The sequence below is a fragment of the Paraburkholderia steynii genome (assembly GCF_900100565.1).
In the GTDB taxonomy this organism is placed as follows: Bacteria; Pseudomonadota; Gammaproteobacteria; order Burkholderiales; family Burkholderiaceae; genus Paraburkholderia; species Paraburkholderia terrae.
The window spans coordinates 115,344-173,014 of record NZ_FNDI01000006.1 but is presented as its reverse complement, the minus strand read 5'-3'; the positions used below and the strand labels follow the sequence as shown (position 1 = coordinate 173,014).

Genomic DNA, 57,671 nt, shown 5'->3' with positions numbered 1-57,671 from the left:
TCGCGCTCGCGTTTCGCCGCCCAGTCGCGCATCTGATCCGCAATCGCGCTTATGAACAGCGGCACGATCACAAGGCCGCTACCGACGGCTTCGAAGTGCTCGCGTCGCTCTGGCACGTGCCGATGCTCGTGCTAGCAACAGCTTCCGTGATCGCGACGATCGGCGGCATCGGCAGCGGTGAGAACGTGTTGCAGATTTCCGTCGTGACGGCGCTGCTACTGGTGCTTGCGTTCTTCCTGTCGGCCATCGTGCTGCGCGTGACGCGGCCGCGCAACACGCGCCGGCGGCGCCGCTCGCCCTACCTGACGCGCCTGTTGCGCTTCGCGGGCACGCTGATCACGCTGTTCGTCTGGCTCGCGTACTTCGAATTCGCGTCGCGCCTGTGGGACGTGTCGCTTGCGCAGATCATCGAAGAGAGCGTGACGGCGCGCGGCATCGCGCACGCGCTGACGGCGATCCTGATCACGGTGTTCGTGTCGTGGCTCGTGTGGATTCTGGTCGACACGGCGATCCAGGAAGCCGTCAATCCGAGCGGCCCGCGCAACAAGTCGAAGAACCCGAGCATGCGCGCGCGCACGATGCTGCCTCTGGTGCGCAACGTGCTGTTCGTGACGATCCTGACGATCGCGGGCATCGTCACGGCGGCCAATCTCGGCATCAACGTAACGCCGCTGCTTGCGGGCGCGGGCGTGATCGGTCTGGCGATCGGCTTCGGCGCGCAGTCGCTGGTGAGCGATCTGATCACGGGCCTGTTCATCATCATCGAAGACACGATCTCGGTCGGCGACTGGATCGACATCGACGGCGGGCACGCGGGCACCGTCGAATATCTGTCGATCCGCACCGTGCGGCTGCGTGACGGCCAGGGCGCGATTCACGCCATTCCGTTCTCGCAGATCAAGATCGTGAAGAACCTGTCGCGCGATTTTGCGTACGCGGTGTTCGAAGTGCGCGTGCCGTTTTCCGCCGATGTCGACGAGGTGACGCAACTGATCCGTGCCGTCGGCGCGGACCTGATGGCCGATTTCCGTTACCGGCGCGAGATGCTCGGTCCCGTCGAAGTGTGGGGACTCGACCGTTTCGACCCGAACTGGATGGTTGTCAAAGGACAGATCAAGACCCGGCCGCTGCAGCAGTGGAGCGTGGCGCGCGCGTTCAATCTCCGTCTGAAGCGCAAGATGGACGAAGCGGGTATCGAGATTCCCGTGCCGCAGATGCGCGTACATACGTCGCGCGGCGACGAAGTGGGTGAGGTGTTGCGAGAGGAAGAGCGCGCGCAGCATGAGGAGCACGAGCGGGAACACGCGCGCGAATCCGCGACGGGCACGACGACGCCGTTCAGGCCGAAGAAGGGCGGCCCGGGCCCGATGCCGCCGGCGCGTGACGTGTCGCACGAGCCGCGTCCGGCGCCGCCGTCGACCGGGCAAACGGCATCCGTGCCGCCGCAGATTCCAACGGCGGGCGACGGCGGGAAGACCTGACAGAGGATGAAGGTTCCTGCGAGAAAGGCGTCACGCGTTCATGCGTGACGCCTTTCGTTTGATGCGTACAACGCGGACGACGCGTTGCTCAGGCGGCAATGGCTTGCACGCTGTCGGCGACGCGCACGATGTCGTTCACATGCGTCGTGATCTGTTCGCCGGGCACGCCGTAGATGTGCAGCGAGACAGCGGTGCTGCCGCTGCAATTGCCAAGCCGATGGATGCCGGTGCGGCCTGAGCGCGTGAACGATACGGCGCCTGGTTCGCGCATCTGGTCGCGTGCAGGTGTCGCGCAGCCGGTGTCCGCGTTCAGGTCGTAAATGGTCTCCGTCAACGCGCCGTCGATGACGGCATAGCCGCACCACGTGTGATGCGCGTGAACCGGGCTCGCCTGGCCGGGCATCCAGACGAGGGCAGCGATGGCATAGCGGCCTTGCGGATCGGCGGCGAGCAGATGTCGGCGATAGCAGGTTGCGGCCCCTTCGCGTTGCGCTTCGGTGAGCAGCGATGCGTCGGCGGCGGCTTCGGCGAGCGCCGCGCGCACGCCGCGCGCGAAGGCCGCGTGCCGCGACGGATCATCGGAGCCGGCGCAGGCGTCGAAGGCGGCGTCGAGCGCCGCGCACAGTTGTGCGATAGCTCCCGCTGCGGGCATGGCGCAGGGGATGGAAGGGTTTTCGGTCAACGCGGGTTCGCGTGTGATCAGGCCGGCTGACGGGTTCATGGAAGGCTCCGCTGACGTTGTTTTTCGAGATTGGGACTGCCCTCATTTATACCGATTTGCGCAGAGAAAGAGTTTTCATATAATTCCCTCGTCTTGACGAGAAATAGAATAATTTTCTATCTGGGTGGAAAGATGGGAATGGACATCATTGATCGGCGGCTGCTCGAACTCCTGCAGGAAGACGCGACGATGCCGATCGCGGAACTCGCGGCGCGGGTGAACCTGTCGCAAACGCCATGCTGGAAGCGCGTGCAACGGCTCAAGGAAGCGGGCGTGATCCGCGCGCAGGTCGCGCTGTGCGATCCGCGCAAACTCGGCGTCGGCACGACAGTGTTCGTCGCCGTGCGCACGAACCAGCACACGGAAGCCTGGGCGCAGGACTTCACGCGCGCGGTGCAGGACATTCCCGAAGTGGTCGAGGTCTACCGGATGAGCGGCGAGACCGACTATCTGCTGCGCGTCGTCGTCTCGGATATCGACGATTACGACCGTGTTTACAAGCAACTGATCCGCGCCGTGCCGCTGTACGACGTGAGTTCCAGCTTCGCGATGGAGCAGATCAAGTATTCGACGGCGTTGCCGGTGCGGGCGTCCGTGGTTGCTGAAGGGCGCTGACATTGCCGGATTGCTTCGTGTGGTCGCGAGGGTGCTCCATGAACGCACAGGCATGCCGGACTGCAAGCCGCGCGCAAGGTGCTTCGGCGTAGAATGCCCGCTCCGCCGCATCTACCTGCCAGCAGAGCCCGACACATGAACGATCCGCGCAAGAAGAAAAACCCGACGCTTGGCATCGCAGTGTTTATCGTCGTTGTCGTGTTGCTGGTGATCGCGACGATTCTCTACAACGCGATCTCCGAAAAGCGCGAATACGACCGCGACAATCCCGCCGATTCGACGGCGTCAGCAGCATCCGCGACGGCGGCTGCCGTGAATGCGGCAAAGGGTGCGTCGCAGTAAGCGCGGCCCGCTCAGTAAACCGCTCAGTTCTCGGGCAAGCGGATCACGCCCGCATCCTTGCGAATCTGAAACGACGCGGCGAGCATCTGCTTGCACTGATGCGCGAGCAGCTTCAGATCATGCACGGCATCGGGCGTGTAGTCGGGCGAGCGTTCCGCTTCGATCACCATCGCATCGAGTTCACGCGTCAACTGCTTTGAAATGTCCACCTGGTCTGCGGGAGGCGGGTCGCCTTCCTCGGCTTTCGCAAGGTTGTCGCGTATCACCGTCAATGCGCGTTGCAACGGCTGATGCGACGGCCCGCCCATCTGTTGGGACGACGTGCGCAGCAACGGTGCCACCGCCGTGATCTGCGACGCGAGCACATGAGAGCGCACGAGCAGGTCGTTCAGTTCCGGCACGAACTTCTGCGCGGACTTGGGCTCGAGCATCATCCGTTGAAACGCCTGGCCGAGATTGGCGAACGCGACATGCACGTTCTTGCGCGCGAGCCGGTAGCGATAGTCGCGATCGAGCGCGCTCGCGGCGGCAGCGGCGGCGGGCGTAGGGGCGGATGTTTTGGCTGCAGCGCCCGGCGAACCAGCAGATGCGGCCGCCCCTCCCGATGCATTCGATCCCGAAGCAGCCGGGTTGCCGGACATTTCCATGATCCCGTTAGCGCCGCTCGCGGCAATTTCCGCGACGGCCACGGCAGGCGCCAGCGCGGCTGCTTCCGTTAGCGCGGAGGGCGTGATCACGGCAGCAGCCGGCTTGTCTCCCCACCACCAACTGGCCTCCAGATAGCTGCGCATCGCGGCGATCATGTCGTTGACGAGCTTGCCCATCAGCCGATATTCCCAGTACGGGAACAGATGGCTCGCCGCAATCGCGATCGCGCAGCCGACGACCGTGTCGATCGCTCGTTCGCCGATGATATGCAGGCTGCCGGGCGCAAGCAGATGGAACATCAGCAGCACATAAGACGACGTGAACACGACACTCGCCGTGTAGTTGAACAGCAGCAGGCTGTAGCTCATCACCATGCACGCGAACATCACGATGATAAGGATATGCGGCTCCTTCACGCTCATGATGAGCGCGATGCTCGCCGCGCAGCCGATCAGCGTGCCGACGATACGCTGTCCATTGCGCTGCTTGGTCAGCGAGTACCCGGGTTTCAGAATGATGACGGTCGTCATCACGATCCAGTAGGCATTGGTGAGCGGCAACAGGCGGCCGAGCCAGAAGCCGATCGCGACGGCGATCGTCATGCGCAATGCGTGCCGGAAGCTGGGCGAGGCCATCGTCAGGTTCGAGAAGATCGAGCCGAACGGCACGCGGCGGCTGGACACGAAGCGCGTGAGCGCCTGGTCGATGCGCAGATCGGTTTCCTTCGTGCTTTCTTCGTTCGCCAGGTTCTTGCGCATCCGGTCGATCAGGCGCGTCGCGCTCCAGACGCGTCTGAACGAAGCCGAGACAGTCGAGTAGGCTTCCGGATTTTTCTTCGGCAAGTCCTGCTTGCGCATCAGCTCGATTTCGTATTCGATCGCGCGCAACTCCGCCTTCACGTTGATCCGCGCGCGCGGCGGCTCGTCCTGCAGCACGGCGAGGCCGATGTCTTCGAGGTCCAAGGCCGCCTTGCGGATCAGGTCACGATAAAAGATCAGCAGGTCCGAGCCGCCGAACGTATTGCGCACCAGCGGGTAGTCGGTATGAGCGCCGACGAACTGCTCGTGAAGATCGACGGTGTGGATGAACAGGTTGAAGAGCGTCGCGCGGCGCGGCTGCAAGCGGCCGCTCTTCAGCTTGGGCAGATTGCGCAGCACGATGTCACGCGCGGCGTCCTGCATCGCCACGGCGGCGATCTGCTTGGCGACGAGGTTGCGGTAGCACTCGTCGAGATCGTTGTCGAGGTCGAAGAAGTCCGCGCGCGCGAGCAGATAGTCGGCGAGCGCGAATACGCTTTCGGCGAGCGCCTGCTGCTCGATCCGGTACATCATCCAGCGGCTCACCAAGGTCGACCAGTACGTGAACCACAGTCCGCCCACGAGTATCCACGCGGCGTTGATGAGCGCCTGCATCGGCGTGAAGTGCTCTTCGAGCGTGACGACCATCATGAAGAGCGTCGCGAAGCTGATCTGCGGCCAGCGGTTGCCGTAGACGACGATCAGCGACAGCACGAACGTGAGCGGCACGACGGTACACCACAGCGCGACGGGATTGACGGTCGCAAGCCCGGTGGCGAGCGCGGCGAGAAAGCCGATCACGCTGCACGCGAGCATCTCGTTGTGCTTGTATTTCAGCGGGCCAGGCATGTCGACAGCGCACGCGCCGAGCGCGCCTGTGGCGATCGTGAAGCCGAGTTCGCGGTTGTGAAAGACGATCAGGCAAAGGACGGCGGGCAGCGACACGCCCACTGCGATGCGCAAGCCGCCATAAAAGTACTGGCTATACAGAAACTTCTTGATTTCGACTGAATAGCGCATCGACCGCCTGGTGTCTCGTGTCTGTGTGTTGATGATGCAGCCGGGGCCAACATTCGGGCCTGCCGCCAGCTCGAACTGCCGTCGAGTCTAACTGATTTGGCCCCGCCCGGACCATCTGCCGGATGGCCAGGTTTCGTGTCTGCGAATGCGTTTGCTATGCTGTCGCATCGTTTCTTCACACGGCCCGTGCATCAGCGCGGCGCCGCCTGTTTCAAGCCATTCCATGCTCCAGCTTTTCTATTCGAACCGGTACGATGTGCTCGTCGGCGCGCTGCTCGACGGGCTAGGTGCCACGCCTTCCAGTCCGTGGACGGCGCAACCTGTGATCGTGCCGAGCGCGGCCGTGCGGCGGCGGCTGGAACTCGATATCGCCGCGCGTCAAGGCGTGTGCGCCAACATCCAGTTCAGTTACCTCGCCCAATGGCTGTGGACGCAGATCGGCGGCGTCATCAAAGACGTGCCGAAGAGTTCGCCTTTCTCGCCGGACCGGCTCGTGTGGCGCTGCTACCGTCTGCTCGGCGATGCCGATGAGGCGCGGCCATGGAACGCGTCGCCGCGTCTGCGCAGTTACCTCGATGCCGCCGACGCGCCGATGCGTTATGAACTCGCGCGCCGCGTCGCGACGGTGCTCGACCACTATCTGACCTATCGTCCCGAATGGCTGTTGCAATGGCAGAAGGGCGGTTCGATCTTCGCAAGCGGCGCAGCGGACGACTCCGGCCCGCGTCTGACGGGCGCGAGCGCCGCGGCGCGTGAGGACGAGCGCTGGCAGGGCGCGTTGTGGCGCACGCTGCTCGGCGAGGTCGCAGGCGACGCGCATTCCGCGGACGCCGCCACGCCGCCTGCCTATCGCTTTCTCGACGAAGTGCGCTCGCTCGATCTCGACGCGATCGCGCGAGCCGAGTGGCCCGAGTCCGTCAGCGTGTTCGCGCTGCCGACCATGCCGCCTCTGCATATCGCGTTGCTGCGCGAGCTGTCGCGCTGGATCGACGTGCGTGTTTACGCGATGAACCCGTGCCGCGAGTTCTGGTTCGACATCGTCAGCGTGGGGCGCGTCGAAGCGCTCGATGCGGCGGGCCAGCTCGACTATCAGGAAGTCGGCCATCCGCTGCTCGCCGAATGGGCCCGCCAGACGCAGGCGCAGCTTCACATGCTGCACGAGCTGACGGAAAGCGCGGCCTCGGCCGAGGCTTCGTACTTCGCCGAAAACGCCGCGCCGACATGGCTCGCCGCCGTGCAGAACGGCATGCTGGATCTGCGCGACGAGCGCGAACTCGACGCGCAGCCGGAAGAGCGCGGCATCGAAGTGCATGTGTGCCATAACCTCGCGCGTCAGCTCGAAGTGCTGCACGACCGCCTGCTGGGCTGGTTCGACGAGTTCGACGATCTGCAGCCTTCCGATGTGCTCGTCACGTTGCCCGATCTCGGCGCGGCCGGCCCGCTGATCGACGCCGTGTTCGGCACCGCGCCCTCGGGCGACACGCGCCGCATTCCGTATCGCATTACCGGCTTGCCGCCTTCGCAGGCGAACCCCGTGGCGCGCGTGCTGCTCGACTGGCTCGCGTTGCCCGAGCGCAATGTCGGCGCGCCGGAGCTGATCGAATGGCTGCGCGTCGATGCGATCGCGGCGCGCTACGGTATCGACGCGGCGGCGCTCGAAGACATTCAGGAATGGCTCGCGGCAGCGGGTGCGCGGCGCGGTCTCGCGCCCGTGCCGCCCGCCGACAGCGCGATACCTGTCGCGCGCCACACCTTCGCCGACGCGCTCACGCGCCTCTTTCTCGGCTATGCGATGCCCGAAGGCGGTCAGCCGGTAGATGCATGGCTGCCCGTCGAAGGCGCGGACGGCTCGGATGCGGAACTGCTCGGGCGCCTCGCGAGCTTCGTCGACGATGTCGACGCGTTCGCGCGCCGTTGCGCTGACGACATGACGCCCGTCGAGTGGACGCAATTGCTGCTCGAAGTGCTGGGCCGCTGCTTCGACGGCGGCGTCGATTTCGCGGACAGCCTGGCCACGGTGCGCGATGCCGTCGATGCCATGAGCGAAGCCATGCGCGCGGGCGCGGGCGACACTCCATTGCCGGCGGCCGTGGTGCGTACGTCGCTGTCCGAAGCGCTCGACGACCCGGCGCGCGGCGGCGTGCCGTGGGGCAGCGTCACGTTCTCGTCGCTGACGAGCCTGCGCGGCTTGCCGTTCAGAATCGTCTGCATGCTGGGCATGGACGACGGTGTGTTGCCGAGTCTCGCGCGCGCCGACGAGTTCGATCTGATGGCGGAGTTCGGCAAGGCGGGCGACCGCCAGCGGCGCGACGACGAGCGCAATCTGTTCCTCGATCTGCTGCTTGCCGCGCAAGACCGTCTGCTGATCGCGTACACGGGGCGCAGCATTCGCGACAACGCGCCGTTGCCGCCTGCCGCGCTCGTCGACGAACTGCTCGATCACCTTGCGCGTGTTTCGTCCGCAGAGGATGCGTCGCCTGCCGAACTCGATGCCGCACGGCGCGCGTTCATCGTCGAGCATCCGTTGCAGCCGTTTGCTTCCGATTACTTCAACGCGAATAGCGGCCTGTTCACATACGACACCGACCGCGCGGAACTGGCCGCGTTGCTCGCCGCGCCGGCTAGCGCGGCGCCCGCGCCATTCTTCGATGCGCCGCTGCCCGCAGTGCCGAACGAGCCTGTGCCCTTCGACGACTTCCAGCGGTTCTGGCGGCATCCCGCGCGTGCATTGCTGCGCGACCGCCTCGGCATCGTGCTTTCCGATGCACAGGGCGAGCTGCTCGACATGGAGCCGTTCGAACTCGACTTCGCGGGCCGCGATGCATTGGCCGAGCGTCTGCTGCCTGTGTTGCTCGATACGGGCTTCGACAGCGAAGCCTTCGAGCGCGTGCAGCGCGTCGCGGAAGCGAGCCCCGAGTTGCCGGGCGGCGCGACGGGTGCGGTATGGCGTACGCGCGAGCTGTCGGCGTTGCGCGGCCTTGCCGACCGCGTGCGGCGCGAAGTGGCGTCGGGCGTCACGCGCCTGCCGTTTTCGCTCGACATCCACGCGCGCTGGCCCGACACCGGCGACATCGCGCTCTTTGGGCCTTACGAAACGGCATTGCGCAAAACATCGGAAGGTCCGTTGCAACTGCAAGGCACACTCAATCTGCTGACGCCGACGGGGCAGGTCGTGTTCCGTTACGCGCGGCCCACGGCGCGGGATTATCTGTCCGCGTGGCTGTCGCATCTCGTCTATTGCGCGGCGTTGCCCGACGGTCCGCGTCGCACGGTATGGCATGCAAGCGGCGAGTCGTTCGAGTTTGGGCCTGTCGAAAAGCCATTGGATCAACTCGCGCCGTTAGCAGCGTTGTACAGAGCAGGGCGCGCGTTTCCGCTGCGCTTTTTCCCGAAGAGCGCATGGGCGAAAATCAGTGACGGCGATTCCGCCGCGCAAGGCGCATGGATCAGCGACCGCGTGCGGGGCGAGTCCGATGACGCTGCGTTGCGCATCGCGTTTCGCGGCGCGTCGCCAACGCTCGACGAGCCATTCGGCACACTGGCCGCGATCGTTTTCAAGCCGCTGGTCGCGCATCTGAGGAGCGCATCATGAGCGGCACGGCATGGATGCATGCGCCCGCGGCGCAGGAACTCGACGTGTTCGCGTGCGACCTCGATGGCGTCAATCAGATCGAGGCATCGGCGGGAACGGGCAAGACATGGAACATCTGCGCGCTCTATGTGCGGTTGTTGCTGGAGAAGAATCTGAGCGCCGATCAGATTCTCGTCGTGACATTTACGAAAGCCGCGACGGCCGAGCTGCATGAACGCATACGCGGGCGTCTCGCCGAAGTGCAGCGCGCGATCGAAACGGGCGACGATGGTGGTGATCCGTTTATCGTCCGGCTGTTCGAAACGACGCTTTCCGAAGAACGCGGCATCGATCTCGAAGCGGCCGCGAAGACGGTGCGCCGCGCGTTGCGCACGTTCGATCAGGCAGCCATCCACACGATCCACGCGTTCTGTCAGCGTGCGTTGCAGGAAGCGCCGTTTGCCGCCGCGATGCCGTTCGCGTTCGAGATGGAAGCGGACGATGCCGCGTTGCGTTTCGAGCTGGCCGCCGACTTCTGGCGCGAGCAGGTCGAACCCGTTGCGGGGGCGCACCGGTCGTTCGCGGCGTGGCTGGTCGAGAAGGGCGCGGGCCCCGCATCGCTCGATGAACAGCTTGCGCGGCGGCTGAAGAAGCCGCTTGCGCAGTTGCGCTGGGGCGATGTCGGCGGAGCCGAAGGTGCGCCGAACGACATGCAGGCGCGCTTCGACGAAGCCTGTGAGATGTGGCATGCCGAGCGCGACAACATCGTGCGTCTGCTCGAACAGGTGCAGGAGCGTCTGAGCAAGACCTCGCACAAAGCCGAAACGGTGAGCGCTGCGATCAGCGCGTGGAGCGACTATTTCGCACAGGACGACTGTCACGCGGCGCCGCCTAAAGTTGCGCTGAAACTGACGGCCAGCGCGTTGACGAAAGGCACGAAGAAGAATTTCGAGCCGCCCGCGCATGCGTTCTTCATTGCAGCCGACGAGCTCGCCGCCGCCTCGCTCGCGGCGGAAGCCGCGCAGCGCGCGCGCTGGCTAGGTCTCGTGCAGAAGTGGCTCGACTACGCGCCGCACGAACTGACGGCAAGAAAGCGCACGCGCCGCGTGGTGTCGTTCGACGATCTGCTGTCGAACCTGTATCGCGCGCTCGCCAGTCACGTGTGGCTCGCGGACGCGTTGCGCAAGCGCTATCCCGCTGCGCTGATCGACGAGTTTCAGGATACGGACCCGCTGCAGTTCGCGATTTTCAATCGGATCTTCGCGCCGAAGGGTCCGCTCTTTCTCGTCGGCGATCCGAAGCAGGCTATCTACAGTTTCCGCGCGGCTGATCTGCACACCTATCTCGCGGCGCGCGCGCAGGCGTCGGCGCGTTACACGCTCGCCGTCAATCAGCGTTCGACGGCACCCATCGTCGAGGCGTGCAACCGCATTTTCGAAGCGAACGCGCGGGCGTTCGTGCTCGAAGGGCTCGACTATCAACCTGTGCGGGCAGGCGAGCGGCAGCGGCCGCCGCTCATCGACCGCGACGGCACGGCCGGCGGCGACTTCCGCGTGTGGACATTGCCGCAAGGTGACGCGGTGCTGACCAAGCGCGACGCGCAGCGTGCGGCGAGCGAGGCGTGCGCGGCGGAGATCGTGCGCTTGTTGCGCGGCGCGCGCGACGGCAGCGTGATGATCGGCGACAAGCCGCTCGCGCCCGGCAATATCGCCGTGCTCGTGCAGACGCACAAGCAGGGCAGTCTGATCAAGCGCGTGTTGTCCGCGTGGGGCGTGGGCAGCGTCGAGCTGGCGCAGGCATCCGTGTTCGAATCGCTCGACGCCGAGCAGATCGAGCGCGTGCTGGCCGCCGTCGATACGCCGGGCGACTTGCGCCGCCTGCGCGCGGCGCTCGCGACCGACTGGTTCGGTCTCGATGCCGCCACGCTGTGGCGGCTCGAACAGGTCGACGACGCTTCGTCCATATCGGGCGACGCCGCGCACTCTGTCGATGCAATGAGCTGGGTCGAGCGCTTCTCGCGTTACCGGATGCTTTGGCACGAACGCGGCTTCGCCGTCATGTGGCGCACGCTGATGCGCGAACTGCGCGTCGCGCAGCGCCTCGTAGAAGGCGCGGAAGGCGAGCGGCGGTTGACCAACGTCAACCATCTGGCCGAACTCGTGCAGGCGCGCGCCGCGACGCAGCCGGGCATCGCGCCGACCTTGCGCTGGCTGGCCGCGCAACGCGCGGAAAGCGGGCGGGGCGGCGAAGAAGCGCAACTGCGGCTCGAGTCGGACCGCAACCTCGTGCAGATCGTCACCGTTCACAAGTCAAAGGGTCTCGAATACGCGGTCGTGTTCTGTCCGTTCCTCAACGACGGCCGCCTGCGCGAGCCGTATGCGACTGTCCTGCCCGACGCGCTCGAATATCACGATGACGACGGTTCGGCCGTGCTTCACTACGGCAGCGACGACGAGCAGGCGGATCACGCAAACCGCCAGGCGATGCGCGAACAGGCGGCCGAGCGCGCGCGGTTGATCTATGTCGCGCTGACGCGAGCCGTGTATCGCTGCTACCTGGTGGCGGGCGCGTATCTGGCGTCGAGATCGACGAAGGAATCGGCGCGCAGCGTGTTGAACTGGCTCGTTGCGGGCAAAGCGCGCGATTTCGACGAATGGCTCGCAAAGCCGCTCGATGACAACTCGGTCTATCAGCATTGGGAAGCGCTAGCAGGCGACCCCGTGGCCATCGCGGATCTGCCGTCCGTTACGCGTCGGGTGCCGCTGGAAAGCCTGGCCGACAGTGGTGCTCGCATGCGCGCGCGAATGAACCAGCGCGCATTGCGCGACACATGGCGGATGGCGAGCTTCAGCTCGCTGATCGCGGCGGGTTCGCGCACCGACGATGCGTCGGCGGTCAGCGAAGAAGCGCGTCCGGATCACGACGAACTGGCGGACATCGCGACGGGCGAACCGCACGCGCTCGTTTTCGATGTGGTCACAGCGCCCGTCGAACTCGCGCCCGACGACATCCTCACATTTCCTCGCGGCCCGGCGGCGGGCGAGTGTCTGCACCGTATGTTCGAACTCGCGGATTTCTCCGACCGCACTACGTGGCCGCACGCAATCGAACGCGCGCTGCACGAGCGGCCAGCGCCCGCCGAGCCTGAACTCGCGCAACGTTTGCCCGCGATGATGCATCGCTTGCTCGGCGATATCGTGAGCACGGAACTCGTGCCTGGCATGACGCTCGCGGCGCTCGATCCGAAGCGCCGGCTCAACGAGATGGAGTTTCTGTTCTCGGCGGCATCGCTGGACTTTCCCGCGTTGCGCGCGCTGCTCGCTGCGCACGGCTTCCCCGATGTCGCGCTGGAGCAGGGCGCGCTGCGCGGCTTCGTCAAAGGTTTCATCGACATGATCGTTGAACACGACGGGCGCTTCTGGGTGGTCGACTGGAAGTCGAATCATCTCGGCGACACGCCCGATGACTACGCCGCCGCGCCGCTCGACGAAGCGATGGCGAGCCACGCGTATCACCTGCAGGCGCTGCTTTATGTCGTCGCGCTGCATCGCTATCTGCGGCTGAGGCTCGCGGACTATGACTATGACAGGCACATTGGCGGCTATCTGTATCTGTTCGTGCGCGGCGTGCGGCCCGACTGGCGACACGGCCAACACGCGGCGGGGGTGCATGCGCGGCGGCCGGACTACGCGCTCGTTGTGGCGCTCGATGCATTGATGGACGGAGGCGCGCAATGAGCACGTTCGATCAGCCGTTGCCCGATGTCGAGGTCAATGTCCCCGCACCCGCGGATTTCAGCACGGCGCTCGCTGAAGGCTTCGCGCGGCGCGTGAGCGCGCTCGCGCAACGCGGCGGCGCATCCGCAGACGCCGTGCGCTGGGCCGCGCGCGGCGCGTTCGCGGCGAGCCGCGCGACATCGGAAGGACACGTGTGCGTGCCGCTCGACGAACTCGCGCAGCGCTACGACGCCGAGGTCACGCAAGTGCGTGACGCATTACTCGCGAGCGGTGTCGCAAGCGACGGCGCGCAGCCGGCGCATGCGTTGCGCCCGCTCGTCGTCGATGGGCAAGGGCGGCTTTATCTCGCGCGTTACTACGATTATGAAAGGCGGCTTGCGCAGTCGCTCGTCGGACATGCGCGAGGCGCGGATCAAGATGCCGTGTCGGCGGGCATGTCATCTCAAGGTTTGCGCGACAGGCTGCTGCGTTATTTCGGTGAACCGCAGGACGATCAGATCGACTGGCAGCGCGTGGCCGCCGTGATGGCGCTGTCCGGGCGGCTGACGATCGTCAGCGGCGGTCCGGGCACGGGCAAGACGACTACCGTCGTTGGCGTGCTCGCCTGCCTGCTGGATGCGCGCGCGGACTTGCGCATCGCGCTCGCCGCGCCGACGGGCAAGGCCGCGCAGCGGATGCAGGAGGCGCTGCTCGCGCGCGCCAGTTCGTTGCCGCAGGAACTCGCGACGCGTCTTCCGCAAACGTCGTTCACGTTGCATCGGTTGTTGGGCACCGGGCCGAACGGGCGCTTCCGTCATCATCGGGACAACCCGCTGCCGTATGACGTGATCGTGATCGACGAGGCGTCGATGATCGACGTCGCGATGGCGACGCATCTGTTCGATGCGCTCGCACCTGACACGCATCTCGTGATGCTCGGCGACAAGGATCAACTCGCGGCTGTCGAAGCGGGCGCCGTGTTCGCCGAGTTGAGCGCTCAACCTGCGTTTACGGCGAAGGGCGTTGGCTCGATCGCGACGGCACTGGGAATCGATGAACGCCGTTTGCGTGACGCGTTGCCCACGGGCCGCGACGATGTGCCGTCGGAAGAAACCCAGCTGTTTTTCGACGACCTGTTCGGCATGCCGTCCGACGTGCCGTCTTCATCGCAGGATGCGCAGCCGGCGCCGCTCGCCGACTGCGTCGTGTGGCTCGAACGCAACTATCGCTTCGGGCTGGAGTCGGCGATCGGCCAGCTGTCGCTTGCGATCCGGCGCGGCGCCGCGCAGGAAGCGCTCGACGTGCTGCATATCGATCCCGCCAAACCCTGCGCCGCGGCGTTTCACGAAGACACCGATGCCACGCCTGCCGAACGCACGATCCAGCGGCTCGCGGCCGGTTTCGCGCCCTACGCGGACGCGCTCGCGACGGCGCTCTCCGACGGCGCAGCAGGTGCGGCCTCGCACGCATTGGCGCTGTTCGACGCGCTCAATCGCTTCCGCATCCTGTGCGCGACGCGACTCGGCTCGCGCGGCGTCGAACAGATGAATACGGCGATGGCCGCTCAGGTGCGGCGCATCGCGCGCGTGCCGCTGGCTGTCGGCGCGCAATGGTTCGCGGGCCGTCCGATCATGGTCACGCGCAACGACTATGCGCTGGGTCTTTTCAATGGCGATATCGGTATCGCGCTGCCGGGCGCGGACGGCGCGCTGCGCGTGTTCTTCCGTAGCGCGGACGGCAGCCTGCGCGCGGTGTCGCCCGCGGCGCTGCCCCCGCACGATACGGCCTTCGCGCTCACGGTCCACAAGTCGCAAGGCTCAGAGTTTGAACACGCGGTGTTGATGCTGCCGTCGACGTTCAGCCGGGTGCTGTCGCGTGAGCTCGTCTATACGGCCGTCACGCGGGCGCGCGAGCGGGTCGAGGTGGTAGGTTCACGTGCCGTGCTGATGCGCGCGATCGCAACGCCGACGCAGCGGGACTCCGGGCTTGCCGCACGAATCGTCGAGGCGATGCGGGATGACGTGTGAGAGGACGTGCGGGGTGACGTGAGTTAGTTGGCGGCCGTGCTGGGCGGCGGTTCCGTTTCGGATTCCGCCTCGTTTTGCGCGAGGTCGCGCAGCGTGCGCCGGTACCACAGCGTCCAGACCATCAGCGCGCCAAAGATGCCGTAGCCGACGAACGGCGACACCACCAGCACGCGCTCGATCGGCCAGTGCCACGCCATCCAGCCGCGCAGCGCGGTTTCGCCCGTGAGGCCGAGGCCCCACGTAGCCGTCAGCACCCGGATTCCGCGGGCGAACGCCGGGCGCTCGCGCCACAGCATGTCAATATGGGCGGCGCCGTTGGTCATCTCGCGGGCGACGAACGCGCGCGTCAGGTAAAACACGGCGGGCCGGCCCACCAGCAGTGACAGCAGGAACGCCACGCCAATCGCGCCCGACACCAGCGATTCCCGGAACAGCAGCATGCGCGGGTCGCCGCCCAGCGCCATCGCGCCGATCGACAGCACGATGCCGAGCAGCACCGTCAGGCTGAGCGCGTCGGCGCGTCTGAAGCGCACGAGTTCGACGATGCTCCACGCGACGGGCGGCACGGCCGACGCGATCAATCCGCCCGTCTCGCCCCAGTACGGCTGCGCAAGGCGGTACGCGACCCACGGCAACACGAGATTGACGACGAGTTCGAGCACCTGCGCGGGGCGCATTTTCATCACGATAATTGGCCCTCGGGCTGAAAGTCTCAGTATCGGCGAGATCGGCGACGGACGGCAAATGCGTGGCGTGTTGAGTCAGCAATGCAGGGGCAACGCAAGCGCCACGCTGTGCGCACGCAATTCGCATACCGCTTATGCGTTAGCAAATAGCCGGTTACACTTTCCCGTTCCATGCACGACTTTTTGACATGACTTCACGCTATCCGATCCCGCCGAACGAAATCGAACTGACGGCCGTGCGCGCACAGGGCGCGGGCGGGCAGAACGTCAACAAGGTATCGAGCGCGATTCACCTGCGCTTCGACGTGCGTGCCTCGTCGCTGCCCGAGGTGTTGAAGATGCGCCTGCTCGCGATGAGCGACTATCGGATCACGCGCGACGGCGTCGTCATCATCAAGGCGCAGGAATACCGAACCCAGGAAATGAACCGCGTGGCGGCGCTGGCGCGGCTCGACGCGTTGATCGACAGCGTCAGCGTGACCCGCAAGGCGCGGGTCGCGACGCGGCCGACGCGTGCGTCGAAAGAACGCCGGCTCGAAGGCAAGGCGAAGCGCAGCGACGTGAAATCGGGACGGCAACGCGTCTCGCACGACTAGGGCGCGTCAGGCGTAGCAGCAGCGCCGCGCAAGCGTGCTTTGCCTCAAACGGGGCTCGCGTTACACACTTCGGGCAGGAAATCGACGCAAAACACATGCGTCGCGCCTTCCCGCTGGACGGTGACAGCCGCCGTGTAGCAGTCCTGGCCGTCCATCAGCGAACAGTGCGGTCCCATCATCGCGACGCGTCCCGGCGCGGCGAGCGCATGCTTGAAATACGCGCGCCGCGACCAGTTGTTGCGCGTGTCGGGAAAGAGTGGCGCGAGCCGCGCGGGCGGCGAAGGCGTGCCGCTCGCGGTGATCGACGGCGCCAGTTGCTCGCCGCGCTCGCTCAGCACGAACACGCGGCGCGCGTCGGGCAGCAGGAAGACGGGCTTCGCGGCCTCGTCCAGGTCGCCCGTCTGCATGTAGAGCGCGGCGCCTGCGAGCACGGCTTCCGTGAATCCTTCGAAACCCGGACGCTGATAGCGCGAATGCGAGCGCTCGTAGCTTTCGAAGCGTTGCCACATCTGCTCGATCAGCTCGGGCACGCGCGCGGTCGCCGCCTGTATCGATGCTTTCGGCTGGCCGAACCAGTAACCCTGGATGAAATCGACGTCGGCCTGCATCAGCGTCATCAGTTCGTCTTCCGTCTCGACGCCTTCGGCGAGCACTAGCGTGCCCGACTGATGCAGCATGTTGATCAGATGGCCGATCAACGAGTTGTCGTTGTCCTGGCGGCCTGCGCGCGCCACCAGCGACCGGTCGAGCTTCACGATGTCGGGCCGGAAGCGCCACACGCGATCGAAGTTCGAAAAGCCGGTGCCGAAGTCGTCGATGGCAATCAGGAATTCGCGCGGCTGCGATGCGGCGAGCATGCTGGCGACGGCGGATTCGTCGTCGGCGGGCTGCTCGAGCACTTCGATCACGATGCGTTCCTGCGGGAGTCCGAAATGCTCCGACAGTTCATCGATGAACGGGCGCTGCGGCCAGCCCGTTTCGAATACCTGCGGCCGCGTGTTCAGGAACAGCCACCCGGTGTCGATGCCTTGCGCCATGAAGTTCGCTACGTGCAGGCAGCGGGCGAGACGGTCGAGCGCGCGCGCGTCGGCTGTCGAGCGGGTGCCCGAGAAGAGCACGGCGGGTGAGATTGGATGACCGACGGGATCGAAGGCCCGCAGCAACGCTTCGTAGCCCACCACGCGCTGATGCGTCACGGAGACGACCGGCTGGAAGACGCTGCGCAACGTAATGGTTCGCCACGGCGCGGCCCATCCGGCCTCGTCCTGCACCATATGCTGCAGAAGGCCAGTGAGCGTCGTATCGTCGACGTTTGGCATGACGGCAGATTGTCCTATGCAGCGTGCGGCGCTCGCCCGTGTGCAGCGACATGCCGGCGGCAGGCATGCGCAACATCGGCGCAATGGAGGTCGTGCTTAAAGGCGATCGGATCGATGCCGTTCACGCGCGACTCCGCTCAGTTGTGCAGTTCAGTTCGTCGAAATCAGTCTAGCAGTTCGTATGCGGTTCGAATGTTCGGGTTATCACAGACAGCTACAAGTGTCTGCGCAGTTATGACTCGAAGTTGGCGCAGATTGCCGGCGCGTTTGTGGCAGCGGCGCTATGCTGCTGGTTTTCCAGAACTGGAGTGCAGCATGTCGGAAATCGCGGTGGTGGCGATCTCGGTGGCGAAGCCGGGGCATGAAGAGCAGTTGCGCGCGGCGCTCGAGGGTATTGTCGGGCCGACGCGCAAGGAGCGCGGTGCGTTGCAGTACGATTTGCATCGCGATTTGCGCGAGCCGCGCCGCTTCGTGTTCTTCGAGCGTTGGGAAAGCGAGGAGGCGCTGGCCGCGCACGCGAAGTCCGCGCACATCGACGCGTACAAAAAGGCTTCCGCGCAATGGATCGAATCGGCGGAATTGCGCATCGTGTCGAAGATCGCGTAACAGTTAGCAGGCGCAGCGGCGAGGCTGAAAACAGCAAGGCCCGGCAGCATGGCTGTCGGGCCCGGATTGAAGCGCAATGAAGCGCGATGAAGCAATCAAGCGCGCGAAATGCTCAATGCCGCTCAGTGCGTCGCTTGCGGCACGTCCAGGATCAGGATGATGGTCCAGTCCGCGTCGCCTTCATGATGATACTGGCGCTCCGCAACGATGAACGGCTGCTGCTTGCCGGCCGGTCCGAGAAACAGCACGTCGCCTTCCATCGGCAGACATTCGACGGGCGGCAGCGCAAGGAACGCGTCCTGATTGCCACGCGGCATGAGTTTTTCGATCTTGCGGGATGCTGCTTCAGTCCATTCGATGTCCAGCTGGATGTTGCTCATTCTGTCCTCCGCACCAGGGGCGCACGCGGGTTGGGTGAATTGGGTTGATTCTTCGGTGCGCGACTTTAGCATAACGTCGATGCGCGCCTCGCGACATGCGATCGGCGCGTGATTTGCCCGCCGTACGTCATCGACGCCCGCCAGCCCAAAATAAAAAAGCCGAGGCCGTGTTGAACGGCTTCGGCTTTTTGCATTGCGCAGTGATTCGACCGCGAAGCGCGCCTACATGTTTCCCATGCGCGTCGGCCGATGCGCAACGCAGTGCGCTTACTGGGCCGGCGCGGCCGGCTTCTTGTGATGCATGCCCTTCTGATGCTTCATCTGGGCCGGTGGCGCGCTTTCCATCGCCTGCTGCTTTGCCTGTAGATCTTGCGCGCGCTGCTCGACGTCGGCGGCCTTCGCCGGATCGGTACTCATCCGCACGCCTTGATCTTGCGCGTAAGCCGCGCCCGTCAGTGCCGAAAGGGAAACCAGGATTGCCAGGGACACTTTCTTCATCGTTGCCTCCGTAGAGAGTGGTTATGGACCCGAGTATGGCCTGTCCGTTGGAACGACAGTGCATTCTAGCCAGCAATGTTCAGTCCAGCGTGTCTTCTGTAACAGAATTCACAGACAGTTACGTCTGGTTACATTCATGGCCGCAGGCGCGAAGGCGCTTCGCAGAAGCCATCGCGCATCGGCCGTATTGTGATGCGCTTCGTCGCGCGTGTCGCGACAAGTCAGATTTTCCCACTCGTGCATAACGTGCAGCCGTCGGCAGGGCGCGTCGAATCCATCGGATAGCTAAGCAAGCTGCCACGCGCGCGGCGCCGCTCAGAACCAGCCAATCTGCCGATAGACATAAAACTGCGCGATGCCGATCAGTTCGTGCAGCGCGATCTCAGCGTCGAAGAAGTTTGCCCGGCGGGGTAGCAGGCCGCGCGTTGCGCGACGGGTGTTCGACACGACGGGCAGCGGTTTTATCCCGAAACGGTGGAAGTCGAGCAAGGCCCGCGGCATCTGAAAGGCGGATGTGACGAGGATCAACGAACCGTAATATCCGTCCGGCAGAATGGCAGCGACGTTGCGAGCGTTTTCGTACGTCGTCATGCTGGTATTTTCGAGGATGATCTCGCCGCGCGGGACCCCTTCACGCAGCAGGTAGGGCAGGTAGGTGTCGGCTTCCGTCGCTTCGTGCTGCTGCGGATTGCCGCCGCTGACGATCACGTGGCAGACGGGACTGACCCGCTTGCAGCGCGCGTAGAGATCGGCGCTCTTGACGATGCGGGCGAGCCCGTCCGTGGGCGGAACGAGCTTGCCGTCGCGTTGAATGGTGCCCGTGCCGAGCATCACGATGGCGGTGCGGGCCGCGTACGTTGTGGGAGCAACCGTCTGTCCGCCGGGCGGCGCGCCGCGCTGGGCGAGATCGAGCAAGGGCTGGGCCAGCCAACCCGCGCCGAGCGCCCAGAAAACCACGATGGTCGTCACGCCGATCAGCGTGCGGGCGCTGCGCAGCAGCAGAAAAGCTGCAAAAAAAAGCAGCAATAAAGTTAAAAGAATCAATTTTATTGGGGTAACGTATGGTATTCGGACATTCCACGAGCGGACTATCGCGGCTTCATGGGTCGCATCGCCGCCAGTTGGAAGCAGAACGCTAGCACGGCGTTCACACGGGGGCCGAAATAAACGGCGGCCAATGGCCGCATTGGCGGATAAGGCGTGAAATCTTCGCTCTCCGTCGTGCGCACGTCAGCAGACGTGCCATTGTGTCGCGAACAAATAAGTCATGGCTGCACTTTAAGAAAGAAGTGAGATGACCGCTTATTCCAACGAAGTCGTACTCGAGGCGCTGCGACGGGCGCAATACCGTCAGGTGCCGTGGGCCAAGCGCCCGGGCGTTTTTCAATATCTCCGTTCGCTTGGCATGATGGACACCGTTCGTCAACGGACAGTCGCTCCTGCGCCGGGTTTCCATGCTCCTGTGGACATTGCGGTGCTGACCGAACTCGGCCGCGCCGAATTTGCGCGGCTCGCGCGCGATGAGCGCTCCCTCGACTGGGACGCGCGCCGTGTGCGCAACTATGTTTTCGCCGGCGCGGTCGTCGCCGGAGAGAGGGCAACTGCCGTCTAGGCGACGGTGTTTCGCAGGGCGCGCGCACGTGAGAACAACGGAGCGCGCGGACAACGCGCCGCATGAGGCGCGTCGAGGGCATGTCGCCGCCATTTCCCCATTTTTACACTTCTTTTATGACGCCCGATTTACGCCGGGCGGCGCGCCGTGCTGCGCGGACCTGACCGCCCGTCGACGCAAAAAAAAGCCCGTATCGCGAGGATACGGGCATACCGGAATTACTTCTGCCACGCTGTGCTTAATGGCATTGATGAGACTGGCGACATTGCAGGTGGTTCCCGATATCGCACATCTTCGGCGTACGTCTTTGCGGGACACTCGCGCTCGGTCATGCGTTCGACCATCTTGATTGCGCGTTAATGCGCGGGCGCATGCCGCCGCTGCGGCACGTCGTCTCGCTGCCCGTCGGGCCGCGCCCGAACGTTGCTCGCGATATCGCCGCGCAGATCGCCACGCGGCGTCGGCGGTGTGAAATTCTGATTACGCCCTTCCGCCTGCTGCCATGCCTGAAGCGTGGCAGGCTGCTCCGGCCGCCAGTTCCAGCCTTGCGGTCGTTGTTGCGCGAATGCAGTCGCGGCGAGCAGTGACATGAGCAGGCCGCAGACATACAGTGACATTGGCCTCATGATCGGTTCCCGACAAGCCGGCCGGGACGGGCTTGTTTGCATACTCATACGGTATGCCGCGCTGCGAAAGCATGCTGTAAATAAAAGTAAATGGATGTTTCGTCCCGTCACCGTCGATATGCCGATCGGATGACTGCGGACGCAGGCGGGCGGGAAGGGCGTCGGCGCTCGCGTGCCGCGATGCGTGAAGACGGACGCGCCGGCGTTGTAACCAGCGGAAAAATCGACGGACGATCAGGCCGTCTTCGCGGAAGTTGGATACGTTGAGCCAGCGTCCGCGCGCATGCGATCGAACCCGCGCACGGGAGCGACGTCTCTGCAGGTCATGAGGAATCGGGCCGAACGGGCGCCGGCCTCAGAAACGCGCCGGGCGCCCAAGGGCGCCCGGTTGCGTGAATAGCTGGATCAGGCCATCTTGACGGGCGCGCGCCACGATTCCGGATTGGTCCAGAATGCGCCGCGCAGACGGTCGCGGCTCGGCGGTGCGGGCGGCTTCGCAGCCGTCGCGCCAATGCGCCCGCGCAGCGAAATCTCGCGGCCGCTCGTACCGAGACGCTTCACAATTTCCGCGAGTGTACCGTCGGCTTGCCATTCGTCGAAACGACGACGGCACGTCGGCGGCGACGGATAACGGCCCGGCAACTTGGACCAGCCCTCGCCCGTCGACAAAACCCACAACACGGCGTTGACTACCGCGCGAGCTTCGACGCGTGGTCGACCACGGCGTTCGCTCCGTGCGGGCTCCGCACAGAACAACGCCTCAACCAGCGCCCACTCGTTGTCTCTCAAATCGTCGAACACCATCATGTTTCACCTCAGCGAAGCTAACTCCGGTGCGCTGCCCCGCGCTGCGCACTCTTCATGCGCCCGATCGGTATCGGGCGCCGGCGGAGAGCCGGCCTATGCTTAGCGAACCGTTTTTTCACCAGTCCGAATCAGCGCCGACTCTTGTGCAAGGGGAAATGCATGAAGCGTGCCACCTTACACTTAACCGCCTCGAAGCCCCGCCACATCAAGCCGTTTCGGGCGTTAGCCTGGCCCGTATGAGAATCCAAAAAACTCATCACGCAAATCGGGACAATCACCAATCTTGTGCAATCAGGCCCGTCCCGCGTGCGTTTGCGCCTTCTTGCTGCATTGCAGCGAACATCACGAAACCGTGCGCGAACGTGTTTCGGAGCATAAAATTCGCATCAAACGACGTCATTCATGAGGAGAGGGGATGAATGTGACGCTGCGCCAACTGCGCGTGTTCATCGAAGTGGCGCGACTTCAGAGCTTCAGCCGCGCGGGGAGCGAAATCGGGCTGACGCAGTCTGCCGTCAGCCGCTGCGTGCGGGAACTGGAGGCCGAGATCGGCCTGAAGCTGATCGACCGGACGACGCGCGAAGTCCAGCTGACGGACGTTGGCGGCAATCTGGTCGCGAGCGTGTCGCGCCTCTTGACCGATCTCGACGACGCGCTGCGCGAGATTCGCGAAATCGGCGAACAGCGGCGCGGCCGGGTGATGGTGGCGGCCAGCCCGACCATCGCGTGCCGGCTGATGCCGAATATCGTCGCGGCGTGCGGGGCGCAGTTTCCGTACATCACGCTCGGGTTGCGCGACGACGTGCAGAGCGATGTCGTGCGCAAGGTCAAGTCGGGTGAGGTGGACTTCGGCGTGGTGATCGGCCCGTTGTCCGCCGACGACCTGTTCACCGAGCCGCTGATGACCGACTCGTTCTGCCTCGTGTCGCGCGAAGACCATCCGCTGGCGTCGCGCGCCCAGGTCGCGTGGCGCGAACTGGACGGCGAGCGCCTCGTGATGCTCGATCACGCGTCGGGCAGCCGGCCGATCATCGACGCTGCACTGGAAGCGCACCACGTGAGCGCCAATATCGTGCAGGAACTCGGCCATCCGTCGACAGTGTTCGGGCTGGTGCAGGCGGGTATCGGCGTGAGCGTGCTGCCGTGGCTCGCGATGCCGCTGCCGGCGGGATCGTCGCTGGTCGCCCGGCCGCTCGTGCCGCGCGCCGAACGGACTGTCGAACTGGTGCGGCGGCGCGACCGCTCGCTGTCGCCCGCCGCTGACGCCGTGTGGAACCTGATTCATCAGGTGCCCGGCCGGACCGAGGATTTGCGCTGAGGCCTTGATCGCGCGCTTGCCGGATTCGCGCCGTCCACATTTTGCGACACGTTACACTCGCATCTTTCGACAGACCCGCCGGGACCCTCGATGCGCCAAACGGACTTGCCCCCGTCTCAGATGCCTGAATCGATGCCAACTGCGTCGATGCCAACCGCGCGACCGGACGCCCGCGACGCGGTTCGTGCGCTGCGTCCGTCGCAGATCCGCGAAGTGGCCAACGCCGGCTTTGGTTTGCCGGACGTGTTGCCGTTCTGGTTCGGCGAGTCCGACCGCGTGACGCCGCCATTCATTCGTGATGCCGCGAGCGCGGCGCTCGCATCGGGCGCGACGTTCTACACGCATAACCTCGGCATCGCGCCGTTGCGCGAGACGCTTGCGCGCTATGTGAGCGCGCTGCACGGGCCGACGTCGGTCGAACATGTGGCCGTGACCAGCGCGGGCGTCAATGCGCTGATGCTGGCGGCGCAACTGGTCGTGGGCGCGGGCGACCGCGTGGTGGCCGTGACGCCGCTGTGGCCGAACCTCGTCGAGATTCCGAAGATTCTCGGCGCACAGGTCGACACCGTGTCGCTCGATTATGGTGCGCAGGGCTGGCAGCTCGATCTGGAGCGGCTGCTCGCCGCGCTGACGCCGGACACGAAGCTACTGATGCTGAACTCGCCGAACAATCCGACCGGCTGGGTGATGAGCCGCGACGAGCAGCGCGTCGTACTCGAGCATTGCAGGCGCCACGGCATCTGGATCGTCGCCGATGAGGTTTACGAGCGTCTCTACTACGCAGGCGAGCCGGGCGAAAGCGCGCCGTCGTTCCTCGACCTCGCCGCGCGCGACGAGCGCGTGATCTGCGTCAACTCGTTCTCGAAAGCGTGGCTGATGACGGGCTGGCGGCTCGGCTGGATCGTCGCGCCGGCCTCGCTGATGGACGATCTTGGCAAGCTCGTCGAATACAACACGTCCTGTTCGCCGGCGTTCGTGCAGCAGGCGGGCATCGCGGCGATCGAGCAGGGCGCGGCGTTTACGCACGAACTGGTCGCCGATTTACGAGCCTCCCGGGATCACCTGGTAAGGGCGCTGTCGACCGTGCCGGGCGTCGACGCAAAGGCGCCGCCGGGTGCCATGTACGTGTTCTTCTCTTTGCCGGGCGCGTCGCGGAGTCTCGATCTGTGCAAGGCGCTGGTCCGCGATGCGAGGCTCGGGCTCGCGCCCGGCAGCGCGTTCGGACCCGAAGGCGAGGGCTTTGTGCGCTGGTGCTACGCGTGCGACACGGCGCGGCTCGACGCGGGCGTCGAACGGCTCAAAGACTATCTCGAACGACACGGCGCCGTGCGCTGAATGCGCTGAACGTGTTGAACCTGCGAAAGCGGCGTCGCGTGCCCAAGTCACGCGGCACGCCGACGCGTTATGCATGGCCGTGTATGTCGATTACGGTGCAGTTTGGATTTCGTCTTTACGCACCGATTGTTTTTGCGTAATATGGCAGCCAGTCACGCGGTTCCCTCGCGGAATTTCGCTGCTCCGTCGTCCGGCTGGGTTTGGCTCGATGCCTTTTTCGCCTCCCCCCGGTGCGTGCTCCCATCAATATGACCGATCAGAATCGGGCGAGCGCGTCTTCAGTTCCACATCGTCTGTTTGATCCGGTTTCTTTGACCACAGGGTCTGACCTAGCTGCATGAATACCCAAGAGGCGAAGATCGTCCTCGAGACTGCCTTGATCTGCGCGCAGGAGCCGTTAAAGCTCGGTGATTTGCGTAAGCTGTTTGCCGACGGCGTGTCGGCGGATACGGTCCGCACGTTGCTTGAAGACCTGAAGCACGACTGGTCCGGACGCGGTGTCGAACTCGTCGGACTGGCGTCCGGCTGGCGTTTCCAGAGCAAGCCCGCGATGCGCACGTATCTCGACCGCCTGCATCCCGAGAAGCCGCCGAAGTATTCGCGCGCGGTGCTCGAGACGCTTGCGATCATCGCGTACCGGCAGCCCGTCACGCGCGGCGATATCGAGGAAATTCGCGGCGTGACCGTGAATACGCAGGTCGTGAAGCAGCTCGAAGACCGCAGCTGGATCGAAGTGATCGGCCATCGCGATGTGCCGGGCCGCCCGGCGCTTTACGCGACGACGCGCTCGTTTCTCGACGACCTCGGCCTGAAGTCGCTCGAAGAGCTGCCGCCGCTCGACGATCCGTCGGCCCAGTCGAACATCGATCTGCTCGCGCAGCACGCAATCGAGTTCACGGACGGCGAAGTGGTCGATGTCGAGAGCGTCGCGGTGGAAGTGGGCGACGACGCTGTCGATGGCATGGCTCATGCTGCACTGGAGGGCGTCGAAGCGCCGGATGCCGCCGCCGAAGCCGAACGCGCCAGCGAAGAAACGCAGTCACAGCCAGACGCGGACGAAGCGGCAACGTTTGAAGAAGACATGCAGGCGGCGTCGCAAGCATCCGTTGACCATGCCGAACCCGGCGTCGAACGCATGGATGCGTTGGCGCACACCGAACACCGCATCGCCGATGAGGCGACGCACGAAACAGAACTGGCTCATGAAGCCGGTTCCGACGCGCAGTCGGAAGAGCAACACGAAGATACGCGCGAATTGCATAACGAGACTGGGGACGCGGCTCGCGCCAACCCGGCCGGATCAGACCAGAGTCAAGCGGTGCATGACGATCATCATGATCGCCGCGACACCGCACCCGACGCGGGCGAACTCGCCGACGACGAAACCGAGTCGCGCAGCGCCTGACGTAACCGTACTTTTTGCCGCGCCCGCAACGGGCGCGCGACCTGACATTTTGAGGTTGTTTTGACAGACATCCACGACACCGATTCGTCCGAATCCGAGCGCGCCTTCGCTGCTGCGCGCCCCGACGAAACGCGCACAGCGCAAACGTCGGCGGGCGACAGCGAGCGGAATGCGCACGCGCCGGACGCCGAAGGCGACGAGCGGCCGCGCCGCGGCTTGCGCCGCGGTCCGCGCAGCCTGATCGCGCGCCGCCGCGCGGGGACGAAGGCGAAGGCGGCTGACGCCGCTGGCGCGCAGCCGGCGCCCGTCGTAACGGAAGCGCCGCCCGATGGCGAAGTCGTCGCGCAAGTGCGGATGCCGCGCAAGGACGCGGCCGCCAAGGGACAAGGCCAGGGCGGCCGTCGCGCGGGCGGCAAGCAGGGCGGCCAGCAAGGCCCGCGGCAAGGTAATCAAGGAAATCAACGCAAGAGCCGTGGCGGCGATGCGGGTGACGTGGCGCCCGTGGCAGCTGCCGAAGGCGACAAGCAGGACGATCTGTTCGCCTGGGTGACGTCGCCGGCCTTCGATGCCGACAGCTCCGGAACAGGCGGCGTGCGCGCACCGATGCTGCGCCGTGGCCGGCCTGCCGCGCCCAAGCGCGTGCTGTCACCGGACGACGACGCACCCAAGCTGCACAAGGTGCTCGCCGAGGCGGGCATGGGCTCGCGCCGCGAGATGGAAGAGCTGATCGTTGCGGGCCGCGTGTCGGTCAATGGCGAGCCGGCGCACATCGGCCAGCGCATCATGCCGACCGATCTGGTGCGCATCAACGGCAAGCCCGTCAAGCGCAAACTGCAGAACAAACCGCCGCGCGTGCTGCTGTATCACAAGCCGACGGGCGAAATCGTCAGCCACGCTGACCCGGAAGGCCGTCCGTCGGTATTCGACAAGCTGCCGCCGATGAAGACCGCGAAGTGGCTGGCAGTCGGCCGCCTCGACTTCAACACGGAAGGCCTGCTGATGCTGACCACGTCGGGCGATCTGGCGAACCGCTTCATGCATCCGCGTTACAGCGTCGAGCGTGAATACGCGGTGCGCGTGGTCGGCGAACTGGCGGAAGGCAACCGGCAAAAGCTGTTGCACGGCGTCGAACTGGAAGACGGTCCGGCGAACTTCCTGCGTATTCGCGACGGCGGCGGCGAGGGTACGAATCACTGGTATCACGTCGCGCTCGCTGAAGGGCGCAACCGCGAAGTGCGCCGGATGTTCGAAGCCGTCGGCCTGATGGTGAGCCGGCTGATCCGCACGCGTCACGGTCCGATCACGCTGCCGCGCGGTTTGAAGCGCGGGCGTTGGGAAGAACTCGAGGACAATCAGGTGCGCAGCCTGCTGGCGTCGGTGGGTCTGAAGGCGCCGGCCGAAGAGAAGGGCGGACGCCGCGGCGAGCCGGAGCGTCGTCAGCCTGATCCGATGCAGACGTCGATGGGCTTCATCAACCGCGAGCCGGTGCTGATGTCGCATGGACGTTTCGACCAGCAGCAGCCACGCGGCGGCGGCCAGAACCGGCGCGGCGCGAAGGGCCCGGGCGCATTCGGCGCGTTGAATTCGGGTGCGGGCGGCGGCTTCGGCAATGCGAACCCCAATCGCGGCGAAGGACGGGGCCGTCCTGGTCGCGGCGAAGTCGACGGCAATCGCGCGCCTTCGGGCAACCGCGCGGCCGCGGGCGCCAATCCGAAGCGCGGTGGCAGCGGCGGTGGCCGCACGCCGAACGGCGCGCCGGGTGGCAACCGTTCGAGCAACGGCGGCAATCGCACAGGCGGCAGTCCGAACTCCGGCGGCGGAAATCGCACCGGCGGCGCGCCGCGCAACCGTTCGCGCGGACGCTGATCGCGTCATCGTTGCGGGTAGTCTTGATCTGCCCGTCGCGCTGCATGATTGAATTACCGGGGCGTTCGCGCCCCGGTTTGCGTTAGGCCAGCCGTGCTCGTGCCGCTTCGATGGTTTGCGGCGCGCGAGGCCATCCGCACGAAATGCCGTAAAACACCCCGTTTCGCGCCTTGATTACGGCGGAATCAGCCGCAAATGGGCGTCAGTGGCCGGTCGGCGGTTTGCGTTCATCGTGAAAAATGGCTACAATCACGAAGTCACTGGGCGTGCGGTTTCATTTTCATGTGCGGCTCAGGTGCGACCACCGGCAATAAGATGATGGGCGTTTCGCCCATTTTTTTTTGCCGCTTAGTTTATGTGGATCGGCATCTCGGGTAGCACGAACGTGCGCCGGCTTGGCGCGCAGCTCGCGGGTGTATCGCGAAGGCTTGCAGCGCGAACATCTTAGAGGGCACTGTGCAACTGACGGAACTGATTGAAACCACGGTCGTGGGCCTCGGCTACGAGCTCGTCGATCTCGAGCGCACCGGGCGCGGCATGCTGTGCGTTTATATCGACCAGCCCGCCGGCATCGGGATCGAAGACTGCGAAAAAGTTACCCGTCAGCTCCAGCACGTACTGACGGTCGAAAACATCGATTACGAGCGTCTTGAAGTATCGTCGCCGGGTCTCGACCGTCCGCTGAAAAAACTGGCGGACTTCGAACGCTTCGCGGGCAGCGAAGTGGTCATCACATTGAAAAAGCCATTGGACGGACGGAAATCGTACCGGGGCATCCTGCATGCGCCCGAAGGCGAAACGATCGGTCTGGAATTTGAAGGGAAGGAAGGCGCCGCGATGCTGGATTTCACGCTCGCGGATATCGACAAGGCACGCCTCGTTCCGAAAGTTGACTTTAGGAGCCGCAAACAATGAGTCGCGAAGTGTTGATGCTGGTGGATGCGCTGGCACGCGAAAAAAATGTCGACAAGGACGTGGTGTTTGCCGCGCTCGAGGCAGCGCTCGCGTCTGCATCCAAGAAACTCTTCGACGAAGACGCGGACATCCGCGTTCATATCGACCGTGAAAGCGGCGAGCACGAAACGTTCCGTCGCTGGAAAGTCGTGCCCGACGAAGCAGGGCTGCAGGAGCCGGATCAGGAAATCCTGCTGTTCGAAGCGCGCGAGCAGAAGGCCGACGCAGAGATCGACGACTTCCTGGAAGAACCCGTTCCGTCCATCGAATTCGGCCGTATCGGTGCGCAGGCTGCCAAGCAGGTGATCCTGCAGAAGGTGCGCGACGCGGAACGCGAGCAGATCCTGAACGACTTCCTCGAGCGCGGCGAAAGCATCATGACGGGCACCGTCAAGCGTCTCGACAAGGGTAACTTCATCGTCGAATCGGGCCGTGTCGAAGCGCTGCTGCGCCGCGACCAGCTGATTCCGAAGGAAAACCTGCGCGTCGGCGACCGCGTCCGTGCGTATATCGGCAAGGTCGATCGCACCGCGCGCGGTCCGCAGATCGAACTGTCGCGCACGGCGCCCGAGTTCCTGATGAAGCTCTTCGAAATGGAAGTGCCGGAAATCGAGCAGGGCCTGCTGGAAATCAAGGCGGCCGCACGTGATCCGGGCGTGCGCGCCAAGATCGGCGTGGTCGCGTACGACAAGCGCATCGATCCCATCGGCACCTGCGTCGGCATTCGCGGCTCGCGCGTGCAGGCTGTGCGCAACGAGCTCGGTGGCGAAAACGTCGACATCGTGCTATGGTCGGAAGATCCCGCCCAGTTTGTGATCGGCGCGCTCGCGCCGGCAGCCGTCCAGTCGATCGTCGTCGATGAAGAAAAGCATTCGATGGACGTCGTCGTCGACGAAAACGAACTGGCCGTCGCTATCGGCCGCAGCGGCCAGAACGTGCGTCTTGCCAGCGAACTGACCGGCTGGCAGATCAACATCATGACGCCGGACGAGTCTGCGCAAAAGCAGAACCAGGAACGCAGCGTACTGCGCGACCTGTTCATGGCGCGTCTCGATGTCGACGAAGAAGTTGCCGACATCCTGATCGACGAAGGTTTCACGAGTCTCGAAGAGATCGCTTACGTGCCGCTCAACGAGATGCTCGAAATCGAAGCGTTCGACGAAGACACGGTTCACGAGCTGCGTAACCGCGCGCGTGACGCACTGCTGACGATGGCGATTGCGAACGAGGAGAAGGTCGAAGGCGTTGCGCTCGACCTGAAGAGCCTCGACGGAATGGATGCCGAGCTGCTTGCGAAGCTGGCTGAACACCAGATCCAGACGCGCGACGAGCTGGCGGAACTGGCTGTCGACGAGCTGGTCGAGATGACCGGCATGAATGAAGACGCCGCCAAGGCGTTGATTATGAAGGCCCGTGAACACTGGTTTCAATGAGATCCAAGACCATGAACCACTGACCTGATCGCGGCCGTAAGGCTGCATGACCCGATGCTAACCGCAAGGAACTGATCCTTGCATTAAGAGGAATGAATGGCGAGTAACAACGTAGCCCAATTTGCCGCGGAACTGAAAATGCCTGCAGGCGTGCTGCTCGAGCAGCTGCACGCAGCGGGTGTTCAGAAAGCGAGTGAGGACGATGCCTTGTCCGAAACGGACAAGGCGCGTCTGCTTGACCACTTGCGCAAGTCACACGGCTCGAACGATGCCGACAAGCGCAAGATCACGCTGACCAAGCGGCATACGTCGGAGATCAAGCAGTCCGACGCGACGGGTAAAGCTCGTACCATTCAGGTCGAGGTGCGCAAGAAGCGCACTTTCGTCCGCCGTGACGAAGCCGTCGAGCAAGGCGCGGAAGCATCGAACAATGTGGTCGAAGCGGAAGATCTGGAACTGCAGCGTCGCGAGGAAGAAGCGCGTCACGAGGCGGAACTGCTCGAGAAGCAGGCTCAGGAGTTGAAGGAGCGCCAGGACCGTCTCGCGGCTGAAGAATCCGAGCGTCAGGCACGCGAACAGGCGGCCGAGGCGGAGCGTCGCCGCGCCGAAGAGGAAGCGGCGAAGAAGCGCGCAGCGGCGGTGGCCGAAGCGGCGGCTCGCGAGCAGGCCGAGCAGGAACGTGCGTCTTCGCAGGATGAAGAGCGCGCGGCGGCCGAGCGCGCAGCGCAGCGTGAAGCGGCGAAGAAGGCTGAAGACGCGGCACGCGAACAGGCCGAGAAGACGCGCCTCGAACAGGAAGAAATCGCGAAGCGCCGCGCCAAGGCGGAAGCCGAAGCGCGCGCGATCCGCGAAATGATGAACACGCCGCGCAAGGCGCAGGTGAAGGCGCCGGAACCGGCACCGAAGCCCGTCGAGCCAGCCAAGCCGGCCGAAGCGAAGGGCACGCTGCACAAGCCGGCGCGTCCGGCTGGCGAAACGTCGGCGCGTCCGGCCGCGAAGAAGCCCACGACTACCACGGCACAACCGGCAGCGACTACGCAGCCGGCAGGTCCCGGCGGCGACAAGAAGAAGGCGGGCGGCAAGGGCGGCTGGCAGGACGACGCAGCGAAGCGCCGTGGCATCAAGACGCGCGGCGACTCGAGCGGCGGCGTCGATCGCGGCTGGCGTGGCGGTCCGAAGGGCCGTGGCAAGCATCAGGAAGCCACGACCTTCCAGGCGCCGACCGAGCCGATCGTGCGTGAAGTGCATGTCCCGGAAACCGTTACGGTGGCCGACCTTGCGCACAAGATGTCGGTGAAGGCTTCGGAAGTCATCAAGGTGATGATGAAGCTTGGCCAGATGGTCACGATCAACCAGATGCTGGACCAGGAAACGGCGATGATCGTCGTCGAAGAACTGGGCCACCATGCCGTCGCGGCGAAGCTGGACGATCCGGAAGCGATGCTGGTCGAAGGCGAGATCTCCGATGCGCCGCTGCTGCCGCGTCCTCCCGTTGTCACGGTCATGGGTCACGTCGACCACGGCAAGACCTCGCTGCTCGACTACATCCGTCGCGCGAAGGTTGCGGCGGGCGAAGCGGGCGGCATTACGCAGCACATCGGCGCGTATCACGTCGAAACGCCGCGCGGCGTCATCACGTTCCTCGATACGCCGGGTCACGAAGCGTTCACGGCAATGCGTGCGCGCGGTGCGAAGGCAACCGACATCGTGATTCTGGTCGTCGCAGCGGATGACGGCGTGATGCCGCAGACGAAGGAAGCGATCTCGCACGCGAAGGCAGGCGGCGTACCGCTCGTCGTCGCGATCAACAAGATCGACAAGCCGGACGCGAATCCGGACCGCGTGAAGCAGGAACTCGTCGCGGAAGGCGTGGTGCCGGAAGAATACGGCGGCGATTCGCCGTTCGTGTCGGTGTCGGCCAAGACGGGCGCGGGCATCGACGATCTGCTCGAAAACGTGCTGCTGCAGGCGGAAGTGCTGGAACTGAAGGCACCTGTCGAAGCACCGGCCAAGGGCCTCGTGATCGAAGCGAAGCTCGACAAGGGTAAGGGTCCGGTTGCAACGATCCTCGTCCAGTCGGGTACGCTGAACCGCGGTGACGTCGTGCTGGCAGGCAGCGCCTACGGCCGCGTGCGTGCCATGCTCGACGAAACCGGCAAGCCGACCAAGGCGGCAGGTCCGTCGATCCCGGTCGAAATCCAGGGTCTGTCGGAAGTCCCCGCGGCGGGCGAAGAAGTCATCGTCATGCCGGACGACCGCAAGGCGCGCGAAGTCGCACTGTTCCGTCAAGGCAAGTTCCGCGACGTGAAGCTGGCGAAGCAGCAGGCCGCGAAGCTCGAAAACATGCTCGAGCAGATGGGCGAAGGCGAAGTGCAATACCTGCCGCTTATCGTCAAGGCCGACGTGCAAGGCTCGCAGGAAGCACTGGTGCAGTCGCTGCTCAAGTTGTCGAACGACGAAGTGCGTGTGCAGATCGTGCATAGCGCGGTCGGCGGCATCAGCGAGTCGGACGTCAACCTGGCGACGGCGTCGAAGGCGGTCATCATCGGCTTCAACACGCGTGCGGATGCGCAGGCGCGCAAGCTGGCGGAAACCAACGGTATCGACATCCGTTACTACAACATCATCTATGACGCAGTGGATGAGGTGAAGGCGGCGATGTCGGGCATGCTGGCGCCGGAGAAGCGCGAAGTCGTCACGGGCATGGTCGAAGTCCGTCAGGTCTTCAAGGTGCCGAAGGTTGGCACGGTGGCGGGCTGTATGGTCACGGACGGTGTGGTCAAGCGGTCGTCGTCGGTGCGCGTGCTGCGCAACAACGTCGTCATCCACACGGGCGAGCTCGATTCGCTCAAGCGCTTCAAGGACGATGTCAAGGAAGTGCGCCAGGGCTTCGAATGCGGTATGTCGGTGAAGAACTTCAACGACGTCCAGGAAGGCGATCAGTTCGAAGTCTTCGAAGTCACGGAAGTCGCGCGTACGCTGTAATTCAGGCGTCAAGCGCATGAGGGGCGGGGCGGGGCGCTGAAGCCCGGTCCCGCCCCTTTGTTTTTGTATCGACTTTTTTGTCGTGTTTGCCGCGTTTGCGTTCGACTTGTCTGTGGCTCGCTGCCGCCGAATGCGCGACGAACATCTTGCCATCCGGCAGCACGGATCACGGATTCACCATGCCTAAGAAACGTACTTCTCCCAATCGCAATGTGCAGATCGCCGATCAGATTCAACGCGACCTGTCCGATCTGATCCGCGAGGTCAAAGACCCGCGCATCGGTATGGTCACGTTTCAGAGCGTCGAATTGACGCCTGACTATGCCCACGCGAAGGTCTATTTCACGACGCTGACGGGCGATCCGCATCAGACGCAGGACGCGCTCAATCACGCCGCGGGCCATTTGCACAATCTGCTGTTCAAGCGCCTGCATATTCACACGGTGCCGACGCTGCATTTCCACTACGACAAGACGATCGAGCGCGCGGTTGAGATGTCACGCCTGATCGACGAGGCGAATGCTTCGCGCGCGAAAGACGACTGATCGCAAGTCGAGGCACGCGCATATATGACTCAGAATCAACGTCCCAAGGTGCCGCGCCGCGCGCTGGATGGCGTGCTGCTGCTCGACAAGCCGGTGGGTCTGTCGAGCAACGACGCGCTGATTCGCGCAAAGCGTCTGTATCTCGCGAAGAAGGCGGGCCACACGGGCACGCTCGATCCGCTCGCGTCAGGTCTTCTGCCGCTCTGTTTTGGTGAAGCGACGAAGTTTTCGCAGGATTTGCTGGAAGCGGACAAAACGTACGAAGCCACGATGCGGCTCGGCATCCGCACGGCGACGGGCGATGCCGAAGGCGAGGCTATCGAAACGCGCGACGTTACGTGCGATCAGGGCGCTGTCGAAAGGGCCCTCGCGCAATTTCGCGGCGAGATCGTTCAGGTGCCGCCGATGTATTCGGCGCTCAAGCGCGACGGCAAGCCATTGTACGAGTATGCGCGCGCTGGGCAGACCGTCGAGCGCGAAGGGCGCCAGGTGACGATTCATGCGCTCGAACTTCTCGCGTGTGCGTTGCCGGATGTGACGTTTCGCGTGACGTGTAGTAAGGGGACGTATGTCCGTACGCTGGCCGAGGATATCGGCGAGGCGCTCGGCTGTGGTGCCCATCTCGTTATGCTGCGGCGCACGGGTGTCGGCGCGTTGACGCTTGCTAATTCGGTGACGCTGGATGCGTTGTCGGATGCGCTGCCGGACGAGCGCGATGCGTGGCTTCAGCCTGTTGATGCGTTGCTGTCGACGTTTCCTTCGGTTCAGCTCGATGCTGAAGCGACTCGTCGTTTTCTGCATGGTCAGCGGTTACGGCTTGCTGATCTTTCTGTTGATGAGAGTGTTCTTCACGCTACTCGTACGCGGGTTTATGCAAGCGAGGGGAAACTGCTCGGGGTCGCGAGAGTGGGTGAGGGGGTGTTGGCGCCTGAGCGGTTAATCGTGAGTTAGGTTTTTGCTTTCGCGGTTTGGTTTTGGTTTGCCTTTCGCTGGTATCCGCGGTTTGGCTTCGTGGTACGGTCGGTTTGGTTGTTCTAGCCCTTGCGCTGGCATCCGCGTGTTGCCTTCGCACTTCACGCGTCGCCCCTGTGCGGGGCGGCGGCAAAAGAAAGCGGCTAACACCGCCAACATTTCTTCCCGCCTGAGGGACCCCAACCGGTCCCTTACTTCTCGCGGCAACTTCTCGATTCAACTTCGTTGCCAGCGCTCTTCCAGTGCGCCTCACCCGCTTCACGCCCCCGCGTTTCAGCATGCCGTGCCAGATAGTCCACCGCCGCCCAGGTGGCAAACTGTGTGTAGGTTGTCGCGTCGTATAGCGTGGCGCTCTTACATGAAACGCCTGCGCTATCGGTCCGGAGTGAGGCGTTTGGAGCACTTGGGCCGTGTTTTGTGCCGCTAGCACGTGTGCGGGTATTTGAAGTGGGTGAGGCGTTCATTCGAAGCGTTGGCAACGAGCGCCGACCGAGGCACTGTCATGTGAAGCGTGGGGACGTTGGGGGCCCGTGGATAAGAACACGTGCTGGCGGTGTTAGCCGCTTTCTTTTGCCTACTTTTCTTTGCGGCGGCAAAGAAAAGTAGGTGCCGCCCCGCACAGGGGCGACGCTTGAAGCAGGCAAAACAAATCGCGGATGCCAGCGAAAAGGCTAGAACAACCAAACCGGCCGTACCACGAAGCCAAACCGCGGATACCAGCGAAAAGCAAAACAAACAAAACCAAACCAACCGCCCGAAGGGCAAATCAAAAGCATATGTTCAATGCGCCGCCGACGCCGCGGCGGCCGAATCCCCACCACCCGCACGCTCAGGCTTGGTCACCCAGATCAACGCAATCAGCGCAACAAAAATCCCCGCCGAAATATAAAACAGATCATTCACCCCAAGCTGCGCCGCCTGCTGCGTCGTCATCGAATTGACGAGCCCATAAGCCTGCGACTGATTCAGCCCGAGCCCACTCATCTGCGTAACCGATTGATTGAACACCGGGTTATACGCATTCGCATGCTCGGTCAACTGCGCATGATGCAGAATCGATCGATGATCCCAGGCCGTCTCGAAGATCGACGTGCCGATCCCACCACACATGATCCGCACAAAGTTCGACAACCCCGACGCCGCCGGAATCCGGTTCCCCGGCAACCCTGACAGCGTGATCGACACGAGCGGAATGAAGAACCCGGCCATACCGATCCCCTGAATCAATGTGGGCAGCATCAGCGAATAGGTATCGACGCCCGTCGTATAGCGTGAGCGCATCCAGAAACACAGCGCGAACACCAGAAACGACGCCGTCGAGATATAGCGCGGATCGGTGCGCGGCAGAATCTTGCCCGTCAGCGGCGAAAGAATGATCGCGAACACGCCGACTGGCGCCATCACGAGACCCGCGTCCGTCGCCGTGTAGCCGATGTCGGTTTGCAGCCACAGCGGCAGCAGCACGAGATTGCCGAAGTACAGTCCGTAGCCGATCGCGAGCGCCACCGTGCCGCCCGTGAAATTGCGCAGCTTGAACAGCGACAGGTCAACGACAGGATGCTTGTCCGTCAACTCCCACACGATAAAGAACGCCAGCGCGATCACTGCCGTCAGCGCGAGCACCACGACCGTCGTCGATGAAAACCAGTCGAGATCTTTGCCCTTGTCGAGCATCACCTGCAACGAGCCGACCCACGTGATCAGCAGCACGAGACCGACCATATCGATCGGCGCTTTCTTGATGACGGAATCGCGGTTGCGGAAGATCGCCCATGTGGCGAGCGCGGCGATGATCCCGACCGGGATGTTCACGTAGAAAATCCACGGCCACGAGATGTTGTCCGAGATCCAGCCGCCCAGAATAGGACCGGCGACGGGCGCGATCAGCGTCGTCATCGCCCACATGGATAGCGCCATCGGCGCTTTCGCACGTGGATAACTCGCGAGCAGCAGCGTTTGCGACAGCGGAATCATCGGACCGGCCACGGCGCCCTGCAACACGCGCGAGGCGAGCAGGAACGGCAGGTTCGGCGAGAGCCCGCACATCCACGACGAGATCACGAACAACACGATCGACGCCATGAACAGGCGCACCTGGCCGATCCGGTCGGTGAGCCACCCCGTGAGCGGCACGGAGATCGCATTGGCGACCGCGAACGACGTGATCACCCACGTGCCCTGGTCGGACGACACGCCGAGGTCGCCGGAGATCGACGGAATCGACACGTTCGCAATCGACGTGTCCAGCACGTTCATGAAAACGGCGAGCGACACCGCGATGGTGCCGATCACCAGTTGCGCGCCCTCGAGCGGCGGGTGAGGGACTTGCGCTTGAGACTGAGCCATCTATTGTTCGAACCTTGTCTGATGCAGATGCGTGGCAGATGCGTACCGCTTACATCAGCTTGGCCGCAGCCTTCGAGCCCGTCGTCGCCTTCTGCGGCTGGCCTGCATTCGGGCCGGCGTTTTCAGTGATGATGCGGGCGATTTCTGCGTCGGCCTGATCGCCGTACTTTTCGAACACGTTGGTCTGATACACCGTGTTCACCGCGCTGCCGAGCTCGCCACCCGTGTCGTCCTTGATGCTCACCTCGACCTGCATCGACAGGCCGATGCGCAGCGGATGCTTCTCCAGTTCCTGCGGATCGAGCGCGATACGCACGGGCAGACGCTGCACGACCTTGATCCAGTTGCCCGTCGCGTTCTGCGCGGGCAGCAGCGAGAACGCCGAGCCCGTACCCGCCGAGAAGCCGACCACCTTGCCTTGATACTTGACCGACGAGCCGTACACGTCCGCCGTCAGTTCGACGGGCTGGCCGATGCGCATGTGCTTGAGTTGCACTTCCTTGAAGTTCGCGTCGACCCAGACGGCGTTCAGCGGCACGATCGCCATCAGCGGATTGCCCGGCGCGACACGCTGGCCGACCTGCACCGAGCGCTTCGCGACATAGCCCGTGACGGGTGCGGGCAGCGTGTTGCGCGCATTGTTCAGATACGCGTCGCGGACCTTGGCGGCAGCGGCCTGCACGTTCGGGTGGCTCGCGATCGTCGTGTTCGCCGTCAGCGCGCGGTTGGACGCGAGCTGCTGCTGCGACGCGTCGAGCGCGGCTTGCGCGCTCTTGACGGCATCGCGTGCGTGCGAGATTTCTTCCTGCGATACGGCGCCCGTCTGGGCGACCTGCATGCGGCGCTTCAAATCGTCCTGCGCGCGCGACAGGTCCGACTGGCGCACGGCGACCTGCGCCTGGTACTGGCTGTCGTCGGCGTAGAGGCCGCGCACCTGACGCACGACCTGGCCGAGATTCGCTTCCGCCGATTGCAGCGCGATGCGCGAGTCCGCGGGATCGAGCACGACGAGCGGTTCGCCGACCTTGACGGTCTGCGTGTCGTCCGCGTTCACGGCGATGACGGTGCCCGTCACTTGCGGCGTAATCTGTACGACGTTGCCGTTCACGTACGCGTCGTCGGTCTCTTCGTGGAAGCGCGCGACGAGGAAGTAGTAGAGGCCGTACGCGATCGCGGCAATCAGGATCACGATGACGAGCAGCGTCATCATGCGCTTGCGTTTGCCGTTGCTGGCCGGCTGCGCGTTCGCGGGTTGTTGGGGCGTGCTCATGGATATGCTCCGGATTCTGTCAGTCTGTATCGTTTATTCGGATCGCAATCGGGTGTGCGTGTGCTTGCTTTGCTGTGAGCTCAGTTGGCCGCGTGGGCCGCCGAGGCCGACGAAGCGGGCGCATCCGTCGGCACGATGAGGCCCGTCTGCGTCGCGTCGAAACCGCCGCCGAGCGCTTTGATCAGCGCGATCTGCAGATCGCGGCGGCGCATCTTCAGGTTCGTCACGGTCTGTTCGGCGGAAAGGCGGTTCTGGTCGGCCGTCAACACCTGCAACTGCGGCGAGAGCCCGGCCTTATAGCGGATCACGGCGAGGTCGTACGCTTTCGTCGATGCGTCGAGTGCGCGCTGCGCGTCGCCTTGCTGGTGATCCAGCGAGCGGATCGACGAAATCTGCGTGGCGACGTCCGACAGCGCGTTGATGAGCGTCTGGTTGTAGTTCGCGATGTCGAGGTCGAAGTCGGCGTAGCGGCCCTTCAGTTGCGAGCGCAGCGCGCCGGCGTCGAAGATGGGCAGATGGATTGCTGGGCCGAACTGGATCTGGCGGCTCGACGAGGTCAGAAATTTGCCCCAGCCGAACGCATCGAAACCGAAGCCGGCAGCCAGGTTCACGTCCGGGAAGAACTCGGCCTTCGCTTCCTTCACGTCGTGCATCGCGGCCTCGACCTGCCAGCGCGCCGCGACGATGTCCGGGCGGCGCGAGATGAGATCGGCGGGCACGTTGTCGGGCAGCGTGACGGCGCCGCCCGGGTTGAACGTTGGCTTGGCGATCTGGAGGCCGCGGTCCGGCCCTTTGCCGAGCAGCGCACCGAGTTCGTAGCGCGTGGTCGTGATCTGGCCGTCGAGTTCCGTCAGGTTCGACTGGCTCGTCGCGATGTTGCCATTGGCCGTCTGACGCTCGACGTTCGTGTCGAGGCCGGCTTTCACGCGGTCGTTCGCGATGACGCCGATCGTCTGACGATTCTTGATCTCGCGCTCGGCGATGTCGCGCAGCGCATACAACTGCGCGAGCGAGTTATACGTGCGCGCAACCGACGCGGCGAGCGTCACGCGCGCCTGCTGCATGTCCGCTTCGGCTGCCTTTTCCTGCGACACGGCCTGGCCGAGCCGCTGACGGTTCTTACCCCACAGGTCGAGATCCCAGGAAGCGCTGGCGAGCACGTTGTTTTCGCTGTACCAGGTCCCACCGTAGGGCGGCGGGAACAGCGCATTGGCGGAATACAGCTCGCGGGTCCACGAATAGCTGCCTTCGACCTTCGGATAAAGCGCCGACTTCGACGATTCGATATAGGACGAAGCCTTCGCGATGCGCGCCTGCGCCTGCGCGATCGACGGATTGCCTTCGAGCGCTTCCGCGATCAGCTTCGGCAGCTGCGGGTCGCCGAACTGGCCGGCCCAATCGAGCGTCGGCCACTGGCCGCCTTCGGCGGGCAGGCTTTGCGACGCTTCGAACTGCGAGGTCGACGCAATCTTGTTGTCGTTCTTCAGATCGAAATAGTTCGCGCAGCCGGCGAGGGCAAACGCCGCCACGACCGCGGCGACGGCCGCACGTCCCGACGAAGCGGGCGCGGGCCTGGAAAGGAATCTCATCGCTCGACTCTTTGCGTGTAATGGCATTTTTCTATAATGGACGATGCAACTAATTTCTTACGATTTGTTATCGGTATTGCTTGCCGAGTCACGGGTTTCGCTGAACACTTCGCAGCTGTTCGCCAGCACGCGTCTCAGAAGGCTTTTGAGGAATCCCGTTTCCTCAGGCGAAAAGCCAGATAGCAGCTTCTCGGTCACGCTCGTGAAGACAGCCGGCATGCGCGCGGCGATCGCGTGACCTTCGGCCGTCAGCGCAAGGCGCACCGCGCGCCGGTCTTCAGCGCTGCGCACCCGCGTCAGCAGGCCGCGTTTTTCGAGGCGATCGATCAGCCGCGTGACGGCGCTGGCGTCGATGCCGTATTCCCGCGCGAGTTCGGCGGCGAGCACGCATTTGCCGCTGGCAACCATGAACAGCACGCTGGCCTGCTGGCTGGTGATGCCGAGTTCGGCCATCGTGCGCTGCGTCACGAGGTTCGACATGGTCGACTTCACGCGGGAAATCAGATAGCCGACGCTCTCGCCCAACTGGTATTCGCTGACCTCGGGCGATGGCGTGTGGGACGGTTCGGTCATGATTCTCGTGCGAATGCAATGGTTGACTATGCAGGATTGTAGTGACGAATAATTGACGCGGCAAGCGTTATTACAGCTTAGGCAAGGATCTTTCTCGCGTCATAGGAGAGTGCGCGGCGGCTGCGCGCGGCGTGTTGCGTGTCGCTTTATTGAGACTGTGGAGTCCGGTATCAGGGAATACCAGAAAAGCTTCACTCGTCCGTGCTATACTTATTGGTTCCCAAAAGTGCGCTTTGGGCTTGGCGAAGGTGGCTGGGCAGGTGGCGCACTCCACTCGTATCCCAGCGTCTCCAGGTTCCTATGTCCCGCGCTCTTCGCAACATCGCCATCATCGCTCACGTCGACCACGGCAAAACCACGCTCGTCGACCAGCTGCTCCGCCAATCCGGCACCTTCCGCGAAAACCAGCAAATCGCTGAACGCGTGATGGATTCGAACGACATCGAAAAAGAGCGTGGCATCACCATTCTCGCCAAGAACTGCGCCGTCGAATACGAAGGCACGCACATCAACATCGTCGACACCCCGGGTCACGCCGACTTCGGCGGTGAAGTGGAGCGCGTGCTGTCGATGGTCGATTCCGTGCTGCTGCTCGTCGACGCCGTCGAAGGCCCGATGCCGCAAACCCGCTTCGTGACGAAAAAGGCGCTCGCGCTGGGTCTGAAGCCGATCGTCGTGATCAACAAGATCGACCGTCCGGGCGCGCGTATCGACTGGGTGATCAACCAGACGTTCGACCTGTTCGACAAGCTCGGCGCATCCGAAGACCAGCTTGACTTCCCGATCGTCTACGCGTCGGGCCTGAACGGTTATGCCGACCTGGACCCGAGCGTGCGCGAAGGCACGATGCGTCCGCTGTTCGAAGCGATTCTCGAACACGTGCCGGTTCGCCCGGCTGATCCGGACGGTCCCCTGCAACTGCAGATCACGTCGCTGGATTACTCGACGTATGTCGGCCGTATCGGCGTTGGCCGCATCACGCGTGGCCGTATCAAGCCGGGTCAGCAGGTCGTGATCCGCTTCGGTCCGGAAGGCGAAATCCTGAACCGCAAGATCAACCAGGTGCTGTCGTTCGAAGGCCTCGAGCGCGTGCAGGTCGCTGAAGCCGAAGCCGGCGACATCGTGCTGATCAACGGTATCGAAGAAGTGGGTATCGGCGCGACGATCTGCGCGCCGGAAGCGCCCGAAGCGCTGCCGATGATCACCGTCGACGAACCCACGCTGACGATGAACTTCCTCGTGAATTCGTCGCCGCTCGCAGGCAAGGAAGGCAAGTTCGTCACGAGCCGCCAGATCCGCGACCGTCTGATGAAGGAACTGAACCACAACGTCGCGCTGCGCGTGAAAGACACCGGCGACGAAACCGTGTTCGAAGTGTCGGGCCGTGGCGAGCTGCACCTGACCATCCTGATCGAAAACATGCGCCGCGAAGGCTACGAGATGGCCGTGTCGCGTCCGCGCGTGGTGCTGCATGAAGTCGACGGCGTGAAGCACGAGCCGTACGAACTGCTGACGGTCGACCTCGAAGACTCGCACCAGGGCGGCGTGATGGAAGAGCTGGGCCGCCGTAAGGGCGAAATGCTCGACATGGCGTCGGACGGCCGTGGCCGTACGCGCCTCGAGTACCGCATTCCGGCGCGTGGCCTGATCGGTTTCCAGGGCGAATTCCTGACGCTTACGCGCGGCACGGGCCTGATGAGCCACGTGTTCGACGAATACGCGCCCGTCAAGGACGGCTCGCTCGGCGAGCGCCGCAACGGCGTGCTGATCTCGCAGGACGACGGCGCTGCTGTCGCTTACGCGCTGTGGAAGCTGCAGGATCGCGGCCGCATGTTCGTGAAGCCGGGCGACGCGCTGTACGAAGGCATGATCATCGGCATTCACAGCCGTGACAATGACCTCGTCGTGAACCCGATCAAGGGCAAGCAGCTGACCAACGTGCGTGCGTCGGGTACTGACGAAGCCGTGCGCCTCGTGCCGGCGATCCAGATGTCGCTGGAATACGCGGTCGAATTCATCGACGAAGACGAACTCGTTGAAGTGACGCCGCAAAGCATCCGTCTGCGCAAGCGCCATCTGAAGGAACACGAGCGCCGCCGCGCAAGCCGCGAAGCAGCCGTCGACTGATCGCGCGAAGCCTCGCGAAAGTCTCAGCAAAAAGCCGCCCTCGGGCGGCTTTTTGCATTGGCGTTGCGCGTTTCGCTGCAGAGCTTCCTATAAGCGCCTAAAGTATTCTTCTGCAGTGCCGCAAACACTGTTACGCAAGCATAAAACTTGCCGCAAAGCCCCGTAGCACGGGCTTTCCAGTTGAGACCTGTCCTATGTCAACTATGGGTTATGTGCTATGCTCCCGCGAGTGCAAGTTTAGGTCCTTCCAAGCAAGACTTGATTCGCGCAATCCGCTAAACGGTCAGGCCGTGTCGCGGAAGGTTCAGTAACCCGCTATTTCTCGAGAAGCTCGAAGAAAGGTGAGCGTAAAATGATGAAGCAATTCCAGTCGAACTCGTATCTGTTCGGCGGCAATGCTCCGTACGTAGAAGAGTTGTACGAAGCATATCTCGACAATCCCGCGTCAGTGCCCGAGACCTGGCGCAACTATTTCGACGCTCTGCAGAACGTTCCTGCATCGGATGGCACCAGTGCCAACGACGTGGCCCATGGCCCGATCGTCGAATCATTTGCTCAGCGCGCAAAGGCGAATGCCTTCCTGCCGCGCACGGGTGGTGAGGATCTCACCACCGCGCGTAAGCAAGTCTATGTGCAGTCCCTCATTGGCGCATATCGCTTCCTCGGCTCGCAGTGGGCTAACCTCGATCCGCTGAAGCGCCGCGAACGTCCGAACATTCCCGAGCTTGAACCTGCGTTCTACGACTTCACCGAAGCCGACATGGACCAGACGTTCAACACGAACAACCTGTACTTCGGTTTCGAGCAGGCTTCGCTGCGGGACATCGTCAAGGCGTTGCGCGACACGTACTGCGGCACGATCGGCGCCGAGTACATGTACCTGAGCGACCCGGAACAGAAGCGCTGGTGGAAGGAACGTCTCGAATCGATCCGCTCCACGCCGAACTTCACGGCTGACAAGAAAAAGCACATCCTGAACCGTCTGACGGCAGCAGAAGGCCTCGAGCGCTTCCTGCACACGAAGTACGTCGGTCAGAAGCGCTTCTCGCTGGAAGGCGGCGAAAGCTTCATCGCGTCGATGGACGAAGTCGTGCATCACGCAGGCAAGAGCGGCGTGCAGGAAATCGTCATCGGCATGGCGCACCGCGGCCGTCTGAACGTGCTGGTCAACACGCTGGGCAAGATGCCCGCTGACCTGTTCGCCGAATTCGAAGGCAAGCACGTCGACGATCTGCCCGCAGGCGATGTGAAGTACCACAAGGGCTTCTCGTCGGACGTCGCAACGGAAGGCGGCCCGGTTCACCTGTCGCTCGCGTTCAACCCGTCGCACCTCGAAATCGTCAACCCGGTGGTCGAAGGCTCGGCGAAGGCCCGTATGGACCGTCGCGGCGACGAGAACGGCCTGCAAGTGCTGCCCGTGCAGATCCACGGCGATGCCGCCTTCGCAGGTCAGGGCGTCGTGATGGAAACGCTGAACCTCGCGCAAACGCGCGGTTACGGCACGCACGGCACGCTGCACATCGTCATCAACAACCAGATCGGCTTCACCACGTCCGACCCGCGCGACGCACGCTCGACTTTGTACTGCTCGGACGTCGTCAAGATGATCGAAGCGCCCGTGCTGCACGTGAACGGCGACGATCCCGAAGCGGTCGTGCTGGCCACGCAGCTGGCCATCGACTTCCGGATGCAGTTCCACAAGGATGTCGTGATCGACATCATCTGCTTCCGCAAGCTGGGTCACAACGAGCAGGACACGCCCGCCGTCACGCAGCCGCTGATGTACAAGACGATCGCCAAGCATCCCGGCACCCGCGCGCTGTACGCGGAAAAGCTGGTGCAGCAAGGCGTCATCACCGCCGATCAGGGCGATGAATTCATCAAGGCATTCCGCAAGGCGATGGACGAAGGCCACCACACGGTCGACCCGGTCCTGTCGAACTACAAGAGCAAGTACGCCGTCGACTGGGTTCCGTTCCTGAACCGCAAGTGGACGGACGCAGCGGACACCGCCGTGCCGCTCGCCGAACTCAAGCGTCTCGCCGAGCGCATCACGACGATCCCCGAAGGCTTCAAGGTTCACCCGCTCGTCGAGCGCGTGATCAACGACCGCCGTGCAATGGGCCGTGGCGAAGCGCAACTCGACTGGGGCATGGGCGAGCATCTGGCATTCGCGTCGCTGGTCGCATCGGGCTATGCCGTGCGCCTGACGGGTCAGGACTCGGGCCGTGGCACGTTCACGCACCGTCACGCGGTGCTGCACGACCAGAACCGCGAACGCTGGAACGACGGCACGTACGTGCCGCTGCAGAACATCGCCGAAGGTCAGGCGAAGTTCACGGTGATCGACTCGGTGCTGTCCGAGGAAGCCGTGCTCGGCTTCGAATACGGCTACTCGACGGCTGAGCCGAACACGTTCGTCGCGTGGGAAGCGCAGTTCGGCGACTTCGTGAACGGCGCGCAGGTCGTGATCGACCAGTTCATCTCGTCGGGCGAAGTGAAGTGGGGCCGCGTGTCGGGCCTGACGATGCTGCTGCCGCACGGCTACGAAGGCCAGGGTCCGGAGCACTCGTCGGCGCGTATCGAACGCTTCCTGCAACTGTGCGCAGATCACAACATGCAGGTCGTTCAACCGACCACGCCGGCACAGGTTTTCCACCTGCTGCGCCGCCAGATGATCCGTCTGTTCCGCAAGCCGCTCGTCGTCTTCACGCCGAAGTCGCTGCTGCGTCACAAGGAAGCCGTGTCGGATCTGTCGGAACTCGCGAAGGGCTCGTTCCAGCCGGTTCTCAGCGAAACGGACGATTCGATCGACGCCAAGAAGGTCAAGCGCGTGCTGGTCTGCTCGGGCCGCGTGTACTACGACCTGCTCGCGCATCGCCGCGAAGCGAAGGCACAAGACGTCGCGATCGTGCGTATCGAACAGCTCTATCCGTTCGCGCACAAGCAGTTCGAATCCGAACTGAAGAAGTACGACAACGCAACCGAAGTGGTGTGGGTGCAGGACGAGCCGCAGAATCAGGGCCCGTGGTTCTACATCGAACATCACCTGCGCGAAGGCATGAAGGAAGGACAGAAGCTGGCATACAGCGGCCGTCCCGCTTCGGCTTCGCCCGCTGTCGGCTACTACGCGAAGCACTACGAGCAGCAGAAGGCGCTGATCGAAGGCGCGTTTGGCCGTCTGAAAGGCGCGTCCATCGTTAAATAACCACAGAGAGCGAACCGGGAAAGCGCTGAGCGCTTTCCCGCCCCGCGTCGGAAACATCCCATGTAAGCGCGTCTCTACGCGCAAATATCGGACGCGGCTCGCACAAGGTTCGTTGTCATCCGATACGTATTCAGAGAAATCAAATGGCTATTGTTGAAGTCAAGGTCCCCCAGCTGTCCGAGTCGGTCTCGGAAGCCACGATGCTGCAGTGGAAGAAGAAGCCGGGCGAAGCTGTCGCCCAGGACGAAATCCTGATCGAAATCGAAACCGACAAGGTCGTGCTCGAAGTGCCGGCTCCGTCGGCAGGCGTGCTCGCGCAAGTCATCAAGAACGACGGCGATATCGTGGTCGCCGACGAAGTGATCGCGAAGATCGACACGGAAGGCAAGGCGGGCGAAGCGGCTGTCGAAGCCGAAGTCAAGCCGGCTCCGCAAGCTGAGCCGGCAGCCGCGGCTGCACCGGCACAGGCTGCCGCTGTGGCAGGCGCAAGCACCACGGCATCGCCGGCTGCGACGAAGATTCTGGCCGAGAAGGGCGTTGCTGCGGGCGACGTCGCCGGCACGGGCCGCGATGGCCGCATCACGAAGCAGGACGCCGTCGCCGCAGGCGCACCGGCTGCCAAGGCTGCGCCGGCACCGGCAGCAGCGCCCGCTCGCGCTGCCAAGCCGGCCCTGCCGCAAGTGGGCGCGCCGGCATCGGCCGACCAGTGGCTTAAGGACCGTCCGGAACAGCGCGTGCCGATGTCGCGTCTGCGCGCGCGTATCGCCGAGCGTCTGCTCGAGTCGCAGCAAACCAACGCCATCCTCACGACGTTCAACGAAGTGAACATGGCTCCCGTCATGGACCTGCGCAACAAGTACAAGGACAGGTTCGAGAAGGAACATGGCGTGAAGCTCGGCTTCATGTCGTTCTTCGTGAAGGCGGCTGTCCACGCGCTGAAGAAGTTCCCGCTGGTGAACGCGTCGATCGACGGTAACGACATCGTCTATCACGGCTACTTCGACATCGGTATCGCTGTTGGCTCGCCGCGTGGCCTCGTGGTGCCGATCCTGCGCAACGCAGACCAGATGAGCCTTGCGGACATCGAGAAGAAGATCGCCGAATTCGGCCAGAAGGCGAAGGACGGCAAGCTGTCGATCGAAGAAATGACGGGCGGTACGTTCTCGATCTCGAACGGCGGCGTGTTCGGCTCGATGCTGTCGACCCCCATCATCAACCCGCCGCAATCGGCGATCCTCGGCGTTCACGCGACGAAGGAACGCGCAGTGGTCGAAAACGGCCAGATCGTGATCCGCCCGATGAACTATCTGGCGCTGTCGTACGACCACCGTATCATCGACGGCCGCGAAGCCGTGCTGTCGCTGGTCGCGATGAAGGACGCGCTGGAAGATCCGGCGCGTCTGCTGCTCGACCTGTAATGCAGGATGCGCGGCGGCCGCGCGGCTTGAAGTCGTGCGCCGCCGTCGCCATATCTGCATCAGGTGTCTCTCGCATTTCCGCAGTATCTGAAGCCACGCGCGCCGCGAAGCGCGGCCGCGTCGGTTAGCCAAAAAGGATAGTCATGTCCAAAGAATTTGACGTCGTCGTGATCGGTGCCGGTCCCGGCGGCTACATCGCGGCCATTCGCGCTGCGCAACTCGGCAAGACGGTTGCCTGTATCGAAAAGTGGAAGAACCCGGCCGGCGCCCTGAAGCTGGGCGGCACGTGCCTGAACGTGGGCTGCATTCCGTCGAAGGCGTTGCTGGCTTCGTCGGAAGAGTTCGAAAACGCGTCGCATCACCTCGCGGACCACGGTATCAGCGTGGAGAACGTGAAGGTTGATATCGCGAAGATGCTGGCCCGCAAGGAAGGCATCGTCGAAAAAATGACGAAGGGCATCGAGTTCCTGTTCCGCAAGAACAAGATCACGTGGCTCAAGGGTCATGGCAAGTTCACGGGCAAGACGGACGCCGGTGTGCAGATCGAAGTGTCGGGCGAAGGCGAAACGGAAGTGGTCACGGCGAAGAACGTGATCATCGCGACGGGCTCGAAGGCGCGTCACCTGCCGAACGTCCCCGTCGACAACAAGATCGTCGCGGATAACGAAGGCGCGCTGTCGTTCACCGAAGTGCCGAAGAAGCTCGCCGTGATCGGCGCGGGCGTGATCGGCCTCGAACTGGGCTCGGTGTGGCGCCGCCTGGGCTCGGAAGTCACCGTGCTCGAAGCGCTGCCCGAATTCCTCGGCGCCGCCGACCAGGCGCTCGCGAAGGAAGCTGCGAAGCAGTTCAAGAAGCAGGGCCTCGATATTCACGTCGGCGTGAAGGTCGGTGAAGTGAAGGCAAGCGACAACAGCGTGTCGATCTCGTACACGGACAAGGACGGCAACGCGAAGACGCTCGACGCGGACCGCCTGATCGTGTCGATCGGCCGCGTGCCGAACACCGACAACCTCGGCCTCGAAGCGATCGGCCTGAAGGCGAACGAGCGCGGCTTCATCGACGTCGACGACCACTGCGCGACGTCGGTACCGAACGTGTACGCAATCGGCGACGTGGTGCGCGGCCCGATGCTCGCGCACAAGGCGGAAGACGAAGGCGTGCTGGTTGCTGAAATCATCGACGGCCAGAAGCCGCACATCGACTACAACTGCGTGCCGTGGGTCATCTACACGGAACCGGAAATCGCGTGGGTCGGCAAGACGGAGCAGCAACTCAAGGCTGAAGGCCGCGAAGTCAAGACGGGCCAGTTCCCGTTCATGGCGAACGGTCGCGCGCTCGGCATCAACAAGGCGGATGGTTTCGTCAAGATGATCGCCGACGCGAAGACGGACGAACTGCTCGGCGTACACATCATCTCGGCGAATGCGTCGGATCTGATCGCTGAAGCGGTTGTCGCGATGGAGTTCAAGGCTGCGTCGGAAGACATCGGCCGTATCTGCCATCCGCACCCGTCGCTGTCTGAAGTGATGCGTGAAGCGGCGCTCGCCGTCGACAAGCGCGCGCTGAACATGTAAGACGCATCTGCCCGGTTCTGAATTGCGCTGAACATGGGCTGAAAGCGAAACACGACGAAGGCGGGTGGGTTGAATCCCTCCCGCCTTCTTCATTGCTGTCTCACACAATGAACGTCACCGAATACTACGAACAGGAATTGCAGACCCGGGGATACGAGTCTGATCCGGCCCAACGCGCGGCCGTCGATCGTCTGCAACAGTGCTATGAAGAGTGGGCTGCGTATAAGGCACGTCGTCCGAACGCCTTTATGAAGCTGATCATGCACCCTGATCTGCCGAAGGGTGTCTATATGTGGGGTGGCGTAGGGCGCGGAAAGAGCTTCCTGATGGACAGCTTTTACGCAGTCGTGCCGCTCGTGCGTAAGACGCGTCTGCATTTTCACGAGTTCATGCGAGAAGTGCATCGCGAGCTCGAAGAACTGAAAGGGCAGGCCGATCCGCTCGACGAACTCGCGCGGCGCATCGCGAAGCGTTATCGGCTGATCTGCTTCGACGAATTCCACGTATCGGATATCGCGGACGCGATGATCCTGTACCGGCTGCTGGATCGTCTGTTCACGAACGGCGTGCAGTTCGTGATGACGTCCAACTACGATCCCGATCTGCTTTATCCCGATGGTTTGCATCGCGACCGTCTGCTGCCAGCTATCGAACTGATCAAGAGCAAGCTCGACGTGATCAACGTCGATGCTGGCGTTGATTACCGGCGGCGCACGCTGTCGCAGGTCGAGGTGTATCACACGCCGCTCGGCGCCGCCTCCGATAAAGCCCTGCGCGACGCATTCGGCAAGCTCGCCGCCGTGCCCGACGAAAGCCCGCTGCTGCGTATCGAGAAGCGCGAGCTGAAGGCGCTGCGCCGCGCGGACGGCGTCGTCTGGTTTGATTTCGCGACGCTGTGTGGCGGCCCGCGCTCGCAAAACGACTACCTCGAACTGGCGAGCCGCTTCCACGCGGTGATACTGTCCGGCATTCCGCAGATGACGCCTCGTATGCAGTCCGAAGCGCGTCGTTTCACGTGGCTGATCGACGTGTTCTACGATCACAAGGTCAAGCTGCTGATGTCGGCCGCCGTGCCGCCCGAAGAACTCTACACAGAAGGGCCGATGGCCAACGAGTTCACGCGCACGGTTTCGCGTATCGTCGAGATGCAGTCGCAGGAATATCTGGATACGCCGCGACGAATCGTCGATACATCGCTAACCTAATCAAATTCCCGCCTGCGGCCGCCCCGTTTGGGATAGCGCGATACGCGCGGAACCATGCTGCAGCGGCCGGCGGTGTATTTTCAAGATTCGGATTGGTCTGATATTCGGTAGTGGGGCGACTCTATATCGTCGAAATACTCTTGACGAATGGAGATCCCATGACCCCCTATCGCGATATTAGTGATGAAGAATGGCAGCGCATCGCGCCGCTGCTACCGGAACTGCGACCGCGTTCCGAACTGCGCGGCCGGCCGCTTGCCAACACCCGCTCCGTGCTCAACGGCGTGCTCTGGGTGATCTACAGCGGCGCTACCTGGTCCGCCATGCCGCGCAAATACCCGTCATATCAAACCTGTCACCGCCGTTTCAAGGCGTGGCATCAGGCTGGTGTATTGCAACGTGTGATGGACCAGTTGTTCGGCGACGCAAGTGGCGAATTGTGCAACACGATGGAGTCCCGCATGCGCACCCACGCGCCGAACGTGTCCGCAGGCGCGAACGATGCCGCGCAGCCGCCCGTGCCCGCCACGCCGCTGTTCACGCCGCCGTCTGTCGTGCCCGCGGCGCCGCTGGTGTTCGACTACACCAGTCCTTTCAAGAACGCGGCATGACGGATCGAACGAATTGAGCGCACGCGACAACAAAAAGCCGGTCTGGCGACACTAAACGCCAGACCGGCTTTTTTACGTCCTGCTGCGGCGCTCGCCGAAAAGCGAGCACCGCGCGACAACCTCAGTTCTGGCGAACCCACGTCTGCGAACGCCCCAGCAGCGATACGCCAATGTACCCGCGCACCACCAGCTTCTGTCCGCCGTCTTCGACGTGCATCTTGCATTTGTAGAGCTTGCCGTTCTCCGGGTCGAGAATCTGCCCGCCGTCCCAGCCTTCGCCGTCCTTTTTCATATCGTCGATGATCGTCATGCCGAGAATCGGCTGATCTTTGCGCGCGTCCGTGCAGGCGGTGCAGCGGCGATCTGGCTGATCGTTCGGGCCGAGCCCTTTGATGACCTTGCCGCTCAGCCTGCCGTTCCCGTCCTGCGTGATCTGCACGAGTGCTTTGGGCTGGCCCGTATGATCGTCGATGGTTTGCCATGTTCCGACAGGCGTGTCGGATTGTGCGAATGCCGTGACGGCGCCCGCGAGCAGCGCGCCGGCCACGACAGCCTGCTTCAACATAGTGCCGAGCGCAAAGCGCGGGCGCCGGGTGAGTGATGTCATTGTCGTCCTCCTTGTTGAAAATCGTCGCGATGAATGTCGCGCGGCGCCGTGTGAGTGCTGATGCGAGGCGGCGCCATACCTGTCTTTCGATGCATGGGAGAGGGCAGAATACGTGAAAGTATTCGCCCCGTTTGATAGTGAATGCTCTAATTGGTGCATGTTCTGGTAACGACGCATGAGTCAGTTCAACTGATACGAAGGCAAGCCGGAGTTGTCCTTCGGATTGCCGCGATAGTGCGACGCGTCGATCTTCGCGCTCATGCCTTCACTGCCGATGGGCAGCGCGCCATGCGCCGCGAGATAGGTGACGTTATCGCGCCCGTGGTCGCGGCCGAGCGGCTCGCGTCGCTATCGGATATTCCGTACTGGCTCGCGGACGCCGTCGCCGACACGTACTCCTGCGGCAACGTGCGCGAGCTGCGCAACCTGGTCGAACGGATCGGCGTGACGGTGCGGCAGATCGGCGCGTAGGATGCGGCGCACCTGTACCGGCTGCTTGCGGTTGCGCGCAGCAATCAGCCCGTGCCTGCCGAGAGCGCGGCGGAAGTGCGCGTCGATCGCAGCAAGTGGGATATGGCCGGTTGCAACCGCGTGCTCGCGCCGCTCGATGCGAACAGCTGGCGCCGCCAGGAAACGGCGTAATACGTCGGCATCAGCCGCAAGGTGCTGTGGGAAAAGATGCGTAAGTACCAAATTTTCGACGAGGAACCCGCAACGCGTGAAAGTGAGTAATAATTGAACGGTTTTGCAAAACTAAAACACGACACGAGCAGAAATTACATGGACCAGAAGTCGAAAGTTCGACACATCGTGATGTCGGCAATGATCGTTTTCGGGGGCGTTCAAGGGGTCTACGCGCAGAGTTCTGCCAGTAACGGCACGAACGACGCAGCGGGTGTGATCGCTGCGCAGACGACGCCTGCTGCTGCTCCCGTCACTGCGGACAGTCAAACGATTGCGCTCACGCCGGATGAGGCGAAGCAATCGGCGACAGGCAATGTCGCGGAACTGCAACAGAAGATTCACGGCGCCGATATCACCGAGTTGCGCACGACCTACAACGGCAGCTACGGGGCAAGCCTGTTGTTCTATGGCAAGGACATGACGTACTACGTCGCGCTCTTCCAGCAGAAGAACTTATGGCGCGTGATCAAGACGCAGGATGAAGCGCGCGCCGAGCTGATCTACCGCGACTTCGCGCGTCAGACGGCGCAGCTGTCCGATGTCGAAATCCGCCGCACCAAGCTCGAAGCGCAGAAGGCGTACACGGATCGCCTCGTCGCGCTTTCGCAGGAACGCGCGAGCCGTCTGCAGGCCGACCTGAACATCGCGCACGAGCAGCAGACCATCGTCAACAGCATGCAGCAGCAGACCCGTGCGGAAGCTACGGCGCTTGCGCAGCAGAAGGCGCAGTCGCAGGAGCAGTTGCGCGCGGCGCAGCGCCAGGTGCGCGATCTGCAGCGTCAGCTCGAAAGCGGCTTGGCGGTGCGCTGACGTTGCAAGAGCCGCGCTGGCCTTCGATGGCTTCGCGGCTCGCCATGCGTGTTTGACCAGACCCACGCTGCGCATCTGATCATGCGTGGGTTCGTTCGTCTGCGCCGCCGCGAGGCGTTTGCGTCGACGTAGGCGGCGATAGCAACGTGAACCGTGCATCCGCGCACGGCACGCTCTTCGTCGTCGGTCACACGGCCGGCTTTATCCATCCCGCGTGCGCATAGCGTCCGCGCGGATGGTACATCTCGCCTCGCAACTGTCTTCCTCAGCGCGACTTCTTCTGCTTGCCTTGACGGTTATCGTCGTCGTCCTCGTCGGGATCGACCGCGATCGGGTCGCTGGCGGGAAAGGTCTCGTCGAGCGCCTCGTCGAGACGTTCGTCGCTGGACGGATGTTTGTCGGGCGCCTTCGGGGCGGGGTGTTTCGAAGTGGACATGACAGGCTCCGCTACGTAGATTGAAGTCAGCATAACGCAATCGGGCCATCGCAGCCGCCGAGGCCAATGGCATAGGCCAAACGCACATAGAACGCACACAACGCCGCGCGAATCGCACGCGGACCAGCAACTCAGGTTGAAGATTGCGAAAGCATGTTGTAGGTTCCATGCAGGCCAATGGAATTTCTCGCGGGATCGTTCGTTATAAGGGTGTCACACGACGCCGGCGCACACGAAAGCGCCGGGCGCAGATGGCTTACGAGGGCGACCATGCAACCGAACGGATATGGCAGCGGACAGCGCTTGAACGCGTCACATGTTGTCGAATCGGAACTGGAGCATCTGGAGTGGGCAATGCGTCAGCCGATGGTGCATCTGCTGAATGCCCGCTACTGGCAGCGACGGGTGCTCGAAGTGAAGTGCGGGTATGAACTGACTGCCCAACAGGGCGTGCGGATCGAGAGGATGCTCAAGCAACTGGCCAGTCGTCCCGGCTAGCCAGCTGCCCGTGTTGCAGTGCAGGCGCGCTGGGCGCGCGCCGCATTCTGCGGTGAAGCCTGTTGGGCTTATTCGGGCTTATTCAGTGCTGCCGCCGCCGTTGTTATTACCCTGATCGTTACCATTGTTGCCCGCGCCGTACAGACGCCTGCGGCGGGTGACGACCACGGGAGCGTCCGACGACGAAGACCGGTCCGACGGCCCTTGCGACGCGCCATACGACTCACGCGGCTCGCGCGGTTCCCGGGGCTCGCGATGCTCACGCGAGCCGTGCGGGCCGCGTGCCGAATGCTCGCCATGCGACGGCCGTCCTGCGCGCGGCGCGGGGCGCGTGCCCGTGTCCAGCTGGATCGTGGAAATGGCGCGCTTGTAGATGCCTTGCAGCCCGACGGGCGTGCGCAGCATCACCAGATACTGGTCGAACGACTCAATGCAGCCCGTCAGGCGAATGCCGTTGACGAGGTAAATCTCAACGCGCTTACGTTCTTTGCGCGCTGCGTTCATAAAGTCGTTTTGCGGATGCGATTCTGCGGAAGGCATGGACAATTGTGTGTAGAGAAACGGTTGTTCGCCGTGATTTTACCCGTTGTCGCTTTATGGCGACATGATGGGTTCCAAACGTCGAACGGGGTTGACGCCCACTATAACCACTTGTGGGCGCGGAAGCATCCTTTAAAGATCAAGTGTAACGCTGAGTTACCAAATCATGCGGCGCTATGCGTGCCAGCCAACGTTCACGGGCGGTTGAGGGCGCGAGACGGCGTCGATACGCACGCTCGCGCCAGACGAAAGATGTCGCCATTCGCGAATGCCGCGGAATAAAACGCCCGCCACGAGCGTTTATCGGTCAGGCATCGCACAAAAGGCGCGATGCCGTGAGAAGGAAAGACGGAAGTGTCAGTAGCACGCGTCGGAAATGAGCGTCCGTCTTTGCAGAAGGTTTCCTCAACTGTCCAATGGGTCACCGGCGTCGCGTCATCTGTCGGTCGCGTGCGTGCCGCCGGTTCAACGCATGGCTATGCGATACGTCGCGCCCCGCCGTGCAGGAGGTTCTACATGAAAGTGTCCAGACTGGTATCGGCTGTATTCGTCGTGCTCGCGCTCGGGGTGGCATCCCTCTCGCTGACCGCGTGTCAATCCACGGGCGAAATGAGTCCGTCGGGTGGGAGCAGCAGCGGATCGAGCGGCAGCAGTGGCGGCTATTGACGATGCCTGTGCTCGCATGACAGCTTGCGCCGGGTGAACTTCGAAGCGGAAGTGATTTCGTGGCTCCCGCAGTTGCGGCGCTATGCGCGCGCGCTGACGGGTGACCCAGCTTGGGCGGACGATCTGGTTCAGGATACGGCCGAGCGCGCGCTCGCGCGCTGGAAGGGCTTTCGCCCCGACAGCAATCTGCGCGCGTGGCTGCTGACGATCCTGCGGCATCTGTATATCGACCAGCTGCGGGTGCGCCGCGAAATCGCCGTCGACGACGAGAGCGCGCCCTGGCGCAATCTCGAAGCGCCGCGCGGCGAAGTCGACGGTCTGGTGTTGCGCGATGTGCAGCGCGCGCTTTATTGTCTGCCCGTCGAGCAGCGCGAGGTGATGTTGCTGGTTTGCGTGGAGGAGTTGAGCTATCAGGAGGCGTCCGTGGCGCTCGGCGTGCCGATCGGCACGGTGATGTCGCGGCTGTCTCGCGCCCGTGAGCATATGCGGGCACTGTTGACGGAAGGGCCCGTTCATAAGTCGCCGTCGCTGAAAGTGGTGAAGGCCAGGTGAGAAGCGCGCAATGAACAACGACGAAAACACTACCGGTTCCGCGAACGCGCCAGATCTGCGCGCGCTGTCGGCATTCGTCGACAGCGAGTTGCCCGAGGGCGAGCGCGCCGCCGTGCGCGAGCATCTGGCGCGCGACCCGCAGGCGGCCGCGCAGGTCGCGTCGTGGCGCGCGCAGAAGGCCGCGCTGCAGGCGCTGTGCGGCGCGCCCGAACGCGAGGAGCCGCCGTTCATCGTGCTGCGCGCGCGCATTCCGTGGTGGCGCCGCGTGGCCGTCGCCGCGTGCTGGCTCGCGGTTGGCGCGGGGCTGGCGCTCGCGCTCGGCCCGCTCGTGCCGCGCCTTGGGGGCGGCGGCAATGGCGACGTGATGTCGTTCGCGCGGCGCGCGGATATCGCGTATGCCGTCTACACGCCGGAGCGCCGTCATCCCGTCGAGGTGGCGGCCGCCGAGGAAGAGCATCTGATCAACTGGCTGTCGAAGCGCCTGAACCGCCACCTGTCCGTGCCGTCGCTGCAGGAGTACGGCTATACGCTCGTCGGCGGTCGGCTGTTGCCGGGCGAGGCGGGACCTGCCGCGCAATTCATGTACGAGAACCAGGGCGGCGCGCGGCTCACGCTCTACGTGACGGGCATCCCGAAGGACGAGACCGCGTTCCGGCTGTTCCGCGACGGCAACCGGCGCACCTTCTACTGGATCAGCGACCACATGGGTTACGCGCTGTCCGGCCCGATCGAGGAAGACAAGCTGCGCTCGATCGCGATCGAAGTGTGCGGCGAACTCGGCGGCCGTCCGGAGACGTGGCAGTAATCGTCGCGCCGCGTCGTCTTTTCAGACGGCGGAAACATCGTGTAACACGATGTGCGCCGCCGCTTCCCGCGCAACAGGAATAGCGCCTTGTGTACAAGCGTTTAAGTTGTGCAGGCGCGTGATTTTTCGCTCCCGGCGAATCTGCAGCGGCCACTGGCCGCGCGTCCTGCAAGGCGAATCGATGGCGTCTTCACGGCGACGGCACGCGAACGTGCCGCGACACCGCACCGTCGGGCAGGACACATCATGCGTACTTTGTTTGGACTCGGCGCGACGCTGTGCGTGTGCGCCGGATGCGCGGTGCTGGCTTCACCGCCCGTTGCCGCGCAAGAGCCGCTCAACGATCAGATGACATGCCGCAACATCGTCGGCCAGGCGGAGATCGACGGCACGATGCAGCAGATCAGCGGGCTTGCTTGCCAGCAGCCGGATGGGACATGGCAAATCCAGCAGGGCGGCGACGCGGCCGCCGTCGTCTATCCGATTCCCGCCTATCCTTACTATGACCCGTGGTATTGGGGGCCGCCTGTCGCCGTGGGCTTTGGCGCGTCGTTCGTGTTCGTCGACCGCTTCCATCATTTCCATCACATGAACCACGTGCATTGGGGGCGGCAGGGCGGCGGATTCCACGGAGCGGGTGGCATGCACGGCTGGGGTGGCGGGCACACATGGGGAGGCATGGGTGGCATGGGCGGTGGGCATCGGCGTTGATCGTGCGCGATGCGTGTCGCGCGAACGCCTTTCGTCGACTGCCAGTAACGAACAAACTCTAACGAACTACAGCCAGCAACCCAGTCAGCCGATACCGCTTCGACACGACGAGAGGACACCTTGACACGCATCCTGCCGCCGGACATTTCCGCCGCGACGTTCGACCGCGCGCTCGCCGCCTTCGAGGCGATCGTCGGCGCGACCCAGGTCGCGTCGTCGCCGGCAAGCCTTGCGCCTTATGCCGATCCGTTCGCACCGGGCTCGCTGGCGGCATCGTTCGTGCCGTCGGCGGTGCTGCTGCCCGCGAGCGTCGATGAGATCCGCGCGATCTTGCGCGTCGCGAACGAGTACCGCATTCCGCTCTGGACGGTGTCCACAGGACGCAACTTCGCATACGGCGGCGCGGCGCCGCGTTTGCCCGGATCGGTGGTGCTGGATCTGCAGCGGATGAATAAAATTCTCGCCGTCGACGAGCAACTCGCCTATGCGCTCGTCGAACCCGGCGTCAGCTACTTCGATCTGCATCATTATCTGCGCGAGCGCGGCTACAAGCTGTGGGT

At 63.7% G+C, this 57,671-nt stretch carries 46 protein-coding genes and 2 pseudogenes (2 of these 48 cut by a window edge); 32 read left to right on the top strand and 16 right to left on the bottom strand.

Annotated elements, in window-relative coordinates; genetic code table 11:
- On the top strand, window positions 1–1,481 hold the 3' portion of the coding sequence (locus tag BLT65_RS13405; RefSeq protein ID WP_091778347.1) for a mechanosensitive ion channel family protein. The gene continues 1,150 nt to the left of window position 1, outside the view; only the last 1,481 of its 2,631 coding nucleotides appear in the window; its start codon lies off the left edge, out of view; its stop codon occupies window positions 1,479–1,481.
- An 88-nt stretch (window positions 1,482–1,569) separates the two neighbouring features.
- On the opposite strand, the gene BLT65_RS13400 is transcribed toward BLT65_RS13405, so the two are convergent.
- Entirely contained in the window at window positions 1,570–2,202 is a 633-nt protein-coding gene (locus tag BLT65_RS13400; RefSeq protein WP_091778345.1) for a cysteine dioxygenase family protein, read from the bottom strand.
- Between the two features lie 132 nt (window positions 2,203–2,334).
- On the opposite strand from BLT65_RS13400, the gene BLT65_RS13390 reads away from it, so the two are divergent.
- Both BLT65_RS13390 and BLT65_RS13385 read left to right on the top strand, forming a co-directional pair.
- The gene (locus BLT65_RS13390; protein WP_007740526.1) at window positions 2,335–2,817 is read left to right on the top strand and encodes an Lrp/AsnC family transcriptional regulator; all 483 of its coding nucleotides are present in this window, start codon (window positions 2,335–2,337) and stop codon (window positions 2,815–2,817) included.
- A 135-nt stretch (window positions 2,818–2,952) separates the two neighbouring features.
- Window positions 2,953–3,159: a hypothetical protein gene (locus BLT65_RS13385; RefSeq protein WP_042308479.1), complete on the top strand. Its 207-nt coding sequence runs from the start codon at window positions 2,953–2,955 to the stop codon at window positions 3,157–3,159.
- 23 nt (window positions 3,160–3,182) lie between these two features.
- Here BLT65_RS13385 and BLT65_RS13380 read toward each other — a convergent pair whose 3' ends face one another.
- On the bottom strand, window positions 3,183–5,624 hold the full coding sequence (locus tag BLT65_RS13380) for an FUSC family protein (RefSeq protein ID WP_091778343.1): 2,442 nt from the start codon (window positions 5,622–5,624) through the stop codon (window positions 3,183–3,185).
- A gap of 223 nt (window positions 5,625–5,847) precedes the next feature.
- Here BLT65_RS13380 and recC point away from each other — a divergent pair, with 223 nt between their 5' ends.
- From recC to recD, 3 genes are read left to right on the top strand one after another with little or no spacing between them, the layout of a single operon-like run.
- Window positions 5,848–9,216 (top strand): exodeoxyribonuclease V subunit gamma, encoded by a 3,369-nt coding sequence (recC, locus tag BLT65_RS13375; RefSeq protein WP_091778341.1) that lies wholly within the window; start codon window positions 5,848–5,850, stop codon window positions 9,214–9,216.
- Window positions 9,213–12,932: an exodeoxyribonuclease V subunit beta gene (recB, locus tag BLT65_RS13370; RefSeq protein ID WP_091778339.1), complete on the top strand. Its 3,720-nt coding sequence runs from the start codon at window positions 9,213–9,215 to the stop codon at window positions 12,930–12,932. The genes recC and recB overlap by 4 nt, the downstream gene beginning before the upstream one ends.
- Window positions 12,929–14,938, top strand: a complete 2,010-nt coding sequence (gene recD, locus BLT65_RS13365) for an exodeoxyribonuclease V subunit alpha (protein ID WP_091778337.1) — start codon at window positions 12,929–12,931, stop codon at window positions 14,936–14,938. Before recB ends, recD begins: the two co-directional genes overlap by 4 nt.
- Before the next feature lie 23 nt (window positions 14,939–14,961).
- Here recD and BLT65_RS13360 read toward each other — a convergent pair whose 3' ends face one another.
- Window positions 14,962–15,621: a VC0807 family protein gene (locus BLT65_RS13360; RefSeq protein ID WP_091778335.1), complete on the bottom strand. Its 660-nt coding sequence runs from the start codon at window positions 15,619–15,621 to the stop codon at window positions 14,962–14,964.
- A gap of 191 nt (window positions 15,622–15,812) precedes the next feature.
- On the opposite strand from BLT65_RS13360, the gene arfB reads away from it, so the two are divergent.
- Entirely contained in the window at window positions 15,813–16,220 is a 408-nt protein-coding gene (gene arfB / locus BLT65_RS13355; RefSeq protein WP_091778333.1) for an alternative ribosome rescue aminoacyl-tRNA hydrolase ArfB, read from the top strand.
- A 44-nt stretch (window positions 16,221–16,264) separates the two neighbouring features.
- On the opposite strand, the gene BLT65_RS13350 is transcribed toward arfB, so the two are convergent.
- The gene (locus BLT65_RS13350) at window positions 16,265–17,539 is read right to left on the bottom strand and encodes an EAL domain-containing protein (protein ID WP_091778331.1); all 1,275 of its coding nucleotides are present in this window, start codon (window positions 17,537–17,539) and stop codon (window positions 16,265–16,267) included.
- 315 nt (window positions 17,540–17,854) lie between these two features.
- Here BLT65_RS13350 and BLT65_RS13345 point away from each other — a divergent pair, with 315 nt between their 5' ends.
- Entirely contained in the window at window positions 17,855–18,145 is a 291-nt protein-coding gene (locus BLT65_RS13345) for a putative quinol monooxygenase (RefSeq protein WP_007588494.1), read from the top strand.
- Window positions 18,146–18,267: 122 nt separating this feature from the next.
- On the opposite strand, the gene BLT65_RS13340 is transcribed toward BLT65_RS13345, so the two are convergent.
- From BLT65_RS13340 to BLT65_RS13330, 3 genes are all read right to left on the bottom strand, one after another.
- Window positions 18,268–18,525 (bottom strand): hypothetical protein, encoded by a 258-nt coding sequence (locus BLT65_RS13340; protein ID WP_007588495.1) that lies wholly within the window; start codon window positions 18,523–18,525, stop codon window positions 18,268–18,270.
- 267 nt (window positions 18,526–18,792) lie between these two features.
- Window positions 18,793–19,023, bottom strand: coding sequence for a hypothetical protein (locus tag BLT65_RS13335; protein WP_091778329.1), 231 nt, complete (start codon window positions 19,021–19,023; stop codon window positions 18,793–18,795).
- 315 nt (window positions 19,024–19,338) lie between these two features.
- On the bottom strand, window positions 19,339–20,025 hold the full coding sequence (locus BLT65_RS13330; RefSeq protein ID WP_091778601.1) for a YdcF family protein: 687 nt from the start codon (window positions 20,023–20,025) through the stop codon (window positions 19,339–19,341).
- Window positions 20,026–20,317: 292 nt separating this feature from the next.
- Here BLT65_RS13330 and BLT65_RS13325 point away from each other — a divergent pair, with 292 nt between their 5' ends.
- A complete protein-coding gene (locus tag BLT65_RS13325) occupies window positions 20,318–20,635 on the top strand; it encodes a hypothetical protein (RefSeq protein WP_042308496.1) in 318 nt (105 codons plus the stop codon).
- A 356-nt stretch (window positions 20,636–20,991) separates the two neighbouring features.
- On the opposite strand, the gene BLT65_RS13320 is transcribed toward BLT65_RS13325, so the two are convergent.
- Both BLT65_RS13320 and BLT65_RS13315 read right to left on the bottom strand, forming a co-directional pair.
- Window positions 20,992–21,261 carry a hypothetical protein gene (locus BLT65_RS13320; RefSeq protein WP_091778327.1) on the bottom strand — a complete coding sequence of 90 codons (270 nt, stop codon included), beginning with the start codon at window positions 21,259–21,261 and terminating at the stop codon, window positions 20,992–20,994.
- A 408-nt stretch (window positions 21,262–21,669) separates the two neighbouring features.
- A pseudogene (locus BLT65_RS13315) lies at window positions 21,670–22,065 on the bottom strand (transposase); the annotation flags it as partial.
- 418 nt (window positions 22,066–22,483) lie between these two features.
- Here BLT65_RS13315 and BLT65_RS13310 point away from each other — a divergent pair.
- The 9 genes from BLT65_RS13310 (at window position 22,484) to truB (ending at window position 34,860) form a co-directional block, all read left to right on the top strand.
- Window positions 22,484–23,386, top strand: coding sequence for a LysR family transcriptional regulator (locus BLT65_RS13310; RefSeq protein ID WP_007588518.1), 903 nt, complete (start codon window positions 22,484–22,486; stop codon window positions 23,384–23,386).
- Between the two features lie 147 nt (window positions 23,387–23,533).
- Window positions 23,534–24,721 (top strand): pyridoxal phosphate-dependent aminotransferase, encoded by a 1,188-nt coding sequence (locus BLT65_RS13305; RefSeq protein ID WP_425273117.1) that lies wholly within the window; start codon window positions 23,534–23,536, stop codon window positions 24,719–24,721.
- 337 nt (window positions 24,722–25,058) lie between these two features.
- Complete coding sequence (gene scpB / locus BLT65_RS13300) at window positions 25,059–26,126, top strand: SMC-Scp complex subunit ScpB (protein WP_091778323.1); 1,068 nt, start codon at window positions 25,059–25,061, stop codon at window positions 26,124–26,126.
- Window positions 26,127–26,186: 60 nt separating this feature from the next.
- Window positions 26,187–27,992 carry a 23S rRNA pseudouridine(2605) synthase RluB gene (rluB, locus tag BLT65_RS13295; protein WP_091778320.1) on the top strand — a complete coding sequence of 602 codons (1,806 nt, stop codon included), beginning with the start codon at window positions 26,187–26,189 and terminating at the stop codon, window positions 27,990–27,992.
- Between the two features lie 456 nt (window positions 27,993–28,448).
- The gene (gene rimP, locus BLT65_RS13290; RefSeq protein ID WP_007588523.1) at window positions 28,449–28,907 is read left to right on the top strand and encodes a ribosome maturation factor RimP; all 459 of its coding nucleotides are present in this window, start codon (window positions 28,449–28,451) and stop codon (window positions 28,905–28,907) included.
- Window positions 28,904–30,379, top strand: coding sequence for a transcription termination factor NusA (nusA, locus tag BLT65_RS13285; protein WP_007588524.1), 1,476 nt, complete (start codon window positions 28,904–28,906; stop codon window positions 30,377–30,379). Before rimP ends, nusA begins: the two co-directional genes overlap by 4 nt.
- Before the next feature lie 96 nt (window positions 30,380–30,475).
- Window positions 30,476–33,364: a translation initiation factor IF-2 gene (infB, locus tag BLT65_RS13280; RefSeq protein WP_042308504.1), complete on the top strand. Its 2,889-nt coding sequence runs from the start codon at window positions 30,476–30,478 to the stop codon at window positions 33,362–33,364.
- A 179-nt stretch (window positions 33,365–33,543) separates the two neighbouring features.
- Window positions 33,544–33,909 (top strand): 30S ribosome-binding factor RbfA, encoded by a 366-nt coding sequence (rbfA, locus tag BLT65_RS13275; RefSeq protein ID WP_007588526.1) that lies wholly within the window; start codon window positions 33,544–33,546, stop codon window positions 33,907–33,909.
- Between the two features lie 24 nt (window positions 33,910–33,933).
- Entirely contained in the window at window positions 33,934–34,860 is a 927-nt protein-coding gene (gene truB / locus BLT65_RS13270) for a tRNA pseudouridine(55) synthase TruB (RefSeq protein ID WP_091778318.1), read from the top strand.
- Window positions 34,861–35,661: 801 nt separating this feature from the next.
- Here truB and BLT65_RS13265 read toward each other — a convergent pair.
- The 4 genes from BLT65_RS13265 to BLT65_RS13250 all read right to left on the bottom strand — a co-directional run bounded on the left by BLT65_RS13265 (window position 35,662) and on the right by BLT65_RS13250 (window position 40,659).
- Window positions 35,662–37,227, bottom strand: a complete 1,566-nt coding sequence (locus BLT65_RS13265; protein ID WP_042315036.1) for a DHA2 family efflux MFS transporter permease subunit — start codon at window positions 37,225–37,227, stop codon at window positions 35,662–35,664.
- A 49-nt stretch (window positions 37,228–37,276) separates the two neighbouring features.
- Window positions 37,277–38,497 (bottom strand): EmrA/EmrK family multidrug efflux transporter periplasmic adaptor subunit, encoded by a 1,221-nt coding sequence (locus BLT65_RS13260; protein ID WP_042315034.1) that lies wholly within the window; start codon window positions 38,495–38,497, stop codon window positions 37,277–37,279.
- 80 nt (window positions 38,498–38,577) lie between these two features.
- The gene (locus BLT65_RS13255) at window positions 38,578–40,086 is read right to left on the bottom strand and encodes an efflux transporter outer membrane subunit (RefSeq protein WP_091778316.1); all 1,509 of its coding nucleotides are present in this window, start codon (window positions 40,084–40,086) and stop codon (window positions 38,578–38,580) included.
- 57 nt (window positions 40,087–40,143) lie between these two features.
- Window positions 40,144–40,659 (bottom strand): MarR family winged helix-turn-helix transcriptional regulator, encoded by a 516-nt coding sequence (locus BLT65_RS13250; RefSeq protein WP_007587418.1) that lies wholly within the window; start codon window positions 40,657–40,659, stop codon window positions 40,144–40,146.
- A gap of 300 nt (window positions 40,660–40,959) precedes the next feature.
- On the opposite strand from BLT65_RS13250, the gene typA reads away from it, so the two are divergent.
- The 6 genes from typA (at window position 40,960) to BLT65_RS13220 (ending at window position 50,802) form a co-directional block, all read left to right on the top strand.
- Window positions 40,960–42,786, top strand: a complete 1,827-nt coding sequence (gene typA / locus BLT65_RS13245) for a translational GTPase TypA (RefSeq protein ID WP_042315030.1) — start codon at window positions 40,960–40,962, stop codon at window positions 42,784–42,786.
- 352 nt (window positions 42,787–43,138) lie between these two features.
- Window positions 43,139–45,994: a 2-oxoglutarate dehydrogenase E1 component gene (locus BLT65_RS13240; protein WP_042315028.1), complete on the top strand. Its 2,856-nt coding sequence runs from the start codon at window positions 43,139–43,141 to the stop codon at window positions 45,992–45,994.
- Between the two features lie 143 nt (window positions 45,995–46,137).
- Window positions 46,138–47,412 carry a 2-oxoglutarate dehydrogenase complex dihydrolipoyllysine-residue succinyltransferase gene (gene odhB / locus BLT65_RS13235; protein ID WP_042315026.1) on the top strand — a complete coding sequence of 425 codons (1,275 nt, stop codon included), beginning with the start codon at window positions 46,138–46,140 and terminating at the stop codon, window positions 47,410–47,412.
- A 143-nt stretch (window positions 47,413–47,555) separates the two neighbouring features.
- Window positions 47,556–48,986 carry a dihydrolipoyl dehydrogenase gene (lpdA, locus tag BLT65_RS13230; protein ID WP_091778314.1) on the top strand — a complete coding sequence of 477 codons (1,431 nt, stop codon included), beginning with the start codon at window positions 47,556–47,558 and terminating at the stop codon, window positions 48,984–48,986.
- A 107-nt stretch (window positions 48,987–49,093) separates the two neighbouring features.
- Window positions 49,094–50,191 (top strand): cell division protein ZapE, encoded by a 1,098-nt coding sequence (gene zapE, locus BLT65_RS13225; RefSeq protein ID WP_042315024.1) that lies wholly within the window; start codon window positions 49,094–49,096, stop codon window positions 50,189–50,191.
- Between the two features lie 158 nt (window positions 50,192–50,349).
- Window positions 50,350–50,802, top strand: a complete 453-nt coding sequence (locus tag BLT65_RS13220) for a transposase (RefSeq protein ID WP_091778312.1) — start codon at window positions 50,350–50,352, stop codon at window positions 50,800–50,802.
- A 121-nt stretch (window positions 50,803–50,923) separates the two neighbouring features.
- Here the strand turns inward: BLT65_RS13220 and BLT65_RS13215 are convergent, their stop codons facing one another.
- Window positions 50,924–51,409 carry a DUF2147 domain-containing protein gene (locus BLT65_RS13215; protein WP_091778310.1) on the bottom strand — a complete coding sequence of 162 codons (486 nt, stop codon included), beginning with the start codon at window positions 51,407–51,409 and terminating at the stop codon, window positions 50,924–50,926.
- A gap of 312 nt (window positions 51,410–51,721) precedes the next feature.
- On the opposite strand from BLT65_RS13215, the pseudogene BLT65_RS13210 reads away from it, so the two are divergent.
- Together BLT65_RS13210 and BLT65_RS13205 are read left to right on the top strand one after the other, a co-directional pair.
- Window positions 51,722–52,141 (top strand): annotated as a pseudogene (locus BLT65_RS13210) (helix-turn-helix domain-containing protein); the annotation flags it as partial.
- Between the two features lie 48 nt (window positions 52,142–52,189).
- Entirely contained in the window at window positions 52,190–52,903 is a 714-nt protein-coding gene (locus BLT65_RS13205) for a DUF2968 domain-containing protein (RefSeq protein WP_091778309.1), read from the top strand.
- Between the two features lie 265 nt (window positions 52,904–53,168).
- Here BLT65_RS13205 and BLT65_RS47205 read toward each other — a convergent pair whose 3' ends face one another.
- Window positions 53,169–53,339: a hypothetical protein gene (locus BLT65_RS47205; RefSeq protein WP_165576872.1), complete on the bottom strand. Its 171-nt coding sequence runs from the start codon at window positions 53,337–53,339 to the stop codon at window positions 53,169–53,171.
- A gap of 270 nt (window positions 53,340–53,609) precedes the next feature.
- On the opposite strand from BLT65_RS47205, the gene BLT65_RS13200 reads away from it, so the two are divergent.
- A complete protein-coding gene (locus BLT65_RS13200; RefSeq protein ID WP_007587399.1) occupies window positions 53,610–53,837 on the top strand; it encodes a hypothetical protein in 228 nt (75 codons plus the stop codon).
- Between the two features lie 78 nt (window positions 53,838–53,915).
- Here BLT65_RS13200 and hfq read toward each other — a convergent pair whose 3' ends face one another.
- The gene (hfq, locus tag BLT65_RS13195) at window positions 53,916–54,377 is read right to left on the bottom strand and encodes an RNA chaperone Hfq (RefSeq protein ID WP_042315020.1); all 462 of its coding nucleotides are present in this window, start codon (window positions 54,375–54,377) and stop codon (window positions 53,916–53,918) included.
- Between the two features lie 516 nt (window positions 54,378–54,893).
- Here hfq and BLT65_RS47200 point away from each other — a divergent pair.
- From BLT65_RS47200 to BLT65_RS13175, 5 genes are all read left to right on the top strand, one after another.
- Window positions 54,894–55,043 (top strand): hypothetical protein, encoded by a 150-nt coding sequence (locus BLT65_RS47200; protein ID WP_165576871.1) that lies wholly within the window; start codon window positions 54,894–54,896, stop codon window positions 55,041–55,043.
- Window positions 55,044–55,076: 33 nt separating this feature from the next.
- Window positions 55,077–55,595: a sigma-70 family RNA polymerase sigma factor gene (locus BLT65_RS13190; RefSeq protein ID WP_042315018.1), complete on the top strand. Its 519-nt coding sequence runs from the start codon at window positions 55,077–55,079 to the stop codon at window positions 55,593–55,595.
- A 10-nt stretch (window positions 55,596–55,605) separates the two neighbouring features.
- Entirely contained in the window at window positions 55,606–56,400 is a 795-nt protein-coding gene (locus BLT65_RS13185) for an anti-sigma factor family protein (RefSeq protein ID WP_042315017.1), read from the top strand.
- 246 nt (window positions 56,401–56,646) lie between these two features.
- Window positions 56,647–57,111, top strand: a complete 465-nt coding sequence (locus BLT65_RS13180) for a hypothetical protein (RefSeq protein ID WP_042315037.1) — start codon at window positions 56,647–56,649, stop codon at window positions 57,109–57,111.
- Between the two features lie 120 nt (window positions 57,112–57,231).
- Window positions 57,232–57,671 carry the 5' end (the start) of an FAD-binding oxidoreductase gene (locus BLT65_RS13175; RefSeq protein ID WP_091778307.1) on the top strand. Its footprint extends 1,141 nt past the window's final position, so 440 of the gene's 1,581 nt are visible here — the first part of the coding sequence; its start codon is at window positions 57,232–57,234; the stop codon falls past the right edge of the window.

Bases quoted from the DNA above. Each gene is read 5' to 3' on its own strand.
- BLT65_RS13400 (WP_091778345.1), bottom strand. From the start codon at position 2,202: ATGAACCCGTCAGCCGGCCTGATCACACGCGAACCCGCGTTGACCGAA.
- BLT65_RS13390 (WP_007740526.1), top strand. From the start codon at position 2,335: ATGGGAATGGACATCATTGATCGGCGGCTGCTCGAACTCCTGCAGGAA.
- BLT65_RS13385 (WP_042308479.1), top strand. From the start codon at position 2,953: ATGAACGATCCGCGCAAGAAGAAAAACCCGACGCTTGGCATCGCAGTG.
- BLT65_RS13380 (WP_091778343.1), bottom strand. From the start codon at position 5,624: ATGCGCTATTCAGTCGAAATCAAGAAGTTTCTGTATAGCCAGTACTTT.
- recC (WP_091778341.1), top strand. From the start codon at position 5,848: ATGCTCCAGCTTTTCTATTCGAACCGGTACGATGTGCTCGTCGGCGCG.
- recB (WP_091778339.1), top strand. From the start codon at position 9,213: ATGAGCGGCACGGCATGGATGCATGCGCCCGCGGCGCAGGAACTCGAC.
- recD (WP_091778337.1), top strand. From the start codon at position 12,929: ATGAGCACGTTCGATCAGCCGTTGCCCGATGTCGAGGTCAATGTCCCC.
- BLT65_RS13360 (WP_091778335.1), bottom strand. From the start codon at position 15,621: ATGAAAATGCGCCCCGCGCAGGTGCTCGAACTCGTCGTCAATCTCGTG.
- arfB (WP_091778333.1), top strand. From the start codon at position 15,813: ATGACTTCACGCTATCCGATCCCGCCGAACGAAATCGAACTGACGGCC.
- BLT65_RS13350 (WP_091778331.1), bottom strand. From the start codon at position 17,539: ATGCCAAACGTCGACGATACGACGCTCACTGGCCTTCTGCAGCATATG.
- BLT65_RS13345 (WP_007588494.1), top strand. From the start codon at position 17,855: ATGTCGGAAATCGCGGTGGTGGCGATCTCGGTGGCGAAGCCGGGGCAT.
- BLT65_RS13340 (WP_007588495.1), bottom strand. From the start codon at position 18,525: ATGAGCAACATCCAGCTGGACATCGAATGGACTGAAGCAGCATCCCGC.
- BLT65_RS13335 (WP_091778329.1), bottom strand. From the start codon at position 19,023: ATGAAGAAAGTGTCCCTGGCAATCCTGGTTTCCCTTTCGGCACTGACG.
- BLT65_RS13325 (WP_042308496.1), top strand. From the start codon at position 20,318: ATGACCGCTTATTCCAACGAAGTCGTACTCGAGGCGCTGCGACGGGCG.
- BLT65_RS13320 (WP_091778327.1), bottom strand. From the start codon at position 21,261: ATGAGGCCAATGTCACTGTATGTCTGCGGCCTGCTCATGTCACTGCTC.
- BLT65_RS13310 (WP_007588518.1), top strand. From the start codon at position 22,484: ATGAATGTGACGCTGCGCCAACTGCGCGTGTTCATCGAAGTGGCGCGA.
- BLT65_RS13305 (WP_425273117.1), top strand. From the start codon at position 23,534: ATGCCAACCGCGCGACCGGACGCCCGCGACGCGGTTCGTGCGCTGCGT.
- scpB (WP_091778323.1), top strand. From the start codon at position 25,059: ATGAATACCCAAGAGGCGAAGATCGTCCTCGAGACTGCCTTGATCTGC.
- nusA (WP_007588524.1), top strand. From the start codon at position 28,904: ATGAGTCGCGAAGTGTTGATGCTGGTGGATGCGCTGGCACGCGAAAAA.
- infB (WP_042308504.1), top strand. From the start codon at position 30,476: ATGGCGAGTAACAACGTAGCCCAATTTGCCGCGGAACTGAAAATGCCT.
- rbfA (WP_007588526.1), top strand. From the start codon at position 33,544: ATGCCTAAGAAACGTACTTCTCCCAATCGCAATGTGCAGATCGCCGAT.
- truB (WP_091778318.1), top strand. From the start codon at position 33,934: ATGACTCAGAATCAACGTCCCAAGGTGCCGCGCCGCGCGCTGGATGGC.
- BLT65_RS13265 (WP_042315036.1), bottom strand. From the start codon at position 37,227: ATGGCTCAGTCTCAAGCGCAAGTCCCTCACCCGCCGCTCGAGGGCGCG.
- BLT65_RS13260 (WP_042315034.1), bottom strand. From the start codon at position 38,497: ATGAGCACGCCCCAACAACCCGCGAACGCGCAGCCGGCCAGCAACGGC.
- BLT65_RS13255 (WP_091778316.1), bottom strand. From the start codon at position 40,086: ATGAGATTCCTTTCCAGGCCCGCGCCCGCTTCGTCGGGACGTGCGGCC.
- BLT65_RS13250 (WP_007587418.1), bottom strand. From the start codon at position 40,659: ATGACCGAACCGTCCCACACGCCATCGCCCGAGGTCAGCGAATACCAG.
- typA (WP_042315030.1), top strand. From the start codon at position 40,960: ATGTCCCGCGCTCTTCGCAACATCGCCATCATCGCTCACGTCGACCAC.
- BLT65_RS13240 (WP_042315028.1), top strand. From the start codon at position 43,139: ATGATGAAGCAATTCCAGTCGAACTCGTATCTGTTCGGCGGCAATGCT.
- odhB (WP_042315026.1), top strand. From the start codon at position 46,138: ATGGCTATTGTTGAAGTCAAGGTCCCCCAGCTGTCCGAGTCGGTCTCG.
- lpdA (WP_091778314.1), top strand. From the start codon at position 47,556: ATGTCCAAAGAATTTGACGTCGTCGTGATCGGTGCCGGTCCCGGCGGC.
- zapE (WP_042315024.1), top strand. From the start codon at position 49,094: ATGAACGTCACCGAATACTACGAACAGGAATTGCAGACCCGGGGATAC.
- BLT65_RS13220 (WP_091778312.1), top strand. From the start codon at position 50,350: ATGACCCCCTATCGCGATATTAGTGATGAAGAATGGCAGCGCATCGCG.
- BLT65_RS13215 (WP_091778310.1), bottom strand. From the start codon at position 51,409: ATGACATCACTCACCCGGCGCCCGCGCTTTGCGCTCGGCACTATGTTG.
- BLT65_RS13205 (WP_091778309.1), top strand. From the start codon at position 52,190: ATGGACCAGAAGTCGAAAGTTCGACACATCGTGATGTCGGCAATGATC.
- BLT65_RS47205 (WP_165576872.1), bottom strand. From the start codon at position 53,339: ATGTCCACTTCGAAACACCCCGCCCCGAAGGCGCCCGACAAACATCCG.
- BLT65_RS13200 (WP_007587399.1), top strand. From the start codon at position 53,610: ATGCAACCGAACGGATATGGCAGCGGACAGCGCTTGAACGCGTCACAT.
- hfq (WP_042315020.1), bottom strand. From the start codon at position 54,377: ATGCCTTCCGCAGAATCGCATCCGCAAAACGACTTTATGAACGCAGCG.
- BLT65_RS47200 (WP_165576871.1), top strand. From the start codon at position 54,894: ATGAAAGTGTCCAGACTGGTATCGGCTGTATTCGTCGTGCTCGCGCTC.
- BLT65_RS13185 (WP_042315017.1), top strand. From the start codon at position 55,606: ATGAACAACGACGAAAACACTACCGGTTCCGCGAACGCGCCAGATCTG.
- BLT65_RS13180 (WP_042315037.1), top strand. From the start codon at position 56,647: ATGCGTACTTTGTTTGGACTCGGCGCGACGCTGTGCGTGTGCGCCGGA.